The following is a 57671-nucleotide window of genomic DNA, read 5'->3' as shown; positions in this document are numbered from 1 at the left end:
CAAGTGCAAATATAGTCGCTGTACCGTCATTACACACAATTATGAGCGTTCGTTTTGAACTCTTTTATATGTCAATTGTCGCGGGCGTTATCGCTGTATTTTGCTGGAACACAGGAAATCGCTATATTTCATCAATTAACGGCATATTATTTATGAATTTAGTTCCTGTACTTGCTCTTATCGGTTCCATATTTCGAGGTTATACCGTCGACAAAATTGAAATTGCCGGAGCCTCATTAACAATCATTGCGCTATTATGCAACAATTTATGGCAAAGAAAAGAAACGACAAAAATCCCCACCTCAGTTCGTTAGGTGGGGATTTTTCACATATGAACAGCTCTTGGCAATTCATAATACATATTCGTGTTGAACAATGCTTGCTCCATCCATTGTTCAATTTCTTTCGTATACATTTCTAAGAAAAACGTCTCAGATGGAAAAGAATGCAGCACTTCTGATATATATTGCGGATATAAAAACGGCATATTCATCATACCTTTTAATTGCGTCATAAACATTGTAAAAGATACCTTCTTAAATTCTTGATTCATTTGTCCCTGTCTAACAATTTGCTCTATATAATATCTTTCTTTAGAAAAATAAATCGTCATCACTTCACGAATTAATGTCGTATCAAGCGAAAGCTCTCGATAGAAGAAACGTGTCAGTTCCCTATTTTCAAATTGATATCGTAAAATCCCGCGCACCATTTGCACCATCACATCTTTAGCCGACAAATATTCTCTCTGTTCAAATGACGTTTCAATTACATGAATATATCCTTCTAAGAAATCAGTAATAAGCTGTTCTAATAAACCTTGCTTTCCAGCAAAATAATATGAAATATTCGCTACATTCACATCCGCCCGCTTTGCAATGTCTCGTACCGACGTTCCATCATAACCTTTCGTATTAAACAACGATATTGCCGCATCAATTACCTTTTGTTTCGTCTGTTTCATGCGCTCACTTCCTCTCACTGAACAGCTATAGTTTAAATTTCTTGACTTTTAAGACAAATTCCTTTAATTTTCTATCGACAAAGTCATGTGAAATACATCGTATTTTGCTAATATTTTACACACCTCGATAAAAAGGGAGTTGTTTCCATGTTTACAAAAGAAAGTTATGCAGGATCTCGTGAAGAGCAGTATGAGACAGTAATTAAACAACTAGATGCATTATTAACTGGCGAATCAAACGCAGTCGCAAACTTATCAAATGCGTCCGCACTATTAAATCAATTTTTAGATCGTGTTAATTGGGTTGGCTTTTACGTAACAGAAGGAAATCAGCTTGTTCTTGGACCATTCCAAGGAATGCCTGCTTGCGTGCGCATTCCATTCGGACGAGGCGTTTGCGGCGTGGCAGCTGAAACGAAAACAACGCAGCTTGTAGCGGACGTTCACCAATTCCCAGGGCATATCGCTTGCGATAGTGCTTCGAATTCGGAAATCGTTGTACCGATTATGAAAGAAGGAAATGTCATCGGTGTACTTGATATTGATAGTCCCGAAAAAAATCGTTTCGACGAAGTGGATCAGCACTATTTAGAAAAGTTTGTGGAAACACTGTTAAAACATATATAAAAAAAAGAGTGAGTTATCGATTGAGTACATCACGTACGAAACCGATAGCTCACTCTTTTTTTATTGATTCACAGTAGATATTTTCTTTAACGCCTGCTCTAAATCAGAAACGATATCTTCCCACGATTCTAAACCGACAGATAAACGTATTAAATTATCAAAAATACCCATTTTTTTTCTTAGTTCAGCCGGAATCGCAGCGTGCGTCATCGTCGCTGGATGCTGAATTAACGTTTCTGTATCTCCTAAACTTACGGCAATCGTAATAAAATGAAGATCATTGATAAACGACTGTGTTTCTTCTTTTCCGCCTTTTACTGAAAAAGAAATAACGCCGCCGCCCCGCTTCATTTGGCGAGATGCTACATCTCCTTCTGGATACCAAACACCTTCTACCGCATCATGATTTTTCAGAAACGATACAATTTTTTCTGCATTATCGCAATGGCGATCCATTCTTACCGCTAACGTCTTTAATCCGCGTAACAATAACCACGCATCAAACGGCGCCATAATACCGCCGATATCTTTTCGCATCGGGCGAATTTTGTCAGCTAACGTTTTCGTTTTACAAATTGTGACACCTGCTACAACATCACCATGACCACCAATATATTTTGTCGCACTATGCACAACAGCGTCACAGCCAAGCTCAAGTGGTCTTTGTAAATAAGGTGAACAAAACGTATTATCAACAATGACAAGTAAGCCATTTCGCTTCGCAACCCTAATCACCTGTTTTAAATCAATTAATTTCATCGTTGGATTAATCGGTGTTTCAACGAAAATAAGCTTTGTATTTGGACGAATCTTACTTTCAAGATCCTCCTCGCTCTCCATATCACAAAACGAATGCGTAATCATAAATTTCTCTTCTAACACTTCTAAAAAACCGTACGTACATCCATATAATCCATTTGAACAAATAATATGATCTCCAGCCTTTAGAAAACCAATTAAAGTTGCTGAAATAGCTGCCATACCGGATCCGAAGGCAAGCGCTTCTTCTCCTCCTTCTAACACAGCCATACGTTCTTCAAATAATTTCACAGTTGGATTTCCAAGTCTTGAGTAAATATAAGATGGATCCACTCCCGCAAAACTTGCCTCGCCTTGCTGTGCAGTCTCAAATGTAAATGTAGACGTTTGAAATAAAGGTGGTGTTAAACTTCCTTTATTCTCATTTGATTCATAACCATGATGAATTAGTGCTGTCTCCATATGCTTCTTTTTCATAAAAACATCCCCTTTTATGTTTTTATTGCCGCATATTCATCAATAAAAATTTGATGAACGTTTTTACCACATTTTATGTAAGCGTTTTATTTGTGTTTCTAACTCTCTTCTTTTACATTGTTTTAAATTCCTTCTTGTTAATTCCCAAAATTTATATGAATAAAACAAAAACGTACTTGCTTGACGAAACTCTGGGTAAAAGATATAATAGCGTTTGTGTAAAATAAAAAGGCAGCCTTGTAATGTGAGTTTATCGTTTGTATTTTGTTCCTCTACGGAGGTGTATCTCGTAACTCCCTGCTGCTGGAGCGAAGGTACATGAAAACAAAATGCCCGTAAATATCGATTACGTCTGTTTTTATTTTACGTAAATAAAAACATTTTTAAAGGAGGAGTCAACTATGGCTCGTTATACAGGTCCAGCTTGGAAACTGTCTCGTCGTCTTGGAATCTCTCTAAGCGGCACAGGAAAAGAATTAGAAAAACGCCCTTACGCACCAGGTCCTCACGGTCCTAACCAACGTAAGAAACTTTCAGAATACGGTTTACAATTACAAGAGAAACAAAAACTTCGTCACATGTACGGCATGACTGAGCGTCAATTCCGTCGCACATTTGACCAAGCAGGTAAAATGCCTGGTAAGCACGGCGAAAACTTCATGATCCTTCTTGAAGCTCGTCTTGACAACTTAGTTTACCGTATGGGCTTAGCTCGCACTCGTCGTGCAGCTCGCCAATTAGTAAACCACGGTCACATCACAGTTGATGGATCTCGCGTAGATATCCCATCTTACCGTGTAAAACCTGGTCAAACTATCAGCGTTCGCGAAAAATCTAACAGCCTTGTTGTTGTTAAAGAAGCGATCGAAGTTAACAACTTCGTACCAGAATACTTAACTTTCGATGCTGATAAATTAGAAGCTACTTACACTCGTCACGCTGAGCGTTCTGAGTTAGCAGCTGAAATCAACGAAGCATTAATCGTAGAGTTCTACTCTCGTTAATGACAAAAAGCCAATCCTATGGATTGGCTTTTTTCAATTCTAATCATTATTTTTTATATCTTAAGTAACATAAAATGCCACTACTCCACACTCCCCTTAAAATAAATAACATTTCGTTTATTCAAATAAAAAGAATAAACTACCTATTTCCATACAGAACTTCTGTTATATTATGAATTTTCATAGTAAAATAATATTAATATTAAGAATTATTAAATTTTTATAACAAGGAGACGTTGATATGGAATTTAGAAATGACATAAATAAAATAGCTAACCAAGTTTTAGAAAGAAAAGAGTACATAACTAACGAAGAAATGACCAAACAATCATTAATTATTCCTTTTCTTCAAAAGCTAGGTTATGACGTTTTTAACCCTTTAGAAGTTAGACCTGAGTATATTGCAGACTTTGGGACTAAAAAAGGTGAAAAAGTCGATTATGCGGTTTTCAAAAATGGTGTTCCAATTATTTTAATTGAGGCAAAGTCCGTAACAGAAAATCTCCTTAAACACGATGCGCAACTATCTAGGTATTTCAATGCTTTACCAGATGTCAAAATAGGGGTACTAACTAATGGTGTAGAATACAAATTTTATACCGATTTAACAAATGACAACGTGATGGATGAAAAACCTTTCTTTACCTTCAGCATGGATAATTTAACTAATGTAGATATTGAAACAATTGAAACTTTTACAAAAGAAAATTTTGAAGCTGAAGGAATCGTAAAATATGCCGAAGAGCTTATTTATATGACTAATTTAAACTCTACAATTAAAGAATTATTTAAAAACCCTTCAGATGACTTCCTTCGTTTTCTAATTAAAGACTTTAGCTCAACTAGAATTACAAATAACGTTTTAGAGCGATTCCGACCAATTGTTAAAAAAGCAATTAATCAAACACTATTAGAAATAATCAGTGATGGTTTAACACCAAAAGAAACAAAAACAACTGAGAAAATAGAAACAAGCTTGGTTGCAGCCGCTTCTGCTGAAATAATTGAAGATATTAGCAAAGAAGACAAAACAGATAGAGTTTTTACTACTGAAGATGAACTGACTGCCTTTAACATTGTTAAAGAGATATTAACTGAAAATCAAAGAGACATTAGCGACCTTAAATATAAAGATACTATTAGTTACTTTTGCATCATGAATCGTGTAATCACAAAATGGTTTATACGTCTCTTCCTTGATGGAGATGCAAAATCCTTAGTTGTAAGACTAGATTTAGAAGCTACTAAACAACTATGCCCTAATTTCGTTGTTGAACAAGCCCCGAAATCACAGGGAGTAAGTAGAATTTTCATTGATAATGTTAACGATTTAAAAGATTTGGAACCACTTATCATTTCGTGCTATGACCAAATTTTAACTAATGTTTAAAAGGAGGAATTCCCTCGTCCTTTCCAAAGGAATGACAAAAAGCCAATCCTCTGAATTGGCTTTTTCGTTTATATATAAAATAAAATTATTTAGTTTCCTCTTTTTGAACATATACATAAGCATCTTTCTGCTCTTTATGTATATCAACCTTCGAATTCTCTGCAAGCTGACCCGCATTTAGCAAAGAAAAAATAATGAGCGCTTCTAGTGACATTTCGTTTTACCACTCCTTTCTATTTGTTATACGTTTATCATACCGCTTACATGTGATTTCCGTATGAACTCGAAAAGGAGATTACAACAAAAAGGTTACAGGAATACTAATGTACGCTATAATAACCATAAAATAGGAGGTTGATTCATTTTGACAATAAACCAAATGGTTCAATTGGGTAGTGCATTTATACTATTTATCACTTCAGCACTTATGAGTTGGTATCAAGGAAGTAATTTAATAGATTATCCTGATGAATGGAAATATAGCGCTAAGTTTACGAATTATTTTAAAGGGTACGTTTCACACTATGACGATATTTATCAAATCGATTTCTTTATATATGCGGCAAAATTTTATCCCGCGGCATTTATCGTTATGTTAATTAGCTTACTTTATATGCTCATATTAACTCTTCATATTCTATTTAAAAGAAATCATGAGGCAATATAAAAACCCCGGATTATAGACTTTTCAGCCTACAATTCGGGGTACTATTTGTTTTAAATTCGTTCTTCTTAGTAACGAATTAAGAAATATTTCTTTTTACCGCGGCGAATGATTGTGAATTTACCTTCGATGCGGTCGTTTTCTGTTACAACGTAGTCTAATGCTTGTGTACGCTCACCGTTTACGTAGATTGCACCGTTTGTTACATCTTCACGTGCTTGACGTTTTGATGGAGAGATTTTGCTTTCTACAAGTAAGTCGATTAATACTGTATCTTCTGCAGTACGTTCTACAGATGGTACGTCTTTGAAGCCTTGTTCGATTTCGCTTGCAGTAAGTTCTGCTACAGAACCGCTGAATAATGCAGCTGAAATTTTAATTGCTTGCTCTAACGCTTCTTCGCCGTGAACAAGTTTTGTCATTTCAGAACCTAATGCTTTTTGTGCTGCACGTTTTTCTGGTGCTTCAGCTACTTGCTTCTCAAGCTCAATGATTTCTTCATGAGATAAGAATGTGAAGTATTTTAAGTATTTAACAACGTCGCGGTCATCTGTGTTAATCCAGAATTGGTAGAACTCGTAAGGAGTTGTTTTTTCTGGGTCTAACCAAATTGCGCCGCCTTCTGTTTTACCAAACTTCGTACCGTCAGATTTTGTAACAAGTGGAATTGTTAAACCGAATGCTTTCGCATCTTCTTCTGATTTACGAATTAATTCAAGACCAGCTGTAATGTTACCCCATTGGTCACTACCACCAATTTGCAGACGGCAGTTATGTTGTTGGTATAAGTTTAAGAAGTCGTATGATTGTAAAATCATGTAACTGAACTCAGTAAATGAAATACCAGTTTCTAAACGAGATGCTACTGTATCTTTTGCTAACATATAGTTTAAACCGAAGTTTTTACCAATATCGCGTAAGAATGTAATAACATCTAAGTTACCAAGCCAGTCATAGTTGTTAGCCATCGTTGCTGGGTTGTCCACATTTTCAAACTCTAAGAAGTTTGAAAGTTGGTTTTTAATGCTTTCTGTGTAGTAAGCAACTGTATCTTTCGTATTTAATGTACGCTCTGCTTTTTTACCACTTGGGTCACCGATCATACCAGTACCACCGCCAACAAGTGCGATTGGTTGATGACCAGCTAATTGGAAACGACGTAACATTAATACTGGCAACATATGACCGATGTGTAAGCTATCCGCTGTCGGATCGAAACCACAGTATAATTTAACGCTTTCTTTTTCTAATAATTGCTCAAGGCCCTCAGCATCTGTTTGCTGATTAATTAGACCGCGAAATTCAAGATCTTGTAAAATACCCATATCCTACATACTCTCCTTTAAGTTCATTACTGGCGTGAAGGTTGAAAACATAAAAAAATCGCCCCTTTAAATAAGGGACGATTTTGATTATCGCGTTACCACCCTAGTTGCAGGCAAAAAAAAGCCTACCACCTTATTTACATAACGGCTTAGCACCGTCTTTTCCCTTTTGAATACAATTCAATCGAAAAAAGATGCTCTAGGGGCGTAATTCGCGATCATCTATGTGCTGATTTTCACCGACCATCAGCTCTCTAAAACAGGGAAATGATCACTACTTCTCCCTTTCCACGCTCAATTATTCATATACTTTTCTTTATACCATCATTTATATAGGCGTGTCAAATAGAGGTAGGATTTCTCTTCTTTCCAATCCATTACAACGTCGCAAAGAGTATCGTAATAAGAGAAAGAATTGGAACACCAACTAATATCGAAACATGAAAAACCATCGATAAATCATTTCCAATCGTAGCTTCCACGGGATCTTTCGCCGGAGAAGCAAGAAATCCGATTAATCGATCGAAGCGACTTACCGTTTTGGGAAAATCCGGTATTTCTACATGATCACTATCTAAATGCTGCTGTAATTTATATTCATTCTTAAAGGGATTTTCGCTCAATTTCATCCACCTCCAGCAATTGTTTCAATTTCTTTATTCCGTTATGAAGTCTCGACTTCACCGTTCCGACTGGAATATCTAATACCTCTGCAATTTCTTTTTGCTGCATGTCATGATAATAAGAAAGGATTAGGACCGCTCTTTGCTCTTCGGGAACTTTCAAAATTGCTTCCCTTACTGTGAGCCGATCTTCGTGAGAAAATTCTTTTTCCTGAACCGGCACTAAAAATGGCAAAAGCGTACGCCACTTTTTTCTTCTATTTAATTTATTAATCATAAGACGATAACCAATTTGAAATAAATACGTTTTTATTTTGCCCTTTTCAGGTTCATACATATGTTTCTTACGCTCTAGCGTCAAAAACGTATCTTGCACAAGGTCGATACTTAATTGTTCATCTCGGTTAAAGCGATACAAAAATGTATATAGCGCTGGTTTAATTAAAACATATAGTTTTTCCCCAGCCTGTTTATCCCCACTTTGATACGCAAGCATGAGCTCTTCCTCAATCCCAATCTGCGCCATGATTTTTGATCTCCTTTATTCCTTTTAACGTTAATGAAATGCGGGAAATTAAATATATACTTGCGACAATAATCCATACTTGTGATTGATTCGTAAAAAATTGAACGTAAGGGTTTTGAATTGTATAGCCGATTGAAACTAAAATATTTAATGCTTGCACGCATATGCATGCATACACCGCAAGACTGGCCGAAATCGTATCAAATACATTCCAACGAAAATACACTTTTGTTTTTGTAAAATCAATTTTATATCCTTTTTTCCGTACTATATGTTTTCTATCAAACGGAATAATGATTGAAAACATAACAATCATCATAACTCCAGCTGTAATCATTGATACTTTAAATCCAATCGGCATCGGTAACAGCAGACCACAAGAAAACACAACTATAGTTCCAATTAAAGCAAAAGTAAGAAGTAACTTATTAGACATATAAAAAGCCTCCCTCATCTATTCTTTCATAAATGTATACAGACGAGGAAGGCACTTCGTTCAAATATTATTTTATTTTTTTAATAATTTTTGCAGGATTCCCACCACCTACTACATTATCCGGCACATCTTTCGTTACAACTGCGCCAGATGCGATAACCGCGTTGTGTCCAATTGTTACACCTGGATTAATAATCGCTCTTCCGCCAATCCATACGTTATCGCCAATTGTAACTGGTTTTCCGTATTCTGATCCGCTTATGCGCTCTACTGGATCAAGCGGGTGTGTTGCTGTATAAATGTGAACACCTGGAGCTAACATACAATTCACTCCGATTGTTACTGGGCATACGTCTAAAATCGTACAATCAAAGTTCGCGTAAAAATTTTCGCCAACATGAATGTTGTAGCCATAATCACATCTAAAAGAAGACTCAAGATGAATATTATCTCCTGTCGTTCCGAATAGTTCTTTTACAATTTCGCTACGCTCTTTTAATTTCACTTCTGGCGTATCATTTAATTTTCTCGTTAATATACGTGCTTGCTCTCTCTCTTGTACTAAAACTGGATCAGCTGGTATGTACATTTCTCCTAGTATCATCTTTTCTTTTTCTGTTTTCATTTTACTGCCCCCTTCAACTCGTATGTATAAGTTTGATTTTATTTTACATCAACAAATATTTTTTTCAACCATAACCTTTTATACAAGCCAGCCCTTTTTATATAGCACATAATGGTTTTCTAAAAACATTTCATTGTATTTAGGGAATAGACGTTTCACTTGTTTCTCTAATTTAAAACCTATTTGTTCCATAGACCTGCACGAATTGATATTATTATCCAAAGCCTGTGCATGGACCTCATCCACATCTAAAGTTAAAAACAAGTAATTATATATTAAATTTCTCGCCTCTCGATTGACACCTGTACGCCAATACTTACGTGCAATCCGCTGAGCTTCTGAAGTTACAATTAACTTTTTATTTTCATTCACCGTTGGCATAGAAATCCAATATGTCCCTATCATTTCCTTTGATTTTTTCATTACAATTGCCCAAGCCATAATATCTTTTTAAATTTTTATAAGTATGCAACAAGTCCTTAATTTCATTACTATCTTTTGGAATCGTATTCCCCGTCCAATGATGCATATCAGGATCTTTCATTACCTCATACCATTGTTTGTAATCTTTTTCAGGTTCTACAGAACGCAAGCACACTATGTCTCCTTCTAAAATTGGTATCTTCATCTATATTAGCTCCTTTATTATTTACAAAAAGAAAGGTCTGAACGTTTTTCGTTCAGACCTTTCTCTCTTAATCTTCCATCGTCGATAAATCGCCTGTTGGTAAATTGAGCTCCCACGCTTTTAATACACGGCGCATAATTTTACCACTTCTCGTTTTCGGTAATTTATCTTTAAATTCAATTTGCCTTGGCGCTGCATGAGCTGCTAGGCCTTTCTTTACAAATTGACGAATTTCTTCTTTTAATTCTTCAGATGGTTCGTATCCTGCTCGAAGCGCGATAAATGCTTTAATGATTTCTCCGCGAACCGGATCAGGAATACCGATTACACCAGCTTCTGCAACAGCGGCATGTTCAATTAATTTACTTTCTACTTCAAACGGACCAACGCGCTCACCTGACGTCATAATTACATCGTCAATACGTCCTTGGAACCAGAAGTATCCGTCTTCATCCATATACGCCGAATCACCTGATACGTACCAATCTCCTGGCATGAAGTAAGACTCGTACTTTTGCTGGTTATTCCAGATTCCACGCATCATGGCTGGCCACCCTTTAGCAATTGCTAAGTTCCCCATTGTGTATGGAGGCACTTCATTTCCTTCATTATCAACAATCGCTGCTTTCACACCTGGTATTGGTTTACCCATTGAACCTGGACGGATTTCCATACAAGGGTAGTTACAAATAACTTGTCCACCTGTTTCTGTCATCCACCACGTATCATGAATACGAAGTCCAAATGCATTCATACCCCAGCGAATTACTTCTGGATTTAATGGCTCACCAACGCTTAATACGTGGCGCACTTGTGATAAATCATATTTTTTAATTGTATCTTGTCCAGCTCCCATTAACATACGGAACGCTGTTGGCGCGCTATACCAAACTGTTACACCGTAATCTTGTAACGCTTCGTACCACGCTTCTGGACTAAAGCGTCCACCTAAAATGACATTTGATGCTCCGACTAACCACGGTGCAAAAATACCGTAAGCAGTTCCAGTTACCCAGCCTGGGTCAGCAGTGCACCAATATACATCGTCTTCTTTTAAATCTAATACCCATTTCGCCGTTTGATAGTGCTGAACCATTGCGTTTTGCGCATGAAGAACACCTTTTGGCTTACCAGTTGAGCCAGATGTGTAATGAAGGATTAAACCATCTTCACGATCTAACCATTCGATATGTAATTCTTTTGAAGCTTGTTCAAATAAAGGATTGAACGCTACCGTTTTACCGCCTTCTTCTACATTGTCTCCAACAAGGAAGACTGTTTTTAAAGCAGGTAAATCATTTAATGGTACACGCTCTAACAATTCAGGCGTTGTAATTAACACCTTTGCTTCGCTATCTTCTAAGCGATCGCGAACTGCACCTTCCATAAATGCTTCAAATAACGGCCCAACAATTGCCCCTAATTTCACTGCACCTAAAAGTGCAAAATATAATTCTGGAGAACGCGGCATAAAAATAAAAACGCGATCGCCTTTTTCAACATCGCCATAATTTTTCAGGACGTTTCCTGCTTTATTAGAAAAATCCTTCATTTCCTTAAATGTATATTTCTCTTTTCGCGATCCATCTTGGTAATAAAGGGCCACTTTATTCTTTCGATCGGATTTCGCATACTTATCAATTGCCTCATACGCCATATTCACTCGGCCTGTTTCATTCCAAGTAAAATTTTTATTAACCTCTTCCCAGTTAAAATTCGCGTATGCCTCATCATAATTCGGCAAATTATTTTCTCCTTTAATGACAGGAAGCGTTTCTACTTTCATACTTTACATCCCCCTCCTATGTATTCTATTATCTATTATAATGACATTATTTAAAATTTTCAGTATATTTGTTGATTTTTAGACAAATTTTTAATGACAAATTTCGATTCACATCGCATATATTATAAAGTACGATATTAATAGATTCACAAACCCTCAAGGTGGTGAGCAATACATTGATTCATAAAAAAATATACAATGCTAGAAACTTAAAAACAGCAAAAGGTACTTTAATTATTGAAGGTCCTGTCTCTACACATAATCTTGAAATGTATGAATTCCATCCAGATTTAGTTGCGTTTCGTCCTGCCGAACAGCAATATAAAGCAATTGTCGAAATTTCTAAATTACCAGAAGCTCGTCTCATTATTGCTAGACATGACCAAACGATTGTTGGATATGTTACATACTTGTATCCTGATCCGCTCGAGCGATGGTCAGAAGGAAAGATTGAAAACTTAATTGAACTTGGGGCGATTGAAGTTGTCCCAGCCTTTCGCGGTTGCTCTGTCGGAAAAAACTTATTAGAAGTTTCAATGATGGACGATCATATGGAAGATTACATTATATTGACGACTGAATATTATTGGCACTGGGATTTAAAACAAACAGGCTTAAATGTTTGGGAATACCGAAAAGTAATGGAAAAGATGATGAATGCCGGTGGTTTACAATGGATGGCTACAGACGATCCTGAAATTTGTTCACATCCTGCCAACTGTTTAATGGTTCGCATCGGTAAACGCGTTGATACGGATTCTATTCAAGCATTTGATCGTCTACGTTTTCACAATCGTTTTATGTATTAATAAAGGGGGCAACTGGAATGATTGTAGAAGAAATTATGAATCAAAATGTAGTGACACTACATCCAAACGATACAATCGAAACAGCAATCCGAACAATACGTACAAAAGGCATTCGGCACATTCCAATTGTCGATCAAAATAATCATGTCGTAGGCATTATTTCTGATCGGGATGTAAGAGATGCAAGTCCATCAATTCTTGATGAACAAGTTCCACTCGCTATGCTGAAACAACCGCTCGACCTTATTATGAAACAACCTGTTATGACTTGCCATCCTCTTGATTTCGTTGAGGAAATTGCTACTTTATTTTTTGAAAATAAAATTGGCTGTCTTCCTGTTACAAAGGCGGGAAAGTTAGTTGGAATCATTTCTGAATCCACTGTACTACACACGTTAGTGAAATTAACAGGTGCACACCAACCAAGTTCACAAATTGAAATTCAAGTAAAAAATGAACCTGGTATTCTTGGCAAAGTTGTTGCTATTTTTAGTGATTTGCAAATAAATATCGTGAGCGTTCTCGTCTATCCAGCAAAAGATGAGAATGATAAAGTACTCGTTTTCCGCATTCAAACGATGAATCCACTAAAAGTGATTGATGCACTTGAAGCAGAGGGCTACCGCGTATTATGGCCGAATATCATGGGGATGCAAGCATGAGTAGCGCGTTTATTTATTCGGATGACTTTCGGGGCTATTCGTTTAGCCCTGATCATCCTTTTAACCAACTACGCGTCACACTCACGTATGATTTATTACAAAAGAGCGGTTTTATCTCTCCTTCTCAAGTCATTTCACCACGGATGGCTACAGATGAAGAGATCGCCTACATTCATACAGAGGAGTACATAAATGCGGTAAAACGTGCTGGAGAAGGAAAGTTAGAAAAATCAATTGCGATGACGTACGGACTTGGAACAGAAGATACACCGATGTTTCCAAATATGCACGAAGCAAGTGCATTACTCGTTGGCGGAACATTAACAGCTGTCGATGCTGTTCTTTCTGGGAAAGTAAAGCACGCTCTTAATTTAGGAGGCGGCTTACATCACGGCTTTCGCGGCAAAGCATCTGGCTTTTGCATTTATAACGATAGCTCTATCGCAATGAAATATATTCAAAAGAAATACGGTTTACGCGTTTTATATATTGATACAGATGCTCATCACGGTGATGGTGTACAGTGGTCTTTTTACGACGATCCTAACGTATGCACCATTTCATTACATGAAACTGGACGTTACTTATTCCCTGGAACTGGTGCTGTGAATGAACGTGGGCAAGGTAATGGCTATAGTTACTCTTTTAACGTTCCACTCGATGCTTTTACAGAAGATGAATCCTTTCTAGAATCATATCGAACAGTTGTAAAAGAAGTTGCAGCATACTTTAAACCGGATATTATTTTAACGCAAAACGGCGCTGATGCGCATTATTACGACCCACTTACACACCTTTGTTCAACGATAAACATTTACCGTGAAATACCGAAGCTTGCTCGCGAAATCGCTAATGAATATTGCGACGGTCGCTGGATTGCTGTCGGCGGTGGTGGTTACGACCTATGGCGCGTCGTACCAAGAGCTTGGGCACTCATTTGGCTCGAAATGAACAACATCCAAAACATCTCAGGTTATCTCCCTCCAGAATGGATTGAAGCTTGGAAAGGACAAGCAGAAACAGAACTTCCCCTCACATGGGAAGATCCAGACAACATGTATCAACCTATCCCTAGAAAACCAGAAATTGAAGAAAAGAATGCATTAACTGTAGCGAAATCCCTTGAAATTATTCGGAATAATATGACAAAATCTTTGTATTAAGCAGAAAGGAGGCTCGTTTTTTGAACGGTCTCCTTTTATTTTAGTGTCGGCTTCTGTCGGGAAATCGATATATTTTGAATTACTAACAGACTATCCATGGCTCTAATAAGAAAAGAGGTGATATTATGTGGAAACAACAAATCATCAATACAAATCGTGGCACATTCGAACTTTTTGCAAAAGGCAATGGTGAACCGCTTTGTATTACACATCACTATTCGCAATTTAATGAAACTGGCGATTACTTTGCTGATATTTTCACTTCTACGCATCGTGTATTCCTCATTAATTTACGAGATGCTGGTAACTCTGTAAAAGCCCAGTCAGAAAACGAATTAAGTATGATTGAAACGATTCACGACTTAGAAGCGATACGTGAATCTTTACAACTTCCTCCATGGCACTTCGCGGGTCATTCAACAGGCGGTATGCTTGGGCTTTTATATGCGATTACATATCCAACTTCCTTACAATCATTAGTCGTTGTGGGAGCCGCAGCAAGTAACTACACCGAAACACCCTTTTGTATTTATCACCCAGCACACCCACAGTTTCATTATATGCAAGAACTCATCGAAAACTTAAAAAGCCCTCATCTTACAAATAAAGAAAGAAAAGAATTATCTATTAAACGAACAAAGTTATCTTTATATAAACCTGAAAACTATGGCTCTTATTTTTGTAAACCAATCCAAAAAACAATGTCCGCCAGTCGGATGAACGCTTTCTCTCATGAATATTCTTCATTTGATTTAAGAGAGTTCTTACCTTCTATCAAAACAAAGACACTTATTATGTGCGGAAGACACGATGTGCAGTGCCCTATTCAATACTCTATTGAGATGCATGAAAGTATTCGTAATTCTATCTTCGTTCCATTTGAGGACAGTAACCATTACCCTTTTCTAGAAGAAGTCACCCCATTTATTTCTACTACTCAAAAATTTTATGAATCGTTACAACCAAAAAGTAGCAGGTACTAAACCTGCTACTTTTTTCATATTTTACTTCCCTACAAACGTAACTTGCTCACCAGTCGCCCAGCCTCCCGTTGGTACGACCGTATACTTCATTCCTTGCTCTAATGTTGCACCGTTTTGCAAGTCAAAGATTCCTACTGCACCTTTTCGAGAGCTGAAGCGATATTGTGCTTCTACTTTCTTTCCGTCTTCACTTTGTAATTCTACTTTTCTACCAGCAAAGAGTTCCATACCCGGATCTTTATCTAATGTTACTTGAAGAGACTTATTGTCTATTCCTTCTGCACTTTGAATGACTAACGGTGCAATAGTTGAAGCCGTAAACTTCGGATTTTTAACAGTTGCCCAATCAGACGTAATTGTGTACTCTGTTCCAGGTTTCAACGTTTGACCTGCAGGTAAGCGGAATTTAGGTGCTTGTCTACCATCTGCCGCTTGTGTAAACGGAACATATGCAACTTCAATTTTCTCACCTGAACTTGCTGTAATCGTTAGTTTTCTATCACGGAGTGAAGAGATTACTTGATATTGTTTACCATCTTTATCTTTATTTTCATCATCTAGTTGGAAAGCTTGATTTCCTCTTCCAGCTTTATAGGCTTCAATAATGTTCGCGTAATCTGTCACACCATCTTCTAAAAATGATTCAATTTCAAACGTATCATTCGTCACTTGCTTCGCCTGACGAATATTAAGCTTTTCCGAACTACCTTCAAACTTTTCTTTCTTCCCGCCCTTATAACTCAGCTTGTATTTCCCACCTGGCTTTTGCACTTTTACAGGTACGATATATGTACTCGTTGCTCCTGTTTTTAGTCTTGGTACATTCACAATTTCTAAGCCATTACTAAACACGAAGTTTTTCTTAATAGCATCTAGGTTTTCTAATTTCACTTCTTCTTCTGATAAAGGTTTAGAAAATGTTAGTTGTAATGTCATTGCGTTTAATGGCTCTAGTTTCGTAATTTGTGCTTGTTGTTTTTTCTTCTCTTTTTTCGCTTCTTGCTTCGTTTCATGTTTTGTTTCCGCCTTCGTTTCACCTTGCGCGCACCCCGTTACAAGCACTGTAAATCCAAGCACTGCTGGCACTAAAAATTTCATTTTTTTCATCTTTATACCCTCCAAATTTATGATTAATATTTTCATTGCTTCCTGTGATATTAATCATAAATAGCAGGTATAAATTGCTCATAAATAAATTATTAAAAAAAGATAAAATAAAAGTAATATATTTTTAATCTCATTCTTTTCAATAAAAAAACCTGTCAACAATTTGACAGGTTCACTACACATTAAAACGATAACCAGCTCCCCACACAGTTTCAATATATTGCGGATGAGCAGGGTCTCTTTCAATTTTTTCACGTAACTTTCTAATATGAACGACAACCGTCGCCAAATCACCAGCGGAATCTAATCCCCAAATACGTTCAAATAACTGTTCTTTATTTAACACTTGGTTTGGATGCATTACGAAAAATGTTAATAAGTCGAATTCCTTCGTTGTAAAGGCTACTTCCCCATTATTTATAAAAACTTTTCTCGCTCTCTGATCAATATAAATCCCGTGAATGTATAACGTATCACGTTGCTTAACCATATTTCCTGATAATCTTTCATAACGAGAAATATGTGCTTTTACTCTTGCGACTAATTCACTCGGACTAAACGGTTTCGTTATATAATCATCCGCACCTAATCCGAGTCCGCGAATTTTATCTATATCTTCTTTTTTCGCCGAAACAAGTAAAATTGGAATATCTTTTATAGCACGTATTTGTTTACAAATTTCGAATCCGTTCATCTTCGGAAGCATAATATCTAAAATAATTAAGTCATAATCTTCCTGCAAAGCCCTTTGTAAACCTGTTTCTCCGGAATGCTCTACATCAACATGAAAATCATGAATCTCTAAATAATCTCGCTGTAATTCTGCGATACTTACCTCATCTTCTACTAGTAAAATCCTTTTCATTCTATTCACCACATTCCTGTACTTTTTTCAATGAGAAGAAAATACTTGTGCCTTCCCCAAGCATACTTTCCGCCCAAATGTCCCCGCCATGTTCTTCAACAATTTGTTTCGCTATCGCTAAGCCAAGTCCACTTCCACCTGTACTAGAGTTTCGTGATTGTTCCGCACGATAAAAACGTTCAAATATATACGGCAGCGTATCAGATTCTATACCTGATCCATTGTCCATCACTTTCACAATAACTTTATTCTTACCACTCGATACTGTTACAGTAATTTTCTTCTCTTCTTTATCCATGTACTTCACACTATTATGAATTAAATTCGATATAACTCTCTTTATTTTTTCACGATCTGCCGTTACATATAGTGGGGATGCATGAAGTAACTGTAAGCATACATCTATACCCTCTTCGCTTAAATCCATTTGCATCTCTTCTATTAAATCTTGCATAAACATATTTAATTCTATCGTTTCAAATTGAAATGGGACTCGATTCAGATCGAGCTTCGAATATAAAAATAGTTCGTCAATGAGTGTATCCATATGTTTTGCTTTCGTATGGATAGTTGTTAAATATTTATCCATTTTTTCCGGCGTATTTGCTACCCCATCCTTTATCCCTTCAACATACCCTATTATAGATGTGATCGGTGTTTTTAAATCGTGAGAGATGTTTGAAATGAGCTCTTTTCGATTTTCTTCATACTGCGTTTGCACTTCAATCGATTCTTTTAACTTCTTCCTCATTTCCTCAAACCCTTGATTTAACTGCCCTATCTCATCATGCGATGTAACTGGAATTTGAAAATCTAAATTTCCTTCTTTAATTCTCTCCGTTGCATCTTTTAATACAAAAATTGGTTTTATCACACTTCTTGAGACGAGATAACTTAATAATCCAATAAGCAAAATGGCTAAAAGTAAGAGCGATACGAACAAAATTGGAAATAATTTTTGTGTAAGATCTACAAATGAGCTTTGCTTTTTTAATACAAATATACTCCCTTCTTCTTTCCGCGGAAAATAAAAATCAAATTTTACATATCGATAAAATGTACCGCCTAGTTCCGTTGTACCACGACTATTAATATTTGCTGATTCAAATTTTGGAAGGGCTTCTTTTAAAGCTGCACTTTCAAATACTTTTGAAGCATATGAAATTGTTTCTCCTTTCCTTACAACTATTTTCACATCCTCTTTTTCTATGGATGACACAAATGATTCATCTAATAGTTGCGATTGATTCTGTTTAGCCTCTGATTTCAATTCAAGAAAAACATTTTCTTCTTCAGCCGTTAATGGCTTTTGAATGTAAGAACTTTTATAAAAATTTTTCACTGACTCCAAGTCACCCGTTATCGAAAAAACAATTAAAAATCCCGCAACTAAAATGAGCGTAATAGAGACGAGAATAACTGTGATATAAGAAAATAAAAACCTCGTTTTAATAGACATCATTTCCATCCTCACTTTATCCCGCTATTTGTGTGCAGTAAGACTCCACCTCAAAATTCAGCGAATGCGAGGGAGTTATGCGGGAGATTAACTGCACGTAAACGCCCGATTGGTGCGGGCTAATAATCCGTGCGGAATGAACAAAACCCCACTGATTAAAGTTTAACTTTATCCATCCTTATTACTCTCATAAGCATAAAAATATATGTTCAAATACTCAAGCGATTTTATAGTAATTTTAGCGTCAGTTTATAAAAATTTAATGTTCTTATTTTACAGTTGAAATTAGGAGGTTGAAATTCCATGTTCAAAAAAACATTAAGCATGATATGTTGCGTAATTTTTTTACAAGGCTGCTCGCAAGAACAAGAAGTTAAAAAGGAGATGACAAACATGGAGACAGCACTACTAACAGCTACTGAAAAACAAGAAACGAACACTGTTATATCGTTACTCAAAAAAGGGGCTGACATAAATATAACGGACAATAAAGGACGTACCCCTCTTATGATTGCCACATACAAAAATGATGTAAAAACCGCCAAAACTCTTATCAGCGCTGGGGCTGACGTAAATATCCAAGATGATATGAAAAATAACCCATTTCTATACGCCGGTGCAGAAGGTTATTTGGATATTTTAAAACTAACGATTGACGCTGGTGCAGATCCATCCCTTACGAATCGGTACGGCGGAACAGCTCTTATCCCGGCCTCAGAACATGGCTATATTGATGTTATAAAAGAACTCCTTACTCGAACAAATATCGATGTAAACCATGTAAATGACCTCGGATGGACCGCCTTAATGGAAGCTATCGTACTAAGTAACGGAGATGAAACGCAACAACAAGCCATTCGCCTTCTTATCGAGCACGGTGCAGATGTAAATATTCCAGACAACGATGGTGTTACCCCGCTAGAGCACGCTCGGGCTCATAATTTTGAAGAGATAGAGAAGATTCTGTTAGAAGGCCATAAGTAAAAAGCTAATTTTTTCCTTCCTTCCCCGCCCTATGCTACATTTAACCCGCTATATCAATCTTGATAGAGTGGGAATAAATATGAACACATTTAAAGTTGAGCAGGAAAACTCTGTTTCACAAAGTGGTTCTCCATCATAGGAAACGATGTTAAATCAACGTGGTTTTGAAAATGCGATTCTCCGTTTTATCGAATGTGTACAAGGCGATATAAAACCGATTACAAATGGATTAGAAGGATTAAAAACACCGCAATTATTACACTCTCTACTACACGCAGCAAATAAAAAGTAAAACGGATACATTTTTCAGAATTTACTTTCATTCCCATTTTCTCTTTATTTCTCTCACAAATTTCTATAGAATATGTTGATAGGAATTATAAATTTCATAATGAATCGTGGAAAGGATGGGATTGACACATGTGGAACGAGTTTAAAAAATTCGCGTTCAAAGGGAATGTAATTGATTTAGCTGTCGGGGTTGTAATCGGTGCTGCATTCGGTAAAATCGTTAGTTCATTAGTAAAAGATATTATCACGCCATTACTTGGTATGTTATTAGGTGGCGTTGACTTTACAAATTTAAAAATTACATTCGGTAAATCAGCTATTATGTATGGTAACTTCATCCAAACTATTTTTGATTTCTTAATTATTGCAGCTTCTATCTTTATGTTTGTTAAAGTTTTCAACAAACTAACATCTAAAAAAGAAGAAGAAGAAAAGGCAGAAGAAATTCCAGAACCAACAAAAGAAGAAGTTCTTCTTGGCGAAATTCGCGACTTACTAAAACAACAAAATTCTTCTAAAGATAGAGCATAATTGAACGGACAAAAGGTATGCCCCTCTAGGGACATGCCTTTTTTTATATGTTATAACGTTTCCGAATTCATATGAATAAATAAAATAATACCTGCAACCATCAGTACCATAATACTACCTGCAAATAACGTAATACCGATAAACATGAAGTTCGCACTTACATCCATCGAAATACTTTCAGTAAAAATAGAAATTACATATGTGATAAGGGCAATCCCTGCAAGAGTACCTCCTGGAACAAATCGCTTTAAGCCATTTTGTTTTAACGTCATATATGCAAAAATAGCAGTCATGCAAAGCGTAATTATCCAAAGAATGATCATCTCTTCTCCCCCCTCACACGTCTTTTCTTTCTATTATACATGACATTGCCCTATAATAGTTGAATTTGCATTTATGTGACATATAACAAGGAATAACCACAAATATAGCGAAAGCATTACAACATACACTTATAAAATAAGGAGCTTCTCCCATATGTACGCTGTAAAATTATTATTTGAATCTGTCCATTCAGGTGAGCCTAATCATAGTAAAATAGATGAGCATTATGAAGAGAATCACGATACACTTTTTGAAGAAAGCATCATTCTCGTTAAAGCGAACAGTTTAGGGGAAGCGCATGAGTTAGGTGAAAAGCTCGCTATACAATCTGAATTAACATACGACAATGTGTACGAGGAGCAAGTCACATGGAAATTTCGAAAAGTGTTACACGTGTTTGAATTAGACGATACGCCATTTGAAACAGGGAAAGAATTGTACGCAAGATTTTTACACGTTAAGAAACACGAAACTGTGGATACAGTAGTAAAAAAATGCTATCCTGAATACGAATAAAAGCTCACAGCAATCGCTGTGAGCTTTTTTATACCTACTTCGTTGAATTTCTAAATTGGATACGGTGAGGTAAGATAACAGTGTGATCTTCCACTTTTTCTTTGTTCATATATTTCGTTAGTAGACGCATTGCTACTGCACCGATATCATACATTGGTTGTACAACTGTTGAAAGCTGCGGGCGTACCATTAATGCAAGGCGTGTATTATCGAAACCAAGTACTTCTACATCAGTTGGTACGTTTAATCCAGCGTCTTGTGCTGCGTGGATTACACCTAGTGCCATTTCATCAGAAGATACGAAGATTGCTGTTGGCTTTTCATCAAGGCTCCAAAGCTTTTCAAATGCTTCGATACCTGAATCATATGTGTAATCTCCATCGATTATAAGATTTTCATCAAATGAAATACCTGCTTCTTCTAAAGCTTTTTTATAACCTTGTAATTTCTTTGCGCTTGCTGCTTTATCAATAAAAGGACCAGAGACGAAACCGATACGCTTATGTCCTTGCTCAATAAAGTGCTTCATTGCATCGTAAGCTGCTTGTGTATAATCAATATTTACTGATGGCGTTTCATTTTGCTCATCAAATGACGCTGCTAATACAATCGGTACTGGAGATTTTTTGAATTCTTCAATGTGAACATCTGTAATATCTTCACCCATGAAAACAATTCCGTCCACTTGTTTTCCAAGCATCGTATTTAATAAATGGAACTCTTTCTCTTTGTTTTGGTCAGAGTTACTTAAAATGATGTTATATTTGTACATTGTTGCGATATCTTCAATTCCACGAGCAAGTTCTGCATAAAACGTATTTGAGATATCAGGAATAATAACACCCACTGTAGTTGTCTTCTTGCTTGCTAGTCCACGTGCTACCGCATTCGGGCGGTATCCTAAACGATCAATTGCTTCTAATACTTTCTTTCTTGTTGTAGGCTTTACATTTGGGTTACCGTTCACAACGCGTGATACGGTAGCCATTGAAACGTTCGCTTCGCGCGCTACATCATAGATTGTTACGTTCATCTTATCGCACACTCCTTCTATTTTTGTTATCTATTTTTATGTATCGGTTACTTGAATGAAAAAAAGACATCAACTCTATTTGCAGATGCCACCAATCGTCCCGAGTTCTTCCTTTTACTAATGATACGATAAAAACGCAGGCTCATACAATATTTTCCCGCAAAAGTTTCGAAAAAATTCGCTTCTTTTCTCGTATTTTCGTATTTTTTATGAAAAAAAGGGCATTTTTTGTAAAAAAATAGATGTTTTATAAGTTGAAAATTTATTTTAAGCAGTTCGATAGTAAATGAAATTTATACGAGCTATTTTCTAAATATATCGATTTAACAACAAAAATCGAAAATAAAAGGCGTAATATAATTTACTTCCAAATACTTTTAATTCTTTCATAAAGTCATTGAACTGTGGAATGTTAATTTGCTGCACTTGTTCTGGATGCACTTCAGTCATAACTGCTTTTACAGCTGGTAATAGCAGGTCACTTACCCTGTAGAATGCGTTATATCGACAGCGACAGGTGTAAATGTGTTTCTTTCTTTAAAATCGGTACAACGGAAATATCGAGCGTATAACGCGTCGCTCTTTCAGACGTGTGAATACCTCGTTCACATAAAATAATGTTCCCATTTCCCTCTGCCATAATATATTCTACCGCTTTAATGCTACTGGTTTATTTACAACACTAGCCGCTCTTAACAAATTGTAGCAATAAAAAAAGACAGTGTTTAAACTGTCTTTTTTATAAGAAGGAAACAAACGGTTTATCGCTGTTTTTCTCTTTTATAATAACCGCCTCGATTTTACTCTCGGACTTTATCTGCAATTGTACTTTCGCATCTTTAGGCAATTTCTCTAATATACTTTGAGTAGCCATTTGGGTAAGGGCCATTAATTCTGTTTTACCGTTATATTTAATAACAATATTCATATTTAACATGTCCATTTGATTGTTCTTATAAGAAACTTTAGCATTGACTGGGATAAAATCTCCAGGAGAAAACTGCTTTATTAAATCAGCAAATTCATTTATTTTTTTATTATCTTCTCCATGTGCTTGTGTAAATTCATCGGAAGGATACGAATACGCTTTTTCATCAATCGTACTCCATTTCCCAATATTTGTATCATTCTTTTGAACAGTAGTGCTAGCAATATACGTACCATTTTTTAAAGAAGTTGTGTTTTCTTGCTTAAAGATAGCAATTGTAATTGGTGATTTGTTATATTTATCATTTTTATTAATAGCTTCTACAAGTTGTTTAGCAACTTCAGTCCCTTTAGAAATAGCTTCTTCATTAGATACACTTGAAGACATAGCTAAACCAATCACAACACCAGATAAACTTAATTCATTTGACTTCTGTTTCTCGAAATAGTCTTGTTCTATAATATTCGTCAAAACTGGCGCTTCTACTTTCGCAACTAGTTCATCTATTAGCTTCTCCGGAATATACTGATTTAATTGCAGTACATGATTTTCTGTATCAAATTGTTGCTTCGCAATATTCATTAAACCATTTTCATACTCTGCTAAATCTAATTTAGAATTTGTTTTTATATTAGCTGTATTAATAACCTTTTGTTCTTTTAAAGGAATAACAGTTCTATAATAATCTTTAGAAACAGCCGTTCTCGGAATCATACTTTTCTCTTTTGTATCGTTTTGTATAACTTCATCCTTCTTACTGATCGTATTATTACTACTACAAGCTCCCAGTAATAAACTTACGACTGCGAAGGATAATGCCACTTTCTTCATTACTTAAAACCTACTTTCAACAATCTAGTTATTTAGTTTGAACTATTAATAGTGTACCATTAAATATATTTCAACAAAAACAAAAAAAGAAGCAAGCACCTTTAGCTTGCTTCTTTTTACTTTATATTCTCTTCTAAAGCGTCTTTTTTAATATTCCAATGAGAGGTATTCCACACTACCATCCCGTCTTTTATGTATAGCACTTGTGGAGATTCATGTTTAATACTGTACTGTTCTGCAACCTGATTCGAAACATCCCTCGCATCCTGTACGTATAAATAATAAGCTGGTACTGCTCTTTCTTCACTGCAATACGCTTGAAATTCTGTATATGCACCATGACTAATCGGGCATGTCGTACTATGCTTAAAAAGAACATAAGGTTCGTTCTTTTCCACTAATACTTCAAGTTCTTCAATTGTTTCAAGTTTTGTCATATTCATCACGATTCACCTCTCATACGAAGTCTAGAGCGCTTCTCTTTCTTTTCAGCTTTCTGCTCAAGTCTTTCTAGTTTACGCTCTTCTTTTTCAACCTTTTTCTCTTGTCTTGTCGCACGATAATGGTTGTATACTTCAATTGCTGCGCTGCTCCACTGTACAACTTGCGCTACTTTATCTGCATTATTTTCAATCTCATCAGTAACAGACTCTGATACATTACGAAGTTTCGTATTTAAAGAATGGATTGTCGTTCCAATCCCATCTACACCTGCTACTACTTTATTTAATGACTGTGATTTCTGTTGAATATCATCAGCTAACGCATTTGTCTTATGTAATAATTGCTCCGTCTCTACGCTAATTCCTTGCATTTGCTTTTCTAAACCTTCTAACGTGCTTGCAACGTTTTCTAACGTCTTCTGAACCGATAACAACGTTCTGCATACATACACTACTAATACAGCAAAAGCAACCGCGATAATAGCCGCACTTACATATAAAAGAACTTGCATTTCATCACTTCCTTTATCTTTTTCATACTTTCCCCTATTATACAATCATTTTCCGTTTCATTCTAATCCCTAACTTTTCATTAGAATTTTCATACTTATTCGTTAACTTTAACATAAATCATTCAACAAATTCCACTAAGTAGGTTACAATAGGAGGGGATACATAATTAGTAGGGAGGCTTTACATATGAAAGATCCACGCATTGAAAAGTTAGCATACAATTTAATTAACTACTCTATCCGCTTACAAAAAGGTGAAAAGGTATTAATTGAAAACTTTGGCTTACAAAAAGAACTTGTAACTGCACTTGTTAAAGAAGCATATGCAGCTGGTGGTTTCCCATTCGTTTCTTTAAAAGATCATCAAGTAGATCGCTCTTTATTGATGGGTGCTACTGAAGAACATTTCGAACAAATCGCTGCATATGAAGCAAGCGTAATGAAAGATATGGATGCTTATATCGGTCTTCGCTCTGGCGATAACATTAACGAACAAGCTGACGTTCCAAGTGAACGCATGAAAGTTCACGGTCAAACAGTTGGTAAAAAAGTTCATAGAGACATCCGTGTTCCAAAAACGCGCTGGGTTGTTCTTCGCTACCCAAACGCTTCTATGGCACAGCTTGCTAAAATGAGCACAGAGGCTTTCGAAGACTTCTACTTCGAAGTTTGTAACTTAGATTACGGTAAAATGGATCAGGCGATGGATAGCCTTGTTGCATTAATGAATAAAACAGATAAAGTTCGCTTAACTGGTCCTGGAACTGATTTAACATTCTCTATTAAAGACATTCCAGCTATTAAATGCTCAGGTCATTTAAACATTCCAGACGGTGAAGTATACTCTGCACCAGTTCGTGATTCTGTTAACGGTACAGTTTCTTACAACACACCTTCTCCTTACAACGGTTATACATTTGAAAATGTACAACTTAAGTTTGAGAACGGTCAAATCGTTGAAGCAACTGCAAACGATTCAGAGCGCATTAACAAAATCTTCGATACAGATGAAGGCGCACGCTACGTTGGTGAGTTCGCAATCGGCGTAAACCCATACATCTTACATCCAATGGGAGACATTCTATTCGATGAAAAAATCGATGGCAGCTTCCACTTCACACCTGGACAAGCTTACGACGATGCATGGAACGGCAACAACTCTAACATCCACTGGGATTTAGTATGCATCCAACGCCCTGAATACGGCGGCGGCGAAATTTACTTCGACGACGTATTAATCCGTAAAGACGGACGCTTCGTTGTATCTGAATTAGAAGCTTTAAACCCAGAGAACTTAAAATAATATTAAATAAGGGATGTTACCTAGTCGAAAAGTTCGATTAGATAACATCCCTTTCATTTTGAACAACTTCTTAGGAAATGAAATTATATGAACGATTTTCCAAATATATCTATCGTAAATCGAAATATATCAACGATTTTTCAAATATATCTATCATAAATCGAAATATATCAACGATTTTTCAAATATATCTATCATAACTCAAGATATATCGATTTATCGACAAAAATTCACATTAATACTCTAATAATTTTTTAGCCACATCTTCTGGTACTTTAAAACTATTTTTATTTTTTATTTTATTCATTTTCAATTCAACCTCAACATAAGGGACATCTTTATATACTGTCATCGTACCAATTTCATGTAACTCTTTTTTATCTTTACTCGATTCCAATAACTTCGGTGTATCCTCTTGATACATTTTAAATGTTTTCCCTTGCGGAGTATCTAAAGGAGCCGATTTCATTTCCCACTCATCCATTTTGATTGACTCAAACAACTTTGTAATTTCTTTCTTATCGGTAATTGTTTTTTTATCACTCGAATCAATAAACGATTCAATTTCAATTTTTTGTGCTTTTTCTAAGCTAACATCAGACTTCTCTTTCTTCGTACTACATCCTATTACAAGAATCGATACGGTTAGTAGCAGCAAAAATAATATACAGACTTTTTTCATTTCTAATCCCCCTGCGCTATATAGAGTTATTTTTCTATTTTTACATATGGATTCTCTTTCTCAACAAGTGACAAAAAACTTGTCATATCTTGCGGCATCGCAATCATATGTACTTTATATGCATTCGTCGTAATTTCAAGGGACTTTCCAACTTGCCGAATAATTCTTATATCTTTTAATACAACATCATCATTTAAGATGCCATATTTTAATACACCATTTTCTACTTTATGCTTTTTAATGAATATTTCCCAAACGAGCGGAACATTTACAATAAAGCATAACCCCATTCCAATCAACGCTGACATCCACTGCTCTTGATTTGTGAAAAGCATGAAAAGTGGATATACAAACATAAAAGCTAACGTAAGACTAACGAAAATTACTGCTAATTTACTTCTTTGAATTGGAAAGTTCATACCTACACCCCCTAACCAAATTATACCACTTTTTCCATTTTAGTTCATAAAAAAAGGCCATTTGTAAATGACCTTTTTAAACAATCTGTAATAAAATTTCTTACTTACCTTGAATCTCTTTCCATTCTGAAGCTAGTAAACTATAAACAGCGATATCGTGAAAATGATCATACAACCATTCGTCTTCTCTTAAAATACCATCTAATTTAAAACCTAAACGTTCTGGAATTGCACGGCTTTTCGCATTTCCAACACCGCACCTAATTTCAATTTTATTCAGCTTTAAATTTTCAAATGCATAGTGAAGTACAGCCTTTACGCTACGCGTCATAATACCTTTCCCGCCAGCATCTTCTGCAAGATAATACCCAAGACTCGTCGCTTTCTTCCCCCAGTTCACCGGATGAATGCCTACCATCCCAACGAGCTTTCCTTTGTAGCGTATACCACTTTCAAAACCGTCTCCCTCTGCAAATTTCTTTAACCACATCGGAAAAATTTCATCATAAGCATCAGCAGATTTCGTCCCATCTACCCAAGGGAGCCATCTTCGTAAATGATTACGGTTTTGGTCTATTAATTGATATAATTCCTCTTTATGGTGCTTCTCTAATAATTGTAGTTCGATTTCGTCATCTACTCGGAGTGTGAACATGGTTTTTAGCCCCTTTTCCGTTTTCTTATTATTCTAACATTTATAAATGGAAAATACTCCTCCAACATATCAACGCTTTTTAAAATATATCGAACACAACTCCCAATATATCGACGCAAATTGAAATATATCGAACACAAATGCAATTATATCGACGTTTCGACAAGGAATATCGACTTATCGATTAGATTCGACAATGATACACATGCCAAAAACAACAAAAAAAGACGCACAGCCAAGCTATGCGTCTTTTCTATTACTTCTCTGCAACTTGAACTTCTTTTACGTAAGCTGCTTCGAATTTTTGGATGTCACCTGCGCCCATGAAAATTAGAACGCCTTTTTTATGTTTCTTTAATACATCTGTTGTTGTATCTGTAATTAATTCTGCACCGTCGATACGCTTTTGCAGATCTTCAATTGTTAATTCACCTTTGTTTTCACGCGCTGATCCAAAAATATCACATAAGTATACTTGGTCAGCTTTGCTTAGGCTTTCTGCGAACTCATCTAAGAATTTTTCTGTACGTGAGAATGTGTGTGGCTGGAATACAGCGACAACTTCACGCTCTGGATGTTTTTGACGAGCTGCTTCAATCGTTGCATTAATTTCTGTAGGATGGTGTGCATAATCATCAATGATAACTTGCTCTCCCATTGGCTTTTCATTAAAGCGACGTTTTACGCCTTCAAAAGTTGTTAGCTGATGTTTAACTGCTTCTACATCAACATTTTCATAATGGCAAAGCGCGATTACTGCTAATGCATTTAATACGCTATGATTGCCGTATCCTGTAATTTTGAACGTATCATAATACGTATTACGAACGAATACATCGAATATTGTACCATCTGTTCTCTTTTGAATGTTACGTGCTTGGAAATCATTATCTTCTCCAAATCCATAGAAAATAACAGGTACTTTCGCTTGAATTTTTTGAAGTTCTTCATCATCACCACATGCAATAATGCCTTTTTTCACTTGCAATGCCATCTCTTGGAATGCATTGAATACATCATTAATGTCTGAAAAATAATCTGGGTGATCGAAATCAATGTTTGTCATAATTGCATAGTCTGGATAATAAGACAAGAAATGACGACGATACTCACAAGCTTCAAATACAAAATACTTACTATTTTCTACCCCATGCCCCGTTCCATCTCCGATAAGGTAAGATGTTGGGTGTGCGCCTTGCATTACATGAGCTAACAAACCTGTAGTTGATGTTTTTCCATGTGCACCAGTTACAGCAACACTTGTGTACTGATTCATAAGGTCACCTAAAAAGTGATGGTAACGATGTACTGGGATATTTAATTCTTTTGCTGCTACGATTTCTTCATGCGTATCAGGAAACGCGTTTCCTGCGATAATCACTTGTCCTTCTTTAATATTATTTTTATCAAAAGGAAGGATGGAAATACCACGCTTTTCCAATGCTGTTTGTGTAAAGAAACGCTTTTCATAATCAGACCCTTGAACAGTATGCTTCATGTCATGAAGAATTTGTGCTAATGAACTCATTCCTGTCCCTTTAATTCCTACAAAATGGTAAACTGTCATCTTAAAGAACCTCCAACATTTCGAACTAATACAACGGCCTATCTATAAGACAGTATATGAATCTTTTCTTATTTTGGTAATCATCATACATTTCTGATGAAGCGAAGTTTTCTTTAATCTTCACTTATCAGGATAACCACGTACGTACTTCTTTTTATGTCCATAACAAACTTATTATAGCAAAAAACCAGCTGTTATACTATGATAACAGAAAAACTGACAGGGTCAATCACCTATCAGTTTTTCTCGCTTTTACATATCTTCTTTTGTTTCTAATTGAACACGCTCTAGACGTGGATTTGGACGGTATTTACGACCAGCTTTTGCTTCTGGTTTTCCATTTAATTCTACGTTATCACCTGTAAATCCAATATTCATTTTTAATAAGCTACTTCCTACTCCGTATATATCAACAGGAACATTTTGAGCTTCAAATTCACGAATACGTTTCTCATCAAATCCGCCAGTTACAACGATATCTACATGTTGGAATCCTTCTTCATCAAGCGCCTTACGAAGTGCGAATACAAGCGATGGATTGACACCACGCGGATCGAATGTTCCAAGTACTTCTGGGTGGCGAATGAAGTATTGATCAATCATTGTGCGAGACGTATCTACACGTACACCTTTTAATGTTGACCCAAACTCACGCGCTACGCGAAGTGCATCTGTAATAACATCATTGTTGTAATCAATTAGTACAACTAATTCATCTTCTGGGAATTTCTTATGATATGCTTTTGCTGCTTCAACGACATCACCATTAAACATTTGAATTAGTGCGTGAGGCATCGTCCCCATACCACTTCTACCCCACCACTCATTCATTGCATGCGTCGCTTGTGCGCTCATACCTCCGATGTATGCCGCATAACCGTCACCAGCTTGTTGCGTATAGTGATCATCACGATCTCCCATGAAAATAACTGGTTTTTCTTTATCTACACTACGTGCAGCTTGGACAACGTTATATACGTTTGTCGCAACTGATGTACGACGAGCTAAAATCCCATCAATTACCCCTTCTAAAAATCCGAAATTTTCATAAGGACCATGAATTGTTAAAACTGTTTCAAATGGACTAATATTATCGCCATCCTTTAAAGAATGAATTTCTAATTCCTCAGGATTTTTGGCAAATGTTTGTAGCAATGCAATTACCTCATCTGTTCCGCAAAGAACTGCATGTTCTTTTTGGAAAAACTGCATCGTTACAACACTTTTCGGGCGAAATTCTTCAATGATTTCTCTAGTCTTTAAAAAGTAAACGGCAGAGAACCAACCTTCTCCAACACGTTCGTCAAATTTAAATGTTTTATTTGTTAGTCGATTTATTTCACCTTTTAATTTCAATTCAATTTCTTTCATGTCGCTTTACTCCCTACTTTACTATCCAACATTTTCTATTAGTATACAGCAAAACCTGCTACTATACATTTGTTTCCTGCATAGCAGCAAATTCATCCTCAGAAATAAGGACATCTCTCGGCTTTGTTCCTCTTCCTTCAGAAATAATCCCTTGCGATTCCATCTCTTCAATGAGGCGGGCCGCGCGATTATAACCGATGCGGAATTTTCGCTGTACAGAAGATGTGGACGCTCCCCCTTGTTCTACAACAAATTGACATGCATCCAAAAACAATTCGTCTTCCGACTCAGCCTGTTCTGTTTTCGCTAATAAATCCTCTTGCTTAAATAAGTAATTCGGCTTCATTTGCTTTCTCACATGATCAACTGTTTTTTCAATCTCATCATCCGATACATATACACCTTGTACACGAACTGGTTTAGATGTACCGTTCCCTAAAAACAGCATATCACCACGGCCAAGTAATTTCTCCGCGCCCCCAATATCGATAATCGTACGCGAATCAACTTGAGATGATACTGTAAATGCAATACGCGTTGGAATATTTGATTTAATTAAACCTGTAATAACATCTACAGATGGACGCTGCGTCGCAACTAATAAATGAATACCACAAGCACGTGCTTTTTGCGCGATACGACAAATCGCTTCCTCAACATCACCAGGTGCTACCATCATTAAGTCAGCTAACTCATCAATGACAATAACAATGTAAGGTAATGTCTCTCCCGGAATTTCTCGCTCACTTACAATCGTATTGTAACGAGTTAGATCACGAGCACCTGCGTGCACAAATAGCTCATAACGACGCTCCATCTCTTCAACTGCCCACTTTAACGCAGCCGTCGCTGCTTTTACATCGGTAATAACAGGTGCTACAAGATGCGGAACAGAATTATATGGTGCAAGCTCAACCATCTTCGGATCAATTAACATTAACTTCACTTCATGTGGTTTTGCTTTGTATAAAATGCTCGTTAAAATTGCGTTAATACACACACTTTTTCCTGAACCAGTTGCGCCTGCAATAAGTCCATGCGGCATTTTTCGAATATCCGTTACAATTGGATCACCTGAAATATCAAGTCCAAGTGCAACTGTAAGCGGTGATTCACTCTTTGTAAATACAGGACTTCTTAAAATTTCACGAAGAAATACTGGCTTACTTTCTTTATTTGGAACTTCAATTCCAATCGCACTCTTCCCTGGAATTGGCGCTTCAATACGAATATCTTTCGCAGCTAAACTTAATTTAATATCATCACTCAAGTTTGTAATTTTATTGACTTTCACACCTGGGTCTGGCTGTACTTCAAAACGAGTTACCGCTGGACCTTGTGACACATTAATAACATGTGCTCCAACATGGAAATTATTAAATGTCGTATTTAATAATTCTTCCTGTTCTTCTAACCATTCCGTATTATCTAACGCCGCTTGCTGCGGAATTGACAACAATGTTAATGGCGGAATGGCATATGTCGGTGGTGTTTGCAATACGTTTCGCACATCGTTCTCTCTTTGATTTACAACATATGCTTTCTCTTGTACTTGCTCTACCACTACTGGTTGCACCGGTTGTTCTTCCACTTGTGGCTCCACTACCACTTGTTGCACTGGTTGTTCTTCCACTTGTGGCTCCACTACCACTTGTTGCACTGGTTGCTCTTCCACTCGTGGCTCCACTACCATTTGTTGCGTTGGTTGTTCTTCTACTCGTGGTTCCACTACCACTTGTTGCACTGGTTGTTCTTCCACTTTGTGTACTGATTTATTTTCTACTCGTTCTCCCACAGAAGGTTGCATTGCACTCGTTCTTGCTACATGTCTTTCCATTAATCGCGCTCTGTCTTGTTTCAACATAACAACATTAAATGGTACATGACGCTTTTTCTCACGTTTTGGCTCTTCTTTTTGTACAACTGGTTGTTCTTTAGTAACGGACTGTTCTTCTGCGACTGGCGCTTCTTTCACAACTAGTTTACTTTCCTCTGTTTCTGCAATTAAAACATTCGCAAAGCTTTGAACATCTTTCTTCGTTTGTTTATCCGCTTCAGCAACATGTATGAATTCGCTCTTTTGTTCAATTGCTTCATCTAACACCATTTCTTGCTGAGTTTCTTCAAGTTCCACAAATGCCCCAGCTTCCGTAATTCCTTCTACTTCTTCTAGTGCTTCTGTTTCCGTAATTACTTCTGCCTCTTCAAATTCTTCTGTTTCCGCAATTACTTCCACTTCTTCAAACTCTTCTGCTTCTGCAATTACTTCCACTTCTTCTGATTCTTCTGCTTCTGCAATTACTTCCACTTCTTCAAATTCTTCTGTTTCTGCAATTGCTTCCACTTCTTCAAATTCTTCTGGTGCTTCTGTTTCCACAATTACTTCCACTTCTTCTGGTACTTCTGTTTCTGTAATTACTTCCGCTTCTTCAGACTCTTCTGTTTCCACAATTACTTCCACTTCTTCAAACTCTTCTGTTTCCGCAATTACTTCCACTTCTTCAAACTCTTCTGCTTCTGCAATTACTTCCACTTCTTCAAACTCTTCTGTTTCCGTAATTACTTCTATCTCTTCAGATTCCGCTGTTTCCATAACTACTTCTACTTCTTCAGGCTGTTCCGTTTCTGCAATTACTTCTACTTTTGGCACTTCTGCAACTTCTTCTGGTATTTCCACTATGATTGTTTCTTCAAGTTTTTCTTCTGCTTTGACAATCACTGCTTCTTCTGGAGTTTTCTGTTCTACTTCAATAGTAGCTTCTTCTATTTCTGTATTACGTTTAATTTCTTCTGATAAAATTGTATCCTCATGCTCTACTTTAGAATCTACTAATTCTTCTTGTAGAATGCTTTCGTTTAACACCACTACATCTTTTTCTTGCTTTGCATCTTCCATACGCTCAGCTACCGTTTTATGAAGTAATTCATCCGCTGAAACTTCCTGCGGTGTATGTATTTCTTGAACCACTTCTTTTTCTTCTACTAAAGGTACTTGGCTCTCAATTTCATAACCATTTTTCTCTAGCCATTGATCGACAACTGATTTTTCTTCCTTTTTACTCTGTTGACCTCGCTGATCAACCCCTTCATGACTAGAAGAAGGCGTTGCTTGCCCTTCTGAGAAATCAGATAATGCATATCCTTTTTTCTCTAACCATGCATCAACGACCGATTTTCCCTCTACAGATATTTCAAGATCTTCTCTTTCCTTTTCTTCCTCCTGCTTTACAACTTTTTGCTCTACTGAAGGACGATTATATCCGTAAATTGGCGAAATCATTTCTGTTGGACGAAATGGTCTACGGTTACTTTCTTGCGCTGGTACAGATGCTTTTTTTACGACAGGCTCCGGTTCATATTGCACTTCCGGCTCTTCATATGTAGAAACTACATTCTCCACATACGGTCGTCTACTTCTTTCCACTTTTACTCCTCTTTGAGTAGGCTGATTTTCATATATACCTCTTTGAACAGGTTGTTCTTCAAAGTGAGGTAATTCTCTTACATCATCCTCTTCAAATCCATCATCTGGTATTAATGGAAAACGGCATTTACCTGCATTCCTACTTGCCATTTGTGCTTCTCTTGCTTCAGTGTAGTGGTTTACACGAGGAATTTTCGGCTGACTTTCAACTTGTTTCGGTACTTCTTTATTCATCGCTGTTTGTTCTTCCTCTTTGTTAAACAGCTTTTTCATCCAATCTAACATGCTTACCACTCTTTCTACTAAATAGTAACAACCTTTATTGTATCAGCATTCGGCAAAAAGTGCAGGTAAAATTAAGCATGTCATATTTATCCATAATATTCTAATTTACGAGTGTTTTCATATGAAAAAACGCAGCCTTCCATATAAGACTGCGTTTAAGCTTTACTCTTCCGATATTCATCTACACTATCCGTTACACTTTGCAATAAAGAATTTACATACTGCGGGTCAGATAATTTTTTATCTTCTTCATGGTTGGACATAAACCCAAGTTCTAATAGTACGCCAGGAACTTTTGACCAATTAAATCCAGAAAGATCATCTCGAAATTTAATTCCATTTACTTTCACTTGATGATTCTCTCTCATTTTATTTACTATCGTTTGAGAGATTTGAAGACTTTCAGCATAGATCTCTTTCGTATACGGACTTCCTTCTGCCGGCGTCAATACAGCAAACCCACTTTGGTTTGGATTTTCAGAACCATCTGCATGAAGACGTAAAAATAAATTCGCCTTATGATCATTCGCGAATGTCGCACGTTCTTTATTGCTTATATCAACATCTTGTGACGTTCTCGTCATTAATACTTGTATACCTTTTGCTTCCAGCTTTTCTTTTAATATAAAAGCCATGTCTAATACAAGGACAGACTCTCTCTTTTTTGTCACAACACCTGTTGTTCCATCTGTCACTTTATATTTTTGAGTAGTTGCTCCTGGACCAATTGGTTCTAAATTTAAATTCGCTTTTTGTTGATGTCCTGGATCAATAACAACGAGAAACTTTTCTTGTTTCTCCTTACTTTCTACTTTTTGTTCATTATTTTGCGCTGGTTGCTCTGTTGGCTGCACCGGCGTAGTTTCCTCTTTCTTTTCCTCGGCCGACGCTTCTTCCTGCTTCGGTTCTACTTGCTTATTCGTTTGAGCAGCTTGCGGCTCTGCTTTCTTTTCTTGTTCTTCTTGCTGCTTTTCTACCGGTGCGTCTTCCTTTTTATCTTCGCTTGTTTCTCGTACAGCAGATGATGTTTCTTTTTTCGGTTGCGCTTGCGAACAACCTCCCATATATATGCCAATGAATGCAATCACGCTCATTATTTTTATATACTTCATATTTCTCTCCCATCACTTTGCACCGGAATCAAAGTTTTTTCTTATAATTGTTTTATAATCTCATCCATGCTTCCAATATAAATAGGCTGCCACATTTCTGTACCACACTCTGCTGTATAAACTGGATAATTGTCATCATCGACGTTCACAAAAACTGGATCGCCCATATCCGTTTCATATCCGATAACAATCCATCCTTCTTGCCATCTTCCATTTTCTTTACTTATTAATGAATTTTTATGTTTATCAAATCGGTAACCGATTTGTCCTTTTTCTAATTCACTTTCGCTAAATACATATATTTCATAGGAGCCTAATTCGATATCTTGTTGTTTTGAAGTTTCAATTCGTTTCAGAAGTTCTGCAATTTTTAGTTGTTGTTTCATACGTCTACCCCCTTCTTTTTTCTAAATTTTACCTAATCCGTTTTTAAAATACAATATAGATTTTGACGAGAAACATTACAATCCTAGGAATTCCGCATAAAAAAAGTAGCCTCACATATGCGAGGCTACTTTTTCTTATATCAATTAAAATTTAAATTCTTGTCCAACTTCAAAGCTATCTTCTAATACAAGAATACCTTTTTCTTGTGGAGCGTCTGGAAGCTCTAATTCACGTGCAGAGCAGATCATTCCAGAAGAAGGAACACCGCGAAGTTCAGCTGGTTTAATTAACATACCGCTTGGCATTACAGCACCGATTTTTGCAACGACAACTTTTTGTCCTGCGTCAACGTTCGGTGCACCACATACGATTTGTAATGTTTCTGTACCGATTTCTACTTTACAAATGTTTAGTTTATCAGCATTTGGATGCTTCTCTTTTTCAGCTACATAACCTACAACAAATTTTGGAGAAAGATCTGCTTCTACTTTTTCTTCAAAGCCGTTCTTCGCTAAAATTCCGTTGATTTCCTCAACAAGTTCTTTCGTTAATGTAAGGTTACCTGTTTCTGTTACTTCTAAGTAAGAAGACGCATTAAAGATATTGAATCCTCCTGTTACGTTGCTTTCACGATCATAAACGCGAGCAACATCTCCTTTGCGGTCAAATGCACGGTTTTCTAAAGTAATATCTTGTAAGGCAACAATTAAAGTGTCACCAATTCCTTCAAGGTTGTAAAAAACGTTCACTTCGTTCATCCTTTCTCTTTTCCATCTGTCTTCTTCCGATTCTTCGCTAAAATAAAGATTGGTTCAAAGTGGCCATCTTCATATACGAATGAAAGTGATGTAATCGGAACATGCCCTTCGGCAAAAAATTTCATTGTCATTTGTGCAATAATATCATAACCGATTTCGTTGACGATATCAGCAATAATTAATACATCTTGGTGAGGAACAGCAACAACCATATCACCAGAAATCTTTTCACGCATCGATTGTAGTAACGATTCGTTTAAAATACGCGTTGCATCATACCCATCATTTGTGTTTAAAAAGTAGAATGTATTACCTGCTACTGTGTCCTGCTTAAATTCATAGCCTAATGAGCGAGCATTGAATAATGCCATTTCACGTACTTGTTGTTCTGTAAGCTCTAACTTTTGTAATAAACGCTCATCAATTAGTCGATACGTTTTATTAGAATCTAGCGCATAGTAAATACGTGTTTCCGCCGTATGATCCGTCATAATAAACGGATTTCCTTCTTCTGCTTGTTTTGGGAAAGAAGTAGAGCGAATAACAGGTAAAATTTTCGCCTCGCTATTTTCTTCTTTATGCATCGCAATTAACGCTTCTTGTACATAATAAGCGACCTCTTCAATCGCTTTTTCTTTGTTCACTTCCCATTTTGCCACTACTCCTGGAAGTGATACGTTAATACCTTTTTTCGAGTTTTTCTGTTCAATACGAAGAACTTCTTTCTCGCTATCATAATGAAAGTCCCATTCTGGTCGAGATAATTTCTTCATTAACTCATCTTTCATCTTTTTACTTGTCATCTTCATCTCTGTTTCCTCCCTTCCAAAAAAATAACCTCCCCCGCGAAGGTAGAGGTTGTTTTACAATTCAATTGGCAAATTGCCTTATTTTAAACCTTCAATAAACTCTTCGATTTGTTCTTGTGTTTTACGATCTTTGTTTACATAGCGACCAGTTTCTTCACCTTTATTGTACGCTACAAAGCTCGGAATGCCAAATACGTCTAATTTCACGCATAGATCAATAAACTCATCACGATCTACATAGTAAAATGAGAAATCACTATATTTCTCTTCTACTTCTGGCATAAATGGATCTACAAAGCGACAATCCGGGCACCATTCTGCTGAGAACATAAAGACTACATTCTCTTCGTTCTTTAATTCTTGGAATTGCTCCATGCTTTCTAATGATTTCATCTATATTTCCTCCTCTAACGAGTGCATTTTTTCATGTTATAATCTTTCTTTTATACTACCATACATCACGCACGGTGCAAGGTTTATGCTTGCTTTTCATCATACTTATATTGCCCAACAAGTAACTTAACCACGTGTACAAATAATTCCGTCCGGTCAACATAATCATCTGTAAAAATACCGATAGCACCTTCGTGGCTACGAATATCTTTCCGCTGTACAAACTCTTCCATCACTTCGCTTAACTCTTTACCTTCTTCAAGAGGTGCTAAGAAATCGTCTGGTAACTTAATACGTGCCCCTCCGGCAACAAATGTTTTTCCCTCACTTGTTGCAAGCGCGCCCCAATTACACATAAATAAACCGTGCTCTGTTTTCATTACGCCGCCCTCTAGTCCAATACCAATTTGAGCTTCACCTGCTTTTAATGCCTGCTTCGCTCTATTTATCGCTCCTTGCATCGTCTCTTCATCTGAAAATGGCTGGCTTGCTACTCCTGAAGGAACAGAAAAAGACGTAATTTCAGCATCTTCCCAAACCTTCTCCACAGCCCCAACCTTCGTTTTATTCCTCGATCCAACTACTACCTTCATTTCGTTCACCTCTATATAAATTCATCATTTCACCTTAATAAAATTACTCTTTATAAACGAGAGCACCATCACCAATCACTAGGTCACCTCTTCAACCTAAAAAAGAAGGATTTTTCTCACAACATTGCCGACCTCGAACTCAAAAACAGCCTTATTCTCTCTCCCTACCCGTGGTCTTAATACATCATTCGAACACCCATTAAGCACTGACCGCCACCACACATCGCTGGGTCATCTATTCAATCCAAAAAAAGAAAGGCTCTTCAGCCCTTCTTCTTTACGCGTTATTCTTAATTGTTTCTAACGTCGTCTTATCCGTCGCTCTTACAAGCTTCGTAATTAGTTCTTTCGCTGCTGCATAATCATCAACATGTAAAATTGAAGCGTGTGTATGAATATAGCGTGCGCAAACACCAATTACTGCTGATGGAATACCAGAATTGCTTGTATGTACACGGCCTGCATCTGTACCACCTTGTGAAATAAAGTATTGGTACGGAATGTTGTGTGTTTCAGCTGTATCTAAAATGAATTCGCGCATTCCTCTATGTGTTACCATTGTGCGGTCGTAAATACGAAGAAGAGCACCTTTTCCTAATTGACCGAACTGCGTTTTATCACCAGAAGCATCGTTTGCTGGACTTGCATCAAGCGCGTAGAAAATGTCTGGCTGAATCATATTAGCAGCTGTTTGTGCTCCACGAAGACCTACTTCTTCTTGTACAGTCGCACCAGAATATAATGTGTTTGGTAATGTCTCATCTTTTAATTCTTTTAATAATTCGATTGCAAGGCCACATCCGTAACGGTTGTCCCAAGCTTTCGCCATAATTTTCTTCTCATTTGCCATCGGCGTGAATGGGCAGATTGGCACGATTTGTTGTCCTGGTTTTACACCAATTTCAATCGCATCTTCATAACTATCTGCACCTATATCAATTAACATGTTTTTTATGTCCATCGGTTTTGCACGTTGCGCATCACTTAATAAATGAGGAGGAATAGAACCAACAACCCCAACAACAGGACCGTTCTTCGTCATAACTTGAACGCGCTGCGCTAATAGTACTTGGCTCCACCAGCCGCCTAACGTTTGAAAACGAAGCATTCCGTTTTTCGTAATTTGCGTAACCATGAAACCTACTTCATCCATATGACCTGCTACAAGAACACGTGGGCCAGTCTCGTCCCCTTTTTTCAGACCAAATAAGCTACCTAACCCGTCTTGCACAATTTCATCAGCATATTTGCTTAATTCTTGCTTCATAAAACGGCGTACGTCATGTTCAAAACCTGACGCACCTTGTAATTCTGTTAACGTACGAAATAATTGTAATGTCTCTTTATTCACGAAGTCCCCTTCTTTCAAACCTTAGTAGAATACCTCTTTTATTGTAACGAAATTTTCGAAATGTTTCTAGTTTCTTCTTTTTTAGCTGTATTTGCTTTATAATTATTATTGGTACACTATTTTTATTTTACAGAATTGAGGTGAATATATGAGCTGGAAAGGTTTAGTAGCAGGTCTTGGCGTTGGATTCGCAGCTGGTTATTTCGTTGCAAACAAAGTACAAGAACAATCCCATATTTCTTCAGAAAAAGCATTGAAAATGGTGAAACAAGCATTAAGTCATAAAGGTGAAATTACTGGCTCTTGGGTACATATGGTTCCAGAGACATTTGAAAAATATGATGTCGCATACGAAGTTTATCGCGGCGGTCTTACAACGATGTTAGATGATATACAAGAACGATTTGAATTTTTAGTTGATGCTAAAACAGGTACTGTTTTAGAGGTTATAGCAGCATAAAAAGGAGGGTTCCCATTAGGTGAACCTCTTATTTTTTTGAAATTGCGGGTATTGATTAAAATTATATCGGCGATTTTTCAAATATATCGAATTACCGGCAGAAGCCGACAATAATAAAGAGGCGCTCCAACAAATATTCTGGAACAACCTCCTCTTTTTATGCTTCTATACTCGTTTTTCTCTCTATCTTTTCTACAATATGCCCTTCCTCATTCCACTTTACTGCACGATAATACGCGTCATGATAAAACGTAAACCAAGCATCGTTTTCAGCGCCATACTTCATCCACTTTTGCTTATTTTCAATCGATGTCATCGGATAATCATCATACGCCATTACCCATAATACATTTTGATGTGCGTGTGTCGGCAAGAGATCTGCTAAGTGCAGCATCGTTTCACCCTGACTTTCCAAAGCGATAACTGCGTGTCCATCACTATGGCCGCCTGTATGCGCCATTTTTATTTCATCCGTAATTTCTATTTCTTGCTGGAACGTAACAACTTGATCTATAATCGGCTCCCAATTTTCCTTCCAATATGTATTACGGGATCTAATATTTGGGTTCCTCATTTCATTCCACTCTGTTTCGCTTACGTAAACTTTTGCGTTCGGAAACACCGGTACAAGGTGATCACCTGCCCATTTCGTTAAGCCAGATGCATGATCAAAATGAAGGTGCGTCATTAAAACATAGTGGATATCTTCAGGCTTTAATCCTAGTTTTTCTAATGATTCATAAACCGATGATTCTTCTGTTACACCTTGATTCCGCTTCATCTTCTCATTCAATTTACCATTTCCTATTCCAGAATCAATCAGCATATTACCGTCTTTCGTTTGCAAAAGTAACGGATCAGTTCGTAAATAAATATGATTTGTATCATTATGTTTATATTTACGTGACCAAAGTACTTTCGGTACAACACCAAACATTGCCCCTCCGTCTAAATGTGTGTTCCCGCCTTTTAGCCACGTCACTTTTATATCTCCAATTTGTAACTGTTCCATCTGTCATCCCCCTTTCTTTTTATATTAACATAAAATTCTGATTGTTTTAGCCATAAAAAAACCTATGCATTACTGCATAGGCTCTGTACGATATTTTGCTTCAACACGGTAAATACGATGACCTTTACTAGAGAATTTCTCTTCATATTCTGTCATAATGTTTCCTTCATAATCACTGTTATGAAGATCTAAGCTTAAGTAAGTTAGTAACATACCATACTCAGCCATACTCATTAGAGAGTATTCAAATAAACCTTGGTTATCTGTTTTGAAATGGATTTCTCCACCCTCTACTAACACTTCTTCATAATTGCGTAAAAACGTTTTATACGTTAAACGACGCTTCGTGTGACGATTCTTCGGCCATGGATCTGAGAAGTTTAAATAAACGCGGTCAATTTCACCTTTTGCAAAGAAAACTGTTAAATCTTCAGCATCTTTATTAATTAACTTTAAGTTCGGTAATTCCTCTTCAATTAACTTATCAAGCGCATCTACAACAACACTTGTGAACTTTTCAATTCCGATATAGTTAATATGAGGATTTGCTTTTGCCATATCATACATAAAACGGCCACGACCTGTACCTACTTCAATATGAATTGGTTGTTCATTTCCAAATACTTCTTTCCAGCTACCAGCGCGCTCCTCTGGGTTTCCAATTACGATATGTGAATATTCATTAATTCGATCCATTGCATACGGTTTATGTCTTAAACGCATAGATGTCTCCCTCTCTTTACAAAACTATTTTAAAGGAATAATTCCTTCTTTCTGTTTTAATCGATCTACCAAACAAAAAACCAAGTACGTACGAGCACTCGGTCCGTTTCTTTCAAGTATAAGATGTACCATTTTGATAAAAACTACATACAGCATTAAACATTCCATGACGAAACAGCTTTTTCTCTTACCTTCTCAAGAAGAGAAAAACAATCGAAAGGATGATCCGTTCATGCCAATTAATCAACAACATCAATTAGAAGTACTGAAAGATATTTTAGTCAATCACCAAAGTGATTGCTGCGGAACAGTTTCTGAATGCGAGCAATTAGAGCGTCTCATTCAATCATTACTCGCAAATGATAGTATAAATAGTGACGCTAAAGCAATGCTAAACGATGTATATTCTTATAGTCAATCGGGTAAATCTTCCTCTAATTTGGACAACCATATTTCCAATAATCAAGAACAACTTACTCAGTGGATTGCTGGAATGGACAATTTTTCTTAAGTATTATTCTGAAGCAAGTAGTTGCTGTAAATATTGATGCCAATATTCAGCTTCTGCTTGCTGTTTTTTTGTTGTGTGCCATTGAATAGACAAAATTGTTTGTGCTATCACATACCATCTCATACGCCTAAGCAATGATTCATCCATTTCAATATCATAATATCCGAGCCACTCACTCCATTCGTGACGCGGAATGTACCAATATAATAACATACCAAGGTCTAGAGCTGGGTCAGCAATTACAGCTCCATCCCAATCAATTAAAAACAGCTCATCTTCATCCGACAATATCCAGTTGTTATGGTTTACATCACAATGACATACAACGAATTCATTGTATTCAATATCTTTTAATGAATCCGTTAAATATTGAAGGCCTTGCTGAATTGTTTCATCAACCCTTATATCTCCTCTTAAAACAAGTTGCAGTTGTTGTAATAACTCTTGCGCGTGAAGCGGCTGCTTCCCAAGTCTTTGAATCATCTGCACAAGCGCTTTAGAGGAGTGTATTTTCTTCAAAAGTTTCGCAACACGTTCTAGTTTCATATCCTCTGGCTCTAGCTTCTGTCCCGGAAGCCATTTTTGAGCAGAAATTACATCACCGTTCGTTACCCTTCTTGTCCAAAGTAATTTTGGAACAATTCCTTCTGCTGACAATACCGCTAAAAAGGGCGATGTATTCCGCTTTAAAAATAACTTCTGTTGTCCGTTTTGCGCAATATATGCATCGCCCGTTACTCCACCAGCCGGTACAAGACTCCACTCTTTTCCTAATAATTGTTCCAACCATTCCATATCCATTACCCGTTAACAAATCCTTATCTTTTATAGTTATGAAAAGAAAACCGCAACATTTCTACACATGTTGTGGATTCATATATATTTTACTGTAAATGAAAAGAAAACTTGGCATCAGCCAAAAATTCTCTATTTTATTTTACAAAACCACTCATAGAATGACAACTTATCAAAATCGTCACCTTTGTCAATTCTACATTTATTACATTCTCATCGTCAAGTAGCGATTTGTCACATTATCGTCAATATATACGTGCTAATTGGAGCCAATTGAAGTTCCTTTCCTCTAAATGAAGAAATTGGCTCTACTTTCGCTTGCTTTTCGTTTACTAACACATGCCACGTTTCTTCTTTTGGAAGCTGCACTGTTTTAGCTTCCAAACCGCTATTAAATAAAACTATAATCTCTTTCCATGGTCCAAACGATTCTGCATGTTGCAGGTGGTATGCAAGTACTTCCTTAGATGTTTGCAAAAAAGTCATATGCTTTTTTATAAGGTCTGCGTTTTGTAATCGAAATGCCCCGTGCTCTTTACGAATCGCAATTAATCCTTTTATATAGTTAACGGTCTCCATTTCTTTCTCTTTTTGCTCCCAATCTAATTGATTGATTTCATCATTTGCATTATAACTATTTTCATTTCCTTTCTTCGTACGATAAAACTCTTGCCCAGCATGTAAGAAAGGAATCCCTTGTGAAAGAATCACCATTGCGCTCGCTAGCAGGTGACGTTTTTTTAAAATATTTTCTGGTTCTTCATTACTGCACACTAGTTTATCCCACATCGTCATATTGTCATGACATTCTACATAATTAATACTTTGCATTGGCTCTAAAAATAGCCCTGTTTCTTTCATACTTAAAAGACTACCTGATGCTATATACTGCAAATGATGACAGTCTACATGCCCACCAAATGCAAAGCCGCGTTTATTTATATGAAAAGTACTTCCTTTTATCCCATCACGAAATTGATCATTAAACTGCGCGATATGTGGCATTTTCCTTGCATTATTTAACGTTGCTTTTTCCTCAAGAGGAAGCGGTGTTTGTAAATCCCACCCTTCTCCTAATAACAATGCATCGCGCTTTATATTTCGCACTTCTTCTTCTATCATATTCATTGTATCAACATCTAAAATTCCCATTAAATCAAATCGGAACCCATCAACATTGTATTCAGTAAGCCAATATAAAACAGATTCTATAATAAATTTCCTCATCATTTTCCGTTCAGATGCTATATCATTTCCAACTCCCGTCCCATTAGAAGGCATACCATCTTCACCATGACGAAAATAATATCCTGGGACAAGCTTTTCAAATGACGATAGCTCTCTTTCATAAACATGATTATATACAACATCTATAATCACCCTAATGCCGTGCTCATGAAATGTTTCAACCAGTTGTTTACACTCTACAATCCTGTTATACGGATTCGAAGGGTTTGTAGCATAAAATCCCGTTGGCGCATTGTAATATAGTGGATTGTAACCCCAATTGTATGCGAAGGAAGAAATCGCCTCATTTACGCCACCGAAACAATGTAAAGGCAATAGTTCAACATGTGTAACACCTAAATCTTTTATATGAGATAATCCCGTTAACGTCTCATTTCGTCCCGTTGTTCCCTCTTCCATCAGCCCTTTATATGTTCCTTTTTTATTCACTCCACTGTTCGGATGAATAGTCGCATCACGTATATGCAGTTCATACAATATGGCATCTGTCATTGACTGTAATGGTGGTAATTCCTCTCGTTTTGCGACACTCGTCTTTTCTAAATCGATCACAACGCCGTATTTCCCGTTTACAGTCACTGATTTTGCGTAAGGATCCACCGCTTCATTCCATATTAAATTAATACAAACAAGAAATGTATATTGTGCACCATCTAAATTACCTTGTAATGCATGAGCCCAAACTCCATTTTCTACTCTGTACATTTCATGATCGGTATATTCTTTATCGCTTTTATAAATTCTTACCTTCGCAAGCCGTGCAGTTGGAGCCCATACTTTAAATGTTGTTACTTCTTTTTGATATACAGCACCTAAATCTGTACCTTCATAATAATACTTTTCATCAAAAATTGCTGTTCGAATCACAGCGCCTATTTGTAAATCCGTTTCTTCGTTCCGTTCATCTCGTACTGTATAATATTTCCCCACATCTAGCGGCTCTTCTATAAAGCACTCATACTTCGTTGCATCCGGAAGCGCAATAGTATGAGCAATCGGTAAATCTTTCACATTGTTTCCTTCTTGCAAACGAAATGTCCGGCTTGTTCCATACGCATGCGGGAGCAAAATTGTAATTTTATTCATTTCATCTAAATAGGCATCAAATGGACGTTTTACTTTCAACATAAAAAATCACCATCATTCTCAAAATTAAAATGAAACGAGCTGCAAATGATAAGGCTTTTCTTATCAGCAAGACTCTACACAGTAACACGTTATTCTCTATAGTATATTCACCTGTATAAAAAACGTTTTCATACATTCTATTTTTGTAATTTTATTTCAGCAATCGATTTATACTTCGGTGTTTCCTTCACGTGAGATTCGTATAAAGTAATCGTGTCTGCTTGGAATGATATTTCAGGCACTTCTTTTATATGTTCTAAATCAAACTTTTCTTCTCCTACCCATTTACGGGCAACAGTAATATGCGGATGATACGGGCGCGTTTCTAGAGAAAATCCATTGTCTTCACAAATGGCATGAACTTGCTTTTGTAACTGAAACAAATCATGATTCTCACTTACCTTCGCCCAAAAAATACGTGGCTGATCTTCTCTACCAAACGTTGAAAACCCTTGTAACTTGAACGATAGTTCCTTTTTTTCTGTAAGTGTTTGTAATCCATTCTTTATTCCTTCTAATTGTTCCTGCGTCGCACTTCCTAAAAAGGAAAGGGTAATATGATAGTCTTCTTCATGCACCCACGAGCGAAATGGTAATTCATCCTTCATTTCCTCTTTATAGTTAGATAGCACTTCTTTTATATGATTTGGTAAAGTGATTGCGACAAAATAATGCATATCCATGTACATCGTCTCCTTCCTTTTATTGTTGCTTTTCTTTCTTATCTCATTCAGGTAAAAAGAAGCCGCCCTCTAAAATCTAACCTTCGAATAGATTTATTCTCTTCTTAGTTAAAGTTGTAATAGTAAATGAAATTATATCGACGCAAATTGAAATATATCGAACATAACTCTTATTATATCGACGCAAAATCAAATATATCGACGTTTCGACAAGGAATATCGACTTAACAACAAAATACGACAATAATAGTAACTTCCCCTAACAGAAAACCGTCCCAAAAAACCTTTTGGGACGGCCTCTTATTATTTACATATCCATTACTTCGCTAATTCATGAATTGCTTGAGCGTAAATTGCTGTTGCTTTTAATAAGTCTTCAATTTCAATGTACTCATCTTTTTGATGCGCAAGTTCTTCTTTTCCAGGGAACAACGGACCAAATGCAACACCAGCTTTTAATGAACGAGCGTAAGTACCTCCGCCGATTGCTAATAGTTCTGCTTTTTCTCCTGTTTGTTCTTCATATACACGTTGCAGTGTACGAATTAATACATGGTCTTTATCAACGTGATGCGGGCGAGAGTTAGAATAGTCAGCTACTTCAAACCCATGAGTGCCAACATATTCTTTTAACTTCGCAATTGTTTCTTCAAAGTTAGTCGTAACCGGGTAACGTACGTTTAATCCTAAATTGCCACCATTTTCTTTCGAATAAGAAAGGCGACCGACATTTACTGTTAACGGACCACTAATTTCGTCCTTATAAGCAATAGTAGCCTTTTCACCAAAAATATCACCAGTAAATGTTTCTGTTACAAATGTCGCAAATGAATTTGCTTTTCCATCAAGTGAAACTGTAGTTAAGAAGTTTGCTAATGATAAACCTGCATTCTCTCCTTTTTCAGGAGTAGATCCGTGTGCTGAAATTCCTTCCATTTGCAACGTCACTGTATTTCCTTCTATAGTTGATTTCCCTATTTTTTTAGCAATTTGTAAATACGCTTCATATGCTACTGTAAGTGCATTTACATCTTCTCCTGTAATAATCGCTTCTGCAAAATCAGGAACCATATTTAAACGGCGACCTGACTCAAATGAAACAAGTTCATATGCACCGTTTTTCTCTTCGCTACCATTTTGCACAACTTGTATATCAGAAATTCCTTTTTCCGCATTAATAATTGGAAAGTCTGCGTCTGGTGCAAAACCGATTGTTGGCATTTCTTCATTTTTAAAATAATGATCTACACATTTCCAATTACTTTCCTCATCTGTACCTAAAATCATGCGAACGCGTTTCGAAAGAGGTAAACCTAATTCTTTCACAATTTTCATCGCATAATAAGCTGCCATCGTCGGGCCTTTATCATCAATTGCACCGCGTGCAAAAATCTTTCCGTCGCGAATATCCGCACTATATGCAGGAGTCGTCCAGCCGTCTCCTTCTGGTACAACGTCAACGTGACAAAGAATGCCCACTAACTCTTCTCCTTGTCCCATTTCCAAATGACCTGCATAACCTTCTAAATTTTTAGAAGCAAAACCTTCTGCTTCTCCTTTATGTAACATGAAAGATAAAGCTTTTTCTACACCTTCACCAAATGGTGCGCCCTCTTTCGCCGACTCTTCTTCCCATACACTTTTAATTTGTAAAAATTGTTGTGTATCACGAATTAAATCATCTTTTCGTTTTGCAACTTCTTCTGTCCAATTAATCGCTGACATCACACATCCATCCTTCACTATAGTATTTCTTTCATCATAACAAACCGAAATCTCTTATGCCATACACGAAAATCAAGTACCGAACAATTGTAATATTTCAGATATTTCTCATTAGTTTTTCTTTTATTTTTTAAAAAAATTTGCAGGAATTTGGCGTTTTACGTAGAATTTTATGTGTTAGTTGACTGACCATATATACAATGTCAACTACCAATATTTTTCTATATGAATATTTGTTAAACTTTTGTAAAATTTAAGTAGATTAAAGCATGAATTTTATCATGTAGAGTACAATGGTAGTAACGACCTTCTTTCCTGAATGGGGTCAAAAAAACTAGTAGAGGAGTGGTTTTCTCTTGAAACCTACAACTACTCGTATGCTAACACGCATTAAATCAATTTATATGTACATCAATGAAAACGGAACGGTAACGACGAAAGACCTTGTAGATGAGTTCGGGATCACACCGCGAACGATACAACGTGATCTAAATGTGTTGCAGTTTAATGAACTCGTGTATAGCCCTTGCCGCGGTAAGTGGACAACAACAGGAAAGAAAGTGAGAATGACCTCATAATGAAAAAATAATTGTATGTAAATAAATACATACCCCTTTCTAACTATTAGAAAGGGGTCTTTTCTGCACCTAAAAAGGCACTACTTTTCAGTATCTACTTGATACGTTTTTAACATTTCTACTTCTTCATCTGATAGCTCGCGGTATTGTCCAAGTTCTAGTTCTTCATCTAATACTAACGGTCCCATTTCTGTTCTCTTTAAGTAAACAACTTTTTTCCCTACCGCTTCAAACATACGCTTTACTTGATGGAACTTTCCTTCTGTAATCACAAGCTCGATTTCAGAAATATCATCACTTTTTAATATTGTAAGTTCACCTGGCTTTGTTTCATAACCATCGTCTAAAATAACACCTTTAGCAAACTCTTTTACATCCTCTTCTGTTACTACTCCAGCAACGTGTGCATAATATTTTTTCGGCACATGCTTTTTCGGAGATAATAATTGATGCGATAACTTCCCGTCATTTGTAATCAATAAGAAACCTTCTGTATCGATATCAAGTCGTCCAACTGGGAACGGATCAAAGATCGCATCTTCTAATTCTAATAAATCTATTACTGTTTCATGATTATCATCTTCCGTCGCTGAAATAACACCTTGTGGTTTATGCATCATTAAATAAACAAACTCTTTATATTCCACAACTTCACCGTGAATCATAACTTCTTGCTCTTCTACATTTACATGAACCTTCGCATCTTTCACTGGCGTTCCGTCAATTTTTACAACGCCGTCTTTCAATAATTTCTTTACTTCTTTTCTACTTCCATATCCCATATTCGCTAATAATTTATCTAATCTCACGTTTTTCACCTTCTTTGTTTATCATAGAAAAGGGGACGTAATTACGCCCCTTTTGATTTCAACTTTATTTTAAATCTACTACCAAGTTTACGTTGAATTTTATCTAACGCTTCTCCGCCAAATACTCTTTCAAGTACTCCTGTGCGGATTGCTAACATTACGTAAACAAAGCCACCAATACTTGCACAAATCGCAACTGTAATTAAAGCACCCATACGGCCATCAGGCGAAATCATGAAGGATAGAAGCCATTGTGATAGTTTTACAGCAATAACCATTATAAGTGTTAATACTGCAATTTGGAATGTTCTCTTATATACAACACCAAATGAATAGTGTGCATGTTTTTTGATTTGTCTATTCGTATACCATACGGAAACTAAGAAGCCAACTGCTGTCGCCAGGATTGCTCCTATTGTACCGAAATAACGAATAAAGATTACGTTACATACGAATTTCAAAATAACACCCATAACAAGCGCGACAATCGCATGTTTTTGTTGATTAATCCCTTGCAGAATCGCCGCTGTTACTGTAAATAAAGCAAATAACAACGCAACTGGCGCATACCACATTAATACTTGTCCACCTAGTGGATCAGCGTCGTAAAACGCAGTATAAATTGGATATGCAAGTGAAGAAATACCGATAACTGCTGGCAATGTTAAAAACATATTTGCCTGGAATGTTTGTGTAATTTGTAATTTTAAATAACGATATTGTTTTTCAGTAAACGATTTTGTAATCGCTGGCACAAGCGTTAAACTAAACGCTGTTGCAAGTGATACAGGAATCATAATTAATTTATGCGTCCACATTGTGAAAATACCAAGCGCTCGCTCTGCGATATCGCCTTGACCAATCGCCTGCATAATTGAGTTGAATGTCAATGTATCAATTTGTTGATATAAAGGAATTGTTAACCCAATTACAACGTAAGGAATTGCATATGCAAATAATTCTTTAAATAATTGAACGGTACTTACTGTCGATTCTGGTACAGTTTGTTCAATTAAATATTGATCCAAATGTTTTTTACGTTTTAGCCAGTACCAAATGAGTACGCCAAGCGCTCCAACTGCTGAAACGAACGCAGCAAATGTCGCTACCCCAACTGCTGTTGCAACTGTGCCGCCAAGTACTTTAATAACGATAAAACTACCTGTTAATAAAAAGGCGATACGAATAATTTGTTCAATAATTTGCGAAACAGTAGTTGGTCCCATCGATTGGTGACCTTGGAAATAACCACGAATTAAACTCGCTGCCGGTACAACAATAAGCGCAAAACTTACAAGACGAATAATCGTCGTAACTTCTTCTATCTTATTTTGTAAACTTTGTTTACCAAGCATTGCTTCTGCAAACCATGGCGCCGTCATATACAGTACTAGGAACGAAAGAACCCCTGATACTATCATCATAACCATTCCCGAGCGGAACATTCTCCGGCTCGTCTTATAATCACCAAGCGCATTATATTTGGAAACGAATTTCGAAACAGCAAGCGGCACACCTGCCGTTGCGATACTTAAAAAGATCGTATATGGAATGTATCCATATGTATAGAGCGTTCCGCCTTCTGTGCCTACCAATGCATGAAACGGAAAGACGTAAATCATGCCTAAGAACTTTACTAAAAATGTTCCTAACGTAACGATAAGCGTTCCGCGCAGAAATTTTGAATCGGACATACAAAAATCCTCCTACATCTAGATAAAGTGAAACTATTACTAGCAGGAGACTCCTCTCCTACTCCTTATTAGTTGAACCATTCGAGCTTTTACGGGCCAGTGACCCCCCTCTTTACTTCTCTTAAGTCTTAAGGTTTTAGTCTTATTGCCCACAAATAGCAGGATAGTGCTGAACTCTAACTTTTGTATTGTACCACAATTCTCCCATCAAGCAGTACTTCACCCTATTTTTCTTTTAAGAGAAAACATGCTATTCTTTTAGGCAGGAAATGTAGAAAATGAGGTCGATATATTATGCATTATGATGTTATTGTCATCGGCGGCGGTCCTTCTGGGCTAATGGCTGCAATCGGTGCTGCAGAAGAAGGCGCAAGCGTCTTACTTCTTGATAAAGGAAATAAGCTTGGACGTAAACTTGCGATTTCTGGTGGCGGTCGTTGTAACGTAACAAACCGTCTACCACTTGATGAAATCGTTAAACATATACCAGGAAACGGGCGCTTCTTATACAGTGCTTTTTCTATTTTTAATAATGAAGATATTATTACATTCTTCGAAAATCTAGGTGTTAAATTAAAAGAAGAGGACCATGGTCGCATGTTCCCTGTATCAAATAAAGCGCAATCTGTTGTAGATGCACTTTTAACACGATTAAAAGACTTAGGTGTAAAAATACGTACGAATACACCTGTTGAAACAATTGAATATGAAAATGGTCAAACGAAAGCAGTTGTATTACAAACAGGCGAAGTGTTAGAAACGAATCACGTCGTTATCGCTGTTGGCGGAAAATCAGTTCCTCAAACTGGTTCTACTGGAGACGGATACGCTTGGGCTGAAAAAGCTGGTCATACAATTACAGAGCTTTTCCCAACAGAAGTACCAATCCTTTCAAACGAACCATTTATTCGTGACCGCTCATTACAAGGCCTTGCTTTACGTGATATCAACTTAAGCGTATTAAACCCAAAAGGAAAAGTTGTCATTTCTCATAAAATGGACATGCTCTTCACTCACTTCGGTTTATCAGGCCCTGCTGCTCTTCGTTGTAGCCAATTCGTTGTAAAAACGTTGAAAAAATTCAAAACGAATACAGTACAAATGAGTATCGATGCATTGCCAGAAGAAAATAGTGAACAACTATTCCAGCGCATGCTAAAACAAATGAAAGAAGATCCGAAAAAAGGAATTAAAAACGTTTTAAAAGGTTATGTTCCTGAACGTTACTTCCTATTCTTATTAGAAAAAAATGAAATTGATGGCAGCGAACAAGCTGGACAAGTTTCTCATGAGAAGATTCGTGCACTTGTGAAAGACTTTAAAGAATTTACTGTGAATGTAAATGGTACGCAGTCAATTGAAAAAGCATTCGTTACTGGTGGCGGTGTATCTGTTAAAGAAATTAATCCGAAAGAAATGTCTTCTAAATTCACGAATGGCTTATATTTCTGCGGAGAAGTTCTTGATATTCACGGTTATACTGGTGGTTATAACATTACATCTGCCCTTGTTACTGGTAGAATTGCCGGAACGACAGCTGGAGAAAACGCAAAAATGCAGTATTAAAGAAGAAACAGGACTTCCCTGTTTCTTTTTTTATATGTACATGGAATGCTACAAGATATATCGGCGATTCCTCAAATATATCAAATTACAAAAAAGAACGACAAATCGCCCTCCCCCTAACTTCCCATTTCTTTTTTGTTGCTTTATATACCTTAGTACCTTTATATTTTATATTGTTGAATATTTAAAAAGGGTAAGGGGAAAACAAATGAGAAAAAAAGTCATGATGTCTTTAATGCTAATGACGTTTCTTTCTGCAGTAGAAGGAACGATTGTTAGTACAGCAATACCTCGTATAACGAGTGACTTGTCAGGCGTCGAACTTGTTAGTTGGGTATATGCAATTTATATGCTTGCAACAGCTGTTTCGACTCCAATATACGGAAAACTAGCGGATTTATTCGGCCGCAAAAAAGTTCTGCTCATCGGAGCAACTATCTTCTTAATCGGTTCTGCACTTTGCGGAGTCGTTACATCAATGGAACAATTAATCTTCTTCCGTGCTCTTCAAGGTATAGGCGCTGGCGCTGTTATGCCGATCACAATGACGATTATCGGAGACTTATATAGCGAAGCGAAAGACCGCGCAAAAGCACAAGGCTGGATGAGTGCCGTTTGGGGTGTATCTGGTGTTATCGGGCCGTTAGTAGGCGGATTTTTAGTTGACTCTCTTTCTTGGCGCTATATTTTCTTCTTAAACGTTCCTTTTGGAATTATCGCTTGCCTAATGTTTGCCACTTCTTATAAGGAATCTGTTAAATCCGCCACTAAGCAACATATCGATTACCTTGGTGCAACAGTCTTCTCATTAAGTACAATTGCTCTACTATACGCATTATTAACAGGTAGCAGTAAGCAAAATTGGGGAGATATTTCAATTATCGGCCTATTAATCTTTGCCGCTGTTTCATTCATTATTTTCTTATACATCGAGAAAAAATCTCCGGAACCATTAATTCCGCTAGCACTTTTCTCTAACCGTACATTATCTACAATAAACATACTAACGCTTATTGCTGGTGCAATGATTATTAGTATTACAGTGTATCTTCCAATTTGGAGCCAAGGTGTTTTAGGAAAAAATGCGACAGAAGCCGGACTCATTTTAATGCCGATTCCTGTTATGTGGACATTTGGTGCCATGTTCTCGGGTAACTTAGTTGGCAAATTAAAAACAAAACAAATTATTTTACTTGGAGCTAGCATTTTATCAGTTGCTACCTTCTTATTATTTACATTATCAATAGATTCACCATCATTCCTTATCTATGTTGCAGTCGGATTATTCGGCTTAGGAATGGGGCTTGTCACACCAATTTACATGGTTACAATTCAAGCAGCTGTACCGGCTCATACGCGCGGAACGGCAGTTGGTTTAAACACATTTATTAATACATTTAGTCAAACGTTAGGTGCTGCAATTTTCGGCACGGTCTTCAATACGATGATTCATGCACGCGGCATTAAAAATCTTGATCTTGTTTCTTCTGGCGGACACGGCGGAGCTACAGCAAATGTAGTAACTGAATCACAATCCGCATTAGCCGCAAGTGTACACGTCATTTATATGAGTACTTTCGTATTAGCAGTATTGACTTTAATTATTGCTTGGCTCTTATTAAAGCCAGCTAAACAAACAAGTGAGCAGTAAAAAGAGGATGACCATTTTGGTCATCCTCTTTTTATAAAATCTACTCTTCATTCTCCACAATATGCTTAAGCATGGACAATTTATTATCCCAAAATCGTTCATAATACGAGAGCCACTGCTGTAATTCCTCTAACGGCGCTGGTTGCAGGCGATATATCTTCTCTCTTCCGCTTTTTCTCCCACTCACTAAATTCGCTTCTGAAAGAATATGAAGATGCTTTACAACTGCAGTACGACTCATCGGAAAATGGTCTGTTATTTTGGAAATTGGTAACTCTTTATCACTTAATAACCGTAATACTTCTCGGCGGGTTGGATCAGCAATTGCTTGAAACACATCATATTTCGCTGCTGATGAGGACATTTAACCTTCGACAACCTTTTTCAGTTTTTCATTTACAATCGCTACCCATCCGCCATTCATTCTATCGCGAATAATAGAGCTCTTCGCATTCGCTTTCGGAAGAATTTCATCAGGATGTTTCCAGCCGCCGTGAATTAACGTAAATTCTGTTTTATTATCTCCTAAGTCTTTCAAATGAAATGAAACAACCCAGCCATCTGTGTCCCATGAGAAAGATAAATGGTTCGGCTCATCAATTTCTAACACTTTACATGGTGATGGCCCAAATGGTGATTGCACATGAAATTCATGTCCTACCTCTAATTCGAAATCGTTTGGCATAAACCATGACGCAATTCCCTCTGCAGTAGATACTACACTCCATACTTTTTGAATAGACGCGTTAAAAACGATTGTTTGTTTAATATCATTTAATGTATTTTGTTGTTCCATTTTCATTCTCCTTCATTCGGCATAAAAGCAACACCTTTTAGTTTCATTTCAGATAATATAACACCTTTTGGTTACATGTCAAGAAAGGCTCTTTTTGTTGAGAAATTCTCAACATTTTTTCAACAGGACAAACACCCTCTCAACATGAAACTCCACCATTCGTATTGAAAGAAGCGCCTTACTTATATCATGCGTAATTCGCCTCTCCTCCTTCCCTCTGAGGCAATACGCGAGATATAAAAAATCAGAGAGAATATGCCCACCATTTGAGTAGGTAGTTATTTCTCTTCTCCTTAACATTTCCTTAGGAGCGAAATGACTACCCACTCACTTTTTTTAACAAAATAAAAAGGGTAAATAACTGTTACGATTTATTTAACCAATTATAACCAAAGTTAATTAAATATATCAGTAAGCCCTGCTAGTCAAGTGATTGGCTAGTAGTGAGGGTTAACTGCGGGCAATCCCTAAAGCTGATTGAACTACAACGTGGCTAGAAATAGCGAGCGTGAATGTCGCGAAAGCAGAAAAAATCAATCAGATCGTGCAAGGTTAAATCCTAAACACTAGAACAATGGGTCTTCCGCCTCGAATCATCTAAGTCAAAATGGATAAGATGATTCGAGGCGACTATCTCGTATAACTGACGAGAGTACATCACAAGCCTATGGTGATGGAAAAATCCTCTATCTCTAAAGAGATAAACATATAGTCTGCGCTCATGTGACAACATGAGAAGTTCATAAGAGAACTGGCTAAGGAATTGCGCCCTTAGTTGAACAAGATAAATTTTATTGAATCTATCAAACTTTATTGAAAATATCGAACATACGCGCTATGTTAGGTTCAATGAGGTGAGAATAATAATGAAATTTTCACGAGTTAGTCAAGTATCAGAATTAACAGGTTTGCATCCGAGTAGTCTCAGGAGAATGCTGGTGGAACACGCTACCATTCAGAAGAACCAATCTTTCATTATCTGAAAGGTGAGTGCCCGAATAATCGCACAGTAAAGGAGTTAAATTCTGATGATATTGGCGAAGAAAGTCAGACTGATTCCAACGTCTGAACAAGAAAAAGTGCTTAGAAACCATGCTGGTGCTGCAAGATTCGCTTATAACTATTGTAAAAGAATGAGTGATAGATACTATAAGCTATTTGGAAAATCTGTTTCACAGTTAGCTTTACAGAAACGATTTACAAAGATCAAGAAGCGAAAGAGATATGAGTGGTTAAAAGACATCAACGCACAAGTTCCCAAACAGGCTTCAAAAGATTTTGATACGGCGAGGAAACATTCGTTCAAAAAGTACAAAAATGGTTATCACACTTCTTATAAATCCAAAAAAGATTTAATCCAAGGATTTTATGCCAATTATGAAAGACTGATTATAGGAAAGAAAGTAGTTCATATTCAGTCCATTGGAGAAGTGAAAACAAGCCAACAACTACCAAGAAACAAAAAAACATCAAATCCAAGAGTTACCTTTGATGGTCGTCACTGGTGGATTAGTGTAGGGTTCCAAGAAGACTTTGAAGCACAAGAACTAACCAATGAGTCGATTGGTGTGGATGTCGGTTTAAAAGAGCTGTTTGTAGCTTCTAATGGTACGAAAGAACGAAATATAAACAAAGATGCCAAGGTTAAAAAGCTTTTGAAAAGGAAAAAATCAGCACAAAGAGATATGTCTAGGAGATTTAAAAAAGGTGTAAAAATTCAATCTGCCGGATATGAAAAAGCTAAAGCTGAGCACCTGCGGTTATCTAGGAAAATTATGAATATCCGAAATAACCATATCCAACAAGCAACAGCTAACTTGGTGAAAACCAAACCAATGAGGATTGTTGTGGAAGACTTACCTATCTCAAACCTGTTAAAAAACAAAAAACTATCGAAAGCATTTTCAT

The 57671-nt window shown here is 36.8% G+C and carries 59 protein-coding genes, 3 pseudogenes and 1 other annotated feature (1 of these 63 running past the window's edge); of the genes and pseudogenes, 20 read left to right on the top strand and 42 right to left on the bottom strand.

Annotation, left to right across the window (positions count from 1 at the left end; all coding sequences use genetic code 11):
• A protein-coding gene (locus MR065_RS10520; RefSeq protein ID WP_242213604.1) for a DMT family transporter crosses the window boundary here: on the top strand, positions 1 to 314 show its 3' end. Its footprint begins 631 nt before the window's first position; 314 of the gene's 945 nt are visible here — the last part of the coding sequence; the start codon falls outside the window, past its left edge; it ends in the stop codon at positions 312 to 314.
• Between the two features lie 11 nt (positions 315 to 325).
• Here MR065_RS10520 and refZ read toward each other — a convergent pair whose 3' ends face one another.
• Positions 326 to 964, bottom strand: coding sequence for a forespore capture DNA-binding protein RefZ (gene refZ / locus MR065_RS10515; protein ID WP_242213603.1), 639 nt, complete (start codon positions 962 to 964; stop codon positions 326 to 328).
• A gap of 147 nt (positions 965 to 1111) precedes the next feature.
• Here refZ and MR065_RS10510 point away from each other — a divergent pair, with 147 nt between their 5' ends.
• Positions 1112 to 1591: a GAF domain-containing protein gene (locus tag MR065_RS10510; protein WP_098991644.1), complete on the top strand. Its 480-nt coding sequence runs from the start codon at positions 1112 to 1114 to the stop codon at positions 1589 to 1591.
• A gap of 60 nt (positions 1592 to 1651) precedes the next feature.
• Here MR065_RS10510 and megL read toward each other — a convergent pair whose 3' ends face one another.
• Positions 1652 to 2827, bottom strand: a complete 1176-nt coding sequence (gene megL / locus MR065_RS10505) for a methionine gamma-lyase (RefSeq protein ID WP_242213602.1) — start codon at positions 2825 to 2827, stop codon at positions 1652 to 1654.
• A 401-nt stretch (positions 2828 to 3228) separates the two neighbouring features.
• Here megL and rpsD point away from each other — a divergent pair, with 401 nt between their 5' ends.
• The gene (gene rpsD, locus MR065_RS10500) at positions 3229 to 3831 is read left to right on the top strand and encodes a 30S ribosomal protein S4 (protein WP_000135322.1); all 603 of its coding nucleotides are present in this window, start codon (positions 3229 to 3231) and stop codon (positions 3829 to 3831) included.
• Positions 3832 to 4072: 241 nt separating this feature from the next.
• A complete protein-coding gene (locus MR065_RS10495; protein ID WP_242213601.1) occupies positions 4073 to 5221 on the top strand; it encodes a type I restriction endonuclease in 1149 nt (382 codons plus the stop codon).
• An 85-nt stretch (positions 5222 to 5306) separates the two neighbouring features.
• On the opposite strand, the gene MR065_RS10490 is transcribed toward MR065_RS10495, so the two are convergent.
• Complete coding sequence (locus tag MR065_RS10490; RefSeq protein ID WP_242213600.1) at positions 5307 to 5435, bottom strand: transporter; 129 nt, start codon at positions 5433 to 5435, stop codon at positions 5307 to 5309.
• Positions 5436 to 5585: 150 nt separating this feature from the next.
• Between MR065_RS10490 and MR065_RS10485 the strand changes: the two genes are divergently transcribed.
• The gene (locus tag MR065_RS10485; protein WP_242213599.1) at positions 5586 to 5888 is read left to right on the top strand and encodes a YjdJ family protein; all 303 of its coding nucleotides are present in this window, start codon (positions 5586 to 5588) and stop codon (positions 5886 to 5888) included.
• A 65-nt stretch (positions 5889 to 5953) separates the two neighbouring features.
• Here the strand turns inward: MR065_RS10485 and tyrS are convergent, their stop codons facing one another.
• From tyrS to acsA, 7 genes and pseudogenes are all read right to left on the bottom strand, one after another.
• A complete protein-coding gene (gene tyrS / locus MR065_RS10480) occupies positions 5954 to 7210 on the bottom strand; it encodes a tyrosine--tRNA ligase (protein ID WP_242213598.1) in 1257 nt (418 codons plus the stop codon).
• Between the two features lie 70 nt (positions 7211 to 7280).
• Positions 7281 to 7510 (bottom strand) — a binding site (T-box leader).
• 77 nt (positions 7511 to 7587) lie between these two features.
• Positions 7588 to 7833, bottom strand: a complete 246-nt coding sequence (locus MR065_RS10475; protein ID WP_242213597.1) for a hypothetical protein — start codon at positions 7831 to 7833, stop codon at positions 7588 to 7590.
• Positions 7814 to 8359: an RNA polymerase sigma factor gene (locus tag MR065_RS10470; RefSeq protein ID WP_242213596.1), complete on the bottom strand. Its 546-nt coding sequence runs from the start codon at positions 8357 to 8359 to the stop codon at positions 7814 to 7816. Before MR065_RS10470 ends, MR065_RS10475 begins: the two co-directional genes overlap by 20 nt.
• On the bottom strand, positions 8340 to 8795 hold the full coding sequence (locus MR065_RS10465; RefSeq protein WP_242213595.1) for a hypothetical protein: 456 nt from the start codon (positions 8793 to 8795) through the stop codon (positions 8340 to 8342). The genes MR065_RS10470 and MR065_RS10465 overlap by 20 nt, the downstream gene beginning before the upstream one ends.
• A 67-nt stretch (positions 8796 to 8862) precedes the next feature.
• The gene (locus MR065_RS10460; protein ID WP_242213594.1) at positions 8863 to 9420 is read right to left on the bottom strand and encodes a maltose acetyltransferase domain-containing protein; all 558 of its coding nucleotides are present in this window, start codon (positions 9418 to 9420) and stop codon (positions 8863 to 8865) included.
• A 78-nt stretch (positions 9421 to 9498) separates the two neighbouring features.
• Positions 9499 to 10048: pseudogene (locus tag MR065_RS27730) on the bottom strand (GNAT family N-acetyltransferase).
• Positions 10049 to 10115: 67 nt separating this feature from the next.
• Entirely contained in the window at positions 10116 to 11834 is a 1719-nt protein-coding gene (gene acsA / locus MR065_RS10445; protein ID WP_242213591.1) for an acetate--CoA ligase, read from the bottom strand.
• A 176-nt stretch (positions 11835 to 12010) separates the two neighbouring features.
• On the opposite strand from acsA, the gene acuA reads away from it, so the two are divergent.
• The 4 genes from acuA (at position 12011) to MR065_RS10425 (ending at position 15451) form a co-directional block, all read left to right on the top strand.
• On the top strand, positions 12011 to 12643 hold the full coding sequence (gene acuA, locus MR065_RS10440; protein WP_000581395.1) for an acetoin utilization protein acetyltransferase AcuA: 633 nt from the start codon (positions 12011 to 12013) through the stop codon (positions 12641 to 12643).
• 17 nt (positions 12644 to 12660) lie between these two features.
• On the top strand, positions 12661 to 13305 hold the full coding sequence (locus MR065_RS10435) for an acetoin utilization AcuB family protein (protein ID WP_000634577.1): 645 nt from the start codon (positions 12661 to 12663) through the stop codon (positions 13303 to 13305).
• On the top strand, positions 13302 to 14468 hold the full coding sequence (acuC, locus tag MR065_RS10430; RefSeq protein WP_242213590.1) for an acetoin utilization protein AcuC: 1167 nt from the start codon (positions 13302 to 13304) through the stop codon (positions 14466 to 14468). The genes MR065_RS10435 and acuC overlap by 4 nt, the downstream gene beginning before the upstream one ends.
• 125 nt (positions 14469 to 14593) lie before the next feature.
• On the top strand, positions 14594 to 15451 hold the full coding sequence (locus MR065_RS10425) for an alpha/beta fold hydrolase (protein ID WP_242213589.1): 858 nt from the start codon (positions 14594 to 14596) through the stop codon (positions 15449 to 15451).
• A 21-nt stretch (positions 15452 to 15472) separates the two neighbouring features.
• Here MR065_RS10425 and MR065_RS10420 read toward each other — a convergent pair whose 3' ends face one another.
• From MR065_RS10420 to MR065_RS10410, 3 genes are all read right to left on the bottom strand, one after another.
• Positions 15473 to 16558 (bottom strand): hypothetical protein, encoded by a 1086-nt coding sequence (locus MR065_RS10420; RefSeq protein WP_242213588.1) that lies wholly within the window; start codon positions 16556 to 16558, stop codon positions 15473 to 15475.
• 175 nt (positions 16559 to 16733) lie between these two features.
• A complete protein-coding gene (locus tag MR065_RS10415; protein ID WP_242213587.1) occupies positions 16734 to 17423 on the bottom strand; it encodes a response regulator transcription factor in 690 nt (229 codons plus the stop codon).
• Between the two features lies 1 nt (position 17424).
• Positions 17425 to 18882: a sensor histidine kinase gene (locus tag MR065_RS10410; RefSeq protein WP_242213586.1), complete on the bottom strand. Its 1458-nt coding sequence runs from the start codon at positions 18880 to 18882 to the stop codon at positions 17425 to 17427.
• 303 nt (positions 18883 to 19185) lie between these two features.
• Here MR065_RS10410 and MR065_RS10405 point away from each other — a divergent pair, with 303 nt between their 5' ends.
• The 3 genes and pseudogenes from MR065_RS10405 (at position 19186) to mscL (ending at position 20688) form a co-directional block, all read left to right on the top strand.
• Entirely contained in the window at positions 19186 to 19866 is a 681-nt protein-coding gene (locus MR065_RS10405) for an ankyrin repeat domain-containing protein (protein ID WP_242213585.1), read from the top strand.
• A gap of 76 nt (positions 19867 to 19942) precedes the next feature.
• Positions 19943 to 20158: pseudogene (locus MR065_RS10400) on the top strand (gfo/Idh/MocA family oxidoreductase); the annotation flags it as partial.
• Between the two features lie 128 nt (positions 20159 to 20286).
• Complete coding sequence (gene mscL / locus MR065_RS10395) at positions 20287 to 20688, top strand: large conductance mechanosensitive channel protein MscL (RefSeq protein ID WP_242213584.1); 402 nt, start codon at positions 20287 to 20289, stop codon at positions 20686 to 20688.
• A 50-nt stretch (positions 20689 to 20738) separates the two neighbouring features.
• Here the strand turns inward: mscL and MR065_RS10390 are convergent, their stop codons facing one another.
• Positions 20739 to 21011, bottom strand: coding sequence for a DUF3917 domain-containing protein (locus MR065_RS10390; RefSeq protein ID WP_097905688.1), 273 nt, complete (start codon positions 21009 to 21011; stop codon positions 20739 to 20741).
• A gap of 154 nt (positions 21012 to 21165) precedes the next feature.
• Between MR065_RS10390 and MR065_RS10385 the strand changes: the two genes are divergently transcribed.
• On the top strand, positions 21166 to 21528 hold the full coding sequence (locus MR065_RS10385) for a DUF4288 domain-containing protein (RefSeq protein ID WP_242213583.1): 363 nt from the start codon (positions 21166 to 21168) through the stop codon (positions 21526 to 21528).
• Between the two features lie 34 nt (positions 21529 to 21562).
• On the opposite strand, the gene ccpA is transcribed toward MR065_RS10385, so the two are convergent.
• The 5 genes and pseudogenes from ccpA to MR065_RS10360 form a co-directional block, all read right to left on the bottom strand.
• The gene (ccpA, locus tag MR065_RS10380; protein ID WP_242213582.1) at positions 21563 to 22561 is read right to left on the bottom strand and encodes a catabolite control protein A; all 999 of its coding nucleotides are present in this window, start codon (positions 22559 to 22561) and stop codon (positions 21563 to 21565) included.
• A 309-nt stretch (positions 22562 to 22870) separates the two neighbouring features.
• A pseudogene (locus tag MR065_RS10375) lies at positions 22871 to 23266 on the bottom strand (hypothetical protein); the annotation flags it as partial.
• Between the two features lie 34 nt (positions 23267 to 23300).
• A complete protein-coding gene (locus MR065_RS10370) occupies positions 23301 to 24320 on the bottom strand; it encodes a CamS family sex pheromone protein (RefSeq protein ID WP_097905684.1) in 1020 nt (339 codons plus the stop codon).
• A gap of 116 nt (positions 24321 to 24436) precedes the next feature.
• A complete protein-coding gene (ytxJ, locus tag MR065_RS10365; RefSeq protein ID WP_141436516.1) occupies positions 24437 to 24763 on the bottom strand; it encodes a bacillithiol system redox-active protein YtxJ in 327 nt (108 codons plus the stop codon).
• Positions 24763 to 25275, bottom strand: coding sequence for a DUF948 domain-containing protein (locus MR065_RS10360; RefSeq protein WP_097905791.1), 513 nt, complete (start codon positions 25273 to 25275; stop codon positions 24763 to 24765). The genes ytxJ and MR065_RS10360 overlap by 1 nt, the downstream gene beginning before the upstream one ends.
• Positions 25276 to 25462: 187 nt before the next feature.
• On the opposite strand from MR065_RS10360, the gene MR065_RS10355 reads away from it, so the two are divergent.
• On the top strand, positions 25463 to 26578 hold the full coding sequence (locus MR065_RS10355; RefSeq protein WP_097905682.1) for an aminopeptidase: 1116 nt from the start codon (positions 25463 to 25465) through the stop codon (positions 26576 to 26578).
• Positions 26579 to 26813: 235 nt separating this feature from the next.
• On the opposite strand, the gene MR065_RS10350 is transcribed toward MR065_RS10355, so the two are convergent.
• The 13 genes from MR065_RS10350 to MR065_RS10290 form a co-directional block, all read right to left on the bottom strand.
• Entirely contained in the window at positions 26814 to 27260 is a 447-nt protein-coding gene (locus tag MR065_RS10350; RefSeq protein WP_242213581.1) for a hypothetical protein, read from the bottom strand.
• 26 nt (positions 27261 to 27286) lie between these two features.
• Positions 27287 to 27679, bottom strand: a complete 393-nt coding sequence (locus MR065_RS10345; protein WP_242213580.1) for a PH domain-containing protein — start codon at positions 27677 to 27679, stop codon at positions 27287 to 27289.
• A gap of 100 nt (positions 27680 to 27779) precedes the next feature.
• A complete protein-coding gene (locus MR065_RS10340; protein ID WP_242213579.1) occupies positions 27780 to 28334 on the bottom strand; it encodes a GNAT family N-acetyltransferase in 555 nt (184 codons plus the stop codon).
• A 256-nt stretch (positions 28335 to 28590) separates the two neighbouring features.
• Positions 28591 to 29901 (bottom strand): UDP-N-acetylmuramate--L-alanine ligase, encoded by a 1311-nt coding sequence (gene murC / locus MR065_RS10335; protein WP_097905678.1) that lies wholly within the window; start codon positions 29899 to 29901, stop codon positions 28591 to 28593.
• A 252-nt stretch (positions 29902 to 30153) separates the two neighbouring features.
• On the bottom strand, positions 30154 to 31272 hold the full coding sequence (locus MR065_RS10330) for a nicotinate phosphoribosyltransferase (protein WP_242213578.1): 1119 nt from the start codon (positions 31270 to 31272) through the stop codon (positions 30154 to 30156).
• A gap of 61 nt (positions 31273 to 31333) precedes the next feature.
• Positions 31334 to 34981: a DNA translocase FtsK gene (locus MR065_RS10325; RefSeq protein ID WP_242213577.1), complete on the bottom strand. Its 3648-nt coding sequence runs from the start codon at positions 34979 to 34981 to the stop codon at positions 31334 to 31336.
• Between the two features lie 155 nt (positions 34982 to 35136).
• Positions 35137 to 36093 (bottom strand): N-acetylmuramoyl-L-alanine amidase, encoded by a 957-nt coding sequence (locus tag MR065_RS10320; protein WP_242213576.1) that lies wholly within the window; start codon positions 36091 to 36093, stop codon positions 35137 to 35139.
• A gap of 41 nt (positions 36094 to 36134) precedes the next feature.
• The gene (locus MR065_RS10315; RefSeq protein ID WP_242213575.1) at positions 36135 to 36479 is read right to left on the bottom strand and encodes a thiamine transporter; all 345 of its coding nucleotides are present in this window, start codon (positions 36477 to 36479) and stop codon (positions 36135 to 36137) included.
• Between the two features lie 144 nt (positions 36480 to 36623).
• The gene (gene ytpR / locus MR065_RS10310) at positions 36624 to 37238 is read right to left on the bottom strand and encodes a YtpR family tRNA-binding protein (protein ID WP_242213574.1); all 615 of its coding nucleotides are present in this window, start codon (positions 37236 to 37238) and stop codon (positions 36624 to 36626) included.
• Positions 37235 to 38047: a DUF1444 domain-containing protein gene (locus MR065_RS10305; RefSeq protein WP_242213573.1), complete on the bottom strand. Its 813-nt coding sequence runs from the start codon at positions 38045 to 38047 to the stop codon at positions 37235 to 37237. Before MR065_RS10305 ends, ytpR begins: the two co-directional genes overlap by 4 nt.
• 78 nt (positions 38048 to 38125) lie before the next feature.
• Entirely contained in the window at positions 38126 to 38440 is a 315-nt protein-coding gene (locus MR065_RS10300) for a thioredoxin family protein (RefSeq protein WP_000838192.1), read from the bottom strand.
• An 83-nt stretch (positions 38441 to 38523) separates the two neighbouring features.
• The gene (locus MR065_RS10295; protein ID WP_242213572.1) at positions 38524 to 39033 is read right to left on the bottom strand and encodes a DUF84 family protein; all 510 of its coding nucleotides are present in this window, start codon (positions 39031 to 39033) and stop codon (positions 38524 to 38526) included.
• Positions 39034 to 39310: 277 nt separating this feature from the next.
• A complete protein-coding gene (locus MR065_RS10290) occupies positions 39311 to 40384 on the bottom strand; it encodes a M42 family metallopeptidase (protein WP_242213571.1) in 1074 nt (357 codons plus the stop codon).
• A gap of 148 nt (positions 40385 to 40532) precedes the next feature.
• On the opposite strand from MR065_RS10290, the gene MR065_RS10285 reads away from it, so the two are divergent.
• Complete coding sequence (locus MR065_RS10285; RefSeq protein WP_000118537.1) at positions 40533 to 40844, top strand: PepSY domain-containing protein; 312 nt, start codon at positions 40533 to 40535, stop codon at positions 40842 to 40844.
• Between the two features lie 157 nt (positions 40845 to 41001).
• On the opposite strand, the gene MR065_RS10280 is transcribed toward MR065_RS10285, so the two are convergent.
• Positions 41002 to 41856: a YtnP family quorum-quenching lactonase gene (locus MR065_RS10280; protein ID WP_242213570.1), complete on the bottom strand. Its 855-nt coding sequence runs from the start codon at positions 41854 to 41856 to the stop codon at positions 41002 to 41004.
• 69 nt (positions 41857 to 41925) lie between these two features.
• Positions 41926 to 42579 carry a tRNA (guanosine(46)-N7)-methyltransferase TrmB gene (gene trmB / locus MR065_RS10275; protein WP_097906246.1) on the bottom strand — a complete coding sequence of 218 codons (654 nt, stop codon included), beginning with the start codon at positions 42577 to 42579 and terminating at the stop codon, positions 41926 to 41928.
• Positions 42580 to 42811: 232 nt separating this feature from the next.
• On the opposite strand from trmB, the gene MR065_RS10270 reads away from it, so the two are divergent.
• The gene (locus tag MR065_RS10270; RefSeq protein ID WP_097906247.1) at positions 42812 to 43090 is read left to right on the top strand and encodes a YtzH-like family protein; all 279 of its coding nucleotides are present in this window, start codon (positions 42812 to 42814) and stop codon (positions 43088 to 43090) included.
• 3 nt (positions 43091 to 43093) lie between these two features.
• On the opposite strand, the gene MR065_RS10265 is transcribed toward MR065_RS10270, so the two are convergent.
• The 4 genes from MR065_RS10265 to pepV form a co-directional block, all read right to left on the bottom strand.
• On the bottom strand, positions 43094 to 43891 hold the full coding sequence (locus MR065_RS10265; protein ID WP_242213569.1) for a phosphotransferase family protein: 798 nt from the start codon (positions 43889 to 43891) through the stop codon (positions 43094 to 43096).
• Between the two features lie 228 nt (positions 43892 to 44119).
• On the bottom strand, positions 44120 to 46261 hold the full coding sequence (gene pulA / locus MR065_RS10260) for a type I pullulanase (RefSeq protein ID WP_242213568.1): 2142 nt from the start codon (positions 46259 to 46261) through the stop codon (positions 44120 to 44122).
• A gap of 137 nt (positions 46262 to 46398) precedes the next feature.
• Positions 46399 to 46944 carry an RNA 2',3'-cyclic phosphodiesterase gene (gene thpR / locus MR065_RS10255; protein ID WP_242213567.1) on the bottom strand — a complete coding sequence of 182 codons (546 nt, stop codon included), beginning with the start codon at positions 46942 to 46944 and terminating at the stop codon, positions 46399 to 46401.
• A gap of 318 nt (positions 46945 to 47262) precedes the next feature.
• Positions 47263 to 48669 (bottom strand): dipeptidase PepV, encoded by a 1407-nt coding sequence (gene pepV, locus MR065_RS10250; RefSeq protein WP_242213566.1) that lies wholly within the window; start codon positions 48667 to 48669, stop codon positions 47263 to 47265.
• A gap of 356 nt (positions 48670 to 49025) precedes the next feature.
• On the opposite strand from pepV, the gene MR065_RS10245 reads away from it, so the two are divergent.
• Positions 49026 to 49247, top strand: a complete 222-nt coding sequence (locus MR065_RS10245; protein WP_000805512.1) for a DeoR family transcriptional regulator — start codon at positions 49026 to 49028, stop codon at positions 49245 to 49247.
• A gap of 80 nt (positions 49248 to 49327) precedes the next feature.
• Here the strand turns inward: MR065_RS10245 and MR065_RS10240 are convergent, their stop codons facing one another.
• Positions 49328 to 50056 carry a pseudouridine synthase gene (locus MR065_RS10240; RefSeq protein WP_242213565.1) on the bottom strand — a complete coding sequence of 243 codons (729 nt, stop codon included), beginning with the start codon at positions 50054 to 50056 and terminating at the stop codon, positions 49328 to 49330.
• 41 nt (positions 50057 to 50097) lie between these two features.
• Positions 50098 to 51750, bottom strand: a complete 1653-nt coding sequence (locus MR065_RS10235; RefSeq protein WP_097906254.1) for a putative polysaccharide biosynthesis protein — start codon at positions 51748 to 51750, stop codon at positions 50098 to 50100.
• Positions 51751 to 52044: 294 nt separating this feature from the next.
• On the opposite strand from MR065_RS10235, the gene MR065_RS10230 reads away from it, so the two are divergent.
• Complete coding sequence (locus MR065_RS10230; RefSeq protein WP_097906255.1) at positions 52045 to 53316, top strand: BaiN/RdsA family NAD(P)/FAD-dependent oxidoreductase; 1272 nt, start codon at positions 52045 to 52047, stop codon at positions 53314 to 53316.
• 208 nt (positions 53317 to 53524) lie between these two features.
• The gene (locus MR065_RS10225; RefSeq protein ID WP_242213564.1) at positions 53525 to 54967 is read left to right on the top strand and encodes an MDR family MFS transporter; all 1443 of its coding nucleotides are present in this window, start codon (positions 53525 to 53527) and stop codon (positions 54965 to 54967) included.
• A 40-nt stretch (positions 54968 to 55007) separates the two neighbouring features.
• Here MR065_RS10225 and MR065_RS10220 read toward each other — a convergent pair whose 3' ends face one another.
• The gene (locus MR065_RS10220) at positions 55008 to 55331 is read right to left on the bottom strand and encodes an ArsR/SmtB family transcription factor (RefSeq protein WP_242213563.1); all 324 of its coding nucleotides are present in this window, start codon (positions 55329 to 55331) and stop codon (positions 55008 to 55010) included.
• Entirely contained in the window at positions 55332 to 55763 is a 432-nt protein-coding gene (locus tag MR065_RS10215; RefSeq protein WP_242213562.1) for an SRPBCC family protein, read from the bottom strand. It abuts the gene before it with no gap.
• A 1028-nt stretch (positions 55764 to 56791) separates the two neighbouring features.
• Here MR065_RS10215 and MR065_RS10210 point away from each other — a divergent pair.
• On the top strand, positions 56792 to 57671 hold an 880-nt coding region (locus MR065_RS10210; protein ID WP_242213561.1), incomplete at its 3' end, for an RNA-guided endonuclease InsQ/TnpB family protein.

The organism is Bacillus cereus group sp. BfR-BA-01383 (assembly GCF_022663495.1).
GTDB classification, from domain to species: domain Bacteria; phylum Bacillota; class Bacilli; order Bacillales; family Bacillaceae_G; genus Bacillus_A; species Bacillus_A cereus_AU.
This window is presented reverse-complemented; position numbering and strand designations above follow the sequence as displayed.

Bases quoted from the DNA above. Each gene is read 5' to 3' on its own strand.
- MR065_RS10510 (WP_098991644.1), top strand. From the start codon at position 1,112: ATGTTTACAAAAGAAAGTTATGCAGGATCTCGTGAAGAGCAGTATGAG.
- MR065_RS10410 (WP_242213586.1), bottom strand. From the start codon at position 18,882: ATGTCTATTAAAACGAGGTTTTTATTTTCTTATATCACAGTTATTCTC.
- thpR (WP_242213567.1), bottom strand. From the start codon at position 46,944: ATGGATATGCATTATTTTGTCGCAATCACTTTACCAAATCATATAAAA.
- MR065_RS10235 (WP_097906254.1), bottom strand. From the start codon at position 51,750: ATGTCCGATTCAAAATTTCTGCGCGGAACGCTTATCGTTACGTTAGGA.
- MR065_RS10320 (WP_242213576.1), bottom strand. From the start codon at position 36,093: ATGAAGTATATAAAAATAATGAGCGTGATTGCATTCATTGGCATATAT.
- MR065_RS10280 (WP_242213570.1), bottom strand. From the start codon at position 41,856: ATGGAACAGTTACAAATTGGAGATATAAAAGTGACGTGGCTAAAAGGC.
- MR065_RS10350 (WP_242213581.1), bottom strand. From the start codon at position 27,260: ATGAAAAAAGTCTGTATATTATTTTTGCTGCTACTAACCGTATCGATT.
- MR065_RS10495 (WP_242213601.1), top strand. From the start codon at position 4,073: ATGGAATTTAGAAATGACATAAATAAAATAGCTAACCAAGTTTTAGAA.
- rpsD (WP_000135322.1), top strand. From the start codon at position 3,229: ATGGCTCGTTATACAGGTCCAGCTTGGAAACTGTCTCGTCGTCTTGGA.
- MR065_RS10405 (WP_242213585.1), top strand. From the start codon at position 19,186: ATGTTCAAAAAAACATTAAGCATGATATGTTGCGTAATTTTTTTACAA.
- acsA (WP_242213591.1), bottom strand. From the start codon at position 11,834: ATGAAAGTAGAAACGCTTCCTGTCATTAAAGGAGAAAATAATTTGCCG.
- MR065_RS10415 (WP_242213587.1), bottom strand. From the start codon at position 17,423: ATGAAAAGGATTTTACTAGTAGAAGATGAGGTAAGTATCGCAGAATTA.
- MR065_RS10355 (WP_097905682.1), top strand. From the start codon at position 25,463: ATGAAAGATCCACGCATTGAAAAGTTAGCATACAATTTAATTAACTAC.
- MR065_RS10230 (WP_097906255.1), top strand. From the start codon at position 52,045: ATGCATTATGATGTTATTGTCATCGGCGGCGGTCCTTCTGGGCTAATG.
- murC (WP_097905678.1), bottom strand. From the start codon at position 29,901: ATGACAGTTTACCATTTTGTAGGAATTAAAGGGACAGGAATGAGTTCA.
- trmB (WP_097906246.1), bottom strand. From the start codon at position 42,579: ATGCGTTTAAGACATAAACCGTATGCAATGGATCGAATTAATGAATAT.
- MR065_RS10490 (WP_242213600.1), bottom strand. From the start codon at position 5,435: ATGTCACTAGAAGCGCTCATTATTTTTTCTTTGCTAAATGCGGGTCAG.
- MR065_RS10285 (WP_000118537.1), top strand. From the start codon at position 40,533: ATGAGCTGGAAAGGTTTAGTAGCAGGTCTTGGCGTTGGATTCGCAGCT.
- MR065_RS10295 (WP_242213572.1), bottom strand. From the start codon at position 39,033: ATGAAGGTAGTAGTTGGATCGAGGAATAAAACGAAGGTTGGGGCTGTG.
- MR065_RS10470 (WP_242213596.1), bottom strand. From the start codon at position 8,359: ATGGCGCAGATTGGGATTGAGGAAGAGCTCATGCTTGCGTATCAAAGT.
- MR065_RS10300 (WP_000838192.1), bottom strand. From the start codon at position 38,440: ATGAAATCATTAGAAAGCATGGAGCAATTCCAAGAATTAAAGAACGAA.
- MR065_RS10330 (WP_242213578.1), bottom strand. From the start codon at position 31,272: ATGAAAGAAATTGAATTGAAATTAAAAGGTGAAATAAATCGACTAACA.
- megL (WP_242213602.1), bottom strand. From the start codon at position 2,827: ATGAAAAAGAAGCATATGGAGACAGCACTAATTCATCATGGTTATGAA.
- MR065_RS10315 (WP_242213575.1), bottom strand. From the start codon at position 36,479: ATGAAACAACAACTAAAAATTGCAGAACTTCTGAAACGAATTGAAACT.
- MR065_RS10425 (WP_242213589.1), top strand. From the start codon at position 14,594: ATGTGGAAACAACAAATCATCAATACAAATCGTGGCACATTCGAACTT.
- MR065_RS10435 (WP_000634577.1), top strand. From the start codon at position 12,661: ATGATTGTAGAAGAAATTATGAATCAAAATGTAGTGACACTACATCCA.
- MR065_RS10360 (WP_097905791.1), bottom strand. From the start codon at position 25,275: ATGCAAGTTCTTTTATATGTAAGTGCGGCTATTATCGCGGTTGCTTTT.
- MR065_RS10305 (WP_242213573.1), bottom strand. From the start codon at position 38,047: ATGAAGATGACAAGTAAAAAGATGAAAGATGAGTTAATGAAGAAATTA.
- tyrS (WP_242213598.1), bottom strand. From the start codon at position 7,210: ATGGGTATTTTACAAGATCTTGAATTTCGCGGTCTAATTAATCAGCAA.
- mscL (WP_242213584.1), top strand. From the start codon at position 20,287: ATGTGGAACGAGTTTAAAAAATTCGCGTTCAAAGGGAATGTAATTGAT.
- MR065_RS10460 (WP_242213594.1), bottom strand. From the start codon at position 9,420: ATGAAAACAGAAAAAGAAAAGATGATACTAGGAGAAATGTACATACCA.
- ytxJ (WP_141436516.1), bottom strand. From the start codon at position 24,763: ATGAATATGACAAAACTTGAAACAATTGAAGAACTTGAAGTATTAGTG.
- MR065_RS10270 (WP_097906247.1), top strand. From the start codon at position 42,812: ATGCCAATTAATCAACAACATCAATTAGAAGTACTGAAAGATATTTTA.
- MR065_RS10420 (WP_242213588.1), bottom strand. From the start codon at position 16,558: ATGAAAAAAATGAAATTTTTAGTGCCAGCAGTGCTTGGATTTACAGTG.
- MR065_RS10325 (WP_242213577.1), bottom strand. From the start codon at position 34,981: ATGTTAGATTGGATGAAAAAGCTGTTTAACAAAGAGGAAGAACAAACA.
- ytpR (WP_242213574.1), bottom strand. From the start codon at position 37,238: ATGAACGAAGTGAACGTTTTTTACAACCTTGAAGGAATTGGTGACACT.
- MR065_RS10390 (WP_097905688.1), bottom strand. From the start codon at position 21,011: ATGATCATTCTTTGGATAATTACGCTTTGCATGACTGCTATTTTTGCA.
- MR065_RS10220 (WP_242213563.1), bottom strand. From the start codon at position 55,331: ATGTCCTCATCAGCAGCGAAATATGATGTGTTTCAAGCAATTGCTGAT.
- MR065_RS10225 (WP_242213564.1), top strand. From the start codon at position 53,525: ATGAGAAAAAAAGTCATGATGTCTTTAATGCTAATGACGTTTCTTTCT.
- MR065_RS10340 (WP_242213579.1), bottom strand. From the start codon at position 28,334: ATGTTCACACTCCGAGTAGATGACGAAATCGAACTACAATTATTAGAG.
- acuC (WP_242213590.1), top strand. From the start codon at position 13,302: ATGAGTAGCGCGTTTATTTATTCGGATGACTTTCGGGGCTATTCGTTT.
- MR065_RS10215 (WP_242213562.1), bottom strand. From the start codon at position 55,763: ATGGAACAACAAAATACATTAAATGATATTAAACAAACAATCGTTTTT.
- MR065_RS10345 (WP_242213580.1), bottom strand. From the start codon at position 27,679: ATGAACTTTCCAATTCAAAGAAGTAAATTAGCAGTAATTTTCGTTAGT.
- MR065_RS10370 (WP_097905684.1), bottom strand. From the start codon at position 24,320: ATGAAGAAAGTGGCATTATCCTTCGCAGTCGTAAGTTTATTACTGGGA.
- MR065_RS10465 (WP_242213595.1), bottom strand. From the start codon at position 8,795: ATGTCTAATAAGTTACTTCTTACTTTTGCTTTAATTGGAACTATAGTT.
- pepV (WP_242213566.1), bottom strand. From the start codon at position 48,669: ATGTCAGCGATTAATTGGACAGAAGAAGTTGCAAAACGAAAAGATGAT.
- ccpA (WP_242213582.1), bottom strand. From the start codon at position 22,561: ATGAACGTAACAATCTATGATGTAGCGCGCGAAGCGAACGTTTCAATG.
- refZ (WP_242213603.1), bottom strand. From the start codon at position 964: ATGAAACAGACGAAACAAAAGGTAATTGATGCGGCAATATCGTTGTTT.
- MR065_RS10385 (WP_242213583.1), top strand. From the start codon at position 21,166: ATGTACGCTGTAAAATTATTATTTGAATCTGTCCATTCAGGTGAGCCT.
- MR065_RS10265 (WP_242213569.1), bottom strand. From the start codon at position 43,891: ATGGATATGGAATGGTTGGAACAATTATTAGGAAAAGAGTGGAGTCTT.
- pulA (WP_242213568.1), bottom strand. From the start codon at position 46,261: ATGTTGAAAGTAAAACGTCCATTTGATGCCTATTTAGATGAAATGAAT.